At 58.5% G+C, this 57,671-nt stretch carries 53 protein-coding genes (2 of these 53 cut by a window edge); 29 read left to right on the top strand and 24 right to left on the bottom strand.

The features are described from left to right. Both ACP90_RS26930 and ACP90_RS26925 read right to left on the bottom strand, forming a co-directional pair. Positions 1-1,046 carry the 5' portion of an NAD(P)-dependent oxidoreductase gene (locus ACP90_RS26930; protein WP_055659228.1) on the bottom strand. The gene continues 301 nt to the left of window position 1, outside the view, so the window shows 1,046 of its 1,347 coding nt (coding positions 1-1,046); the start codon lies at positions 1,044-1,046; its stop codon lies beyond the left edge, outside the window. A 369-nt stretch (positions 1,047-1,415) separates the two neighbouring features. Next, positions 1,416-1,670: a hypothetical protein gene (locus ACP90_RS26925; RefSeq protein WP_022999263.1), complete on the bottom strand. Its 255-nt coding sequence runs from the start codon at positions 1,668-1,670 to the stop codon at positions 1,416-1,418. A gap of 501 nt (positions 1,671-2,171) precedes the next feature. Between ACP90_RS26925 and ACP90_RS26920 the strand changes: the two genes are divergently transcribed. Beyond that, positions 2,172-2,969: a creatininase family protein gene (locus tag ACP90_RS26920; RefSeq protein WP_055656929.1), complete on the top strand. Its 798-nt coding sequence runs from the start codon at positions 2,172-2,174 to the stop codon at positions 2,967-2,969. 13 nt (positions 2,970-2,982) lie between these two features. Here the strand turns inward: ACP90_RS26920 and ACP90_RS26915 are convergent, their stop codons facing one another. Further along, positions 2,983-3,918 carry a LysR family transcriptional regulator gene (locus ACP90_RS26915; protein ID WP_031268748.1) on the bottom strand — a complete coding sequence of 312 codons (936 nt, stop codon included), beginning with the start codon at positions 3,916-3,918 and terminating at the stop codon, positions 2,983-2,985. 178 nt (positions 3,919-4,096) lie between these two features. Between ACP90_RS26915 and ACP90_RS26910 the strand changes: the two genes are divergently transcribed. The 6 genes from ACP90_RS26910 (at position 4,097) to ACP90_RS26885 (ending at position 10,239) form a co-directional block, all read left to right on the top strand. Beyond that, on the top strand, positions 4,097-5,107 hold the full coding sequence (locus ACP90_RS26910) for an ABC transporter substrate-binding protein (protein ID WP_022999260.1): 1,011 nt from the start codon (positions 4,097-4,099) through the stop codon (positions 5,105-5,107). 154 nt (positions 5,108-5,261) lie between these two features. Continuing rightward, positions 5,262-6,020, top strand: coding sequence for an ABC transporter ATP-binding protein (locus ACP90_RS26905; RefSeq protein WP_286145775.1), 759 nt, complete (start codon positions 5,262-5,264; stop codon positions 6,018-6,020). Next, entirely contained in the window at positions 6,020-6,940 is a 921-nt protein-coding gene (locus ACP90_RS26900) for an ABC transporter permease (RefSeq protein ID WP_201030437.1), read from the top strand. The genes ACP90_RS26905 and ACP90_RS26900 overlap by 1 nt, the downstream gene beginning before the upstream one ends. Further along, the gene (locus tag ACP90_RS26895; RefSeq protein WP_062492044.1) at positions 6,940-8,244 is read left to right on the top strand and encodes a cytosine deaminase; all 1,305 of its coding nucleotides are present in this window, start codon (positions 6,940-6,942) and stop codon (positions 8,242-8,244) included. Before ACP90_RS26900 ends, ACP90_RS26895 begins: the two co-directional genes overlap by 1 nt. Positions 8,245-8,246: 2 nt before the next feature. Continuing rightward, positions 8,247-9,653, top strand: coding sequence for an FAD-binding oxidoreductase (locus ACP90_RS26890; RefSeq protein ID WP_062491106.1), 1,407 nt, complete (start codon positions 8,247-8,249; stop codon positions 9,651-9,653). Between the two features lie 4 nt (positions 9,654-9,657). Then, complete coding sequence (locus ACP90_RS26885) at positions 9,658-10,239, top strand: NAD(P)H-dependent oxidoreductase (RefSeq protein WP_062491104.1); 582 nt, start codon at positions 9,658-9,660, stop codon at positions 10,237-10,239. 21 nt (positions 10,240-10,260) lie between these two features. Here ACP90_RS26885 and ACP90_RS26880 read toward each other — a convergent pair whose 3' ends face one another. The 4 genes from ACP90_RS26880 to ACP90_RS26865 form a co-directional block, all read right to left on the bottom strand. Next, a complete protein-coding gene (locus ACP90_RS26880; protein ID WP_062491101.1) occupies positions 10,261-10,665 on the bottom strand; it encodes a RidA family protein in 405 nt (134 codons plus the stop codon). A gap of 144 nt (positions 10,666-10,809) precedes the next feature. Continuing rightward, entirely contained in the window at positions 10,810-12,468 is a 1,659-nt protein-coding gene (locus ACP90_RS26875) for a CRTAC1 family protein (protein ID WP_062491099.1), read from the bottom strand. Then, a complete protein-coding gene (locus tag ACP90_RS26870; protein ID WP_062491097.1) occupies positions 12,465-13,886 on the bottom strand; it encodes a di-heme oxidoredictase family protein in 1,422 nt (473 codons plus the stop codon). The genes ACP90_RS26875 and ACP90_RS26870 overlap by 4 nt, the downstream gene beginning before the upstream one ends. Beyond that, positions 13,883-15,067, bottom strand: a complete 1,185-nt coding sequence (locus ACP90_RS26865; protein WP_208993411.1) for an ROK family protein — start codon at positions 15,065-15,067, stop codon at positions 13,883-13,885. The genes ACP90_RS26870 and ACP90_RS26865 overlap by 4 nt, the downstream gene beginning before the upstream one ends. A gap of 350 nt (positions 15,068-15,417) precedes the next feature. Between ACP90_RS26865 and xylF the strand changes: the two genes are divergently transcribed. The 5 genes from xylF to xylA all read left to right on the top strand — a co-directional run bounded on the left by xylF (position 15,418) and on the right by xylA (position 21,614). Beyond that, entirely contained in the window at positions 15,418-16,449 is a 1,032-nt protein-coding gene (xylF, locus tag ACP90_RS26855; RefSeq protein ID WP_022999249.1) for a D-xylose ABC transporter substrate-binding protein, read from the top strand. A 137-nt stretch (positions 16,450-16,586) separates the two neighbouring features. Further along, complete coding sequence (locus ACP90_RS26850; protein ID WP_031268746.1) at positions 16,587-17,876, top strand: sugar ABC transporter permease; 1,290 nt, start codon at positions 16,587-16,589, stop codon at positions 17,874-17,876. A gap of 24 nt (positions 17,877-17,900) precedes the next feature. Then, positions 17,901-18,668: an ATP-binding cassette domain-containing protein gene (locus tag ACP90_RS26845; protein WP_006939086.1), complete on the top strand. Its 768-nt coding sequence runs from the start codon at positions 17,901-17,903 to the stop codon at positions 18,666-18,668. Positions 18,669-18,817: 149 nt separating this feature from the next. Next, positions 18,818-20,269: a xylulokinase gene (xylB, locus tag ACP90_RS26840; protein WP_062491091.1), complete on the top strand. Its 1,452-nt coding sequence runs from the start codon at positions 18,818-18,820 to the stop codon at positions 20,267-20,269. A 25-nt stretch (positions 20,270-20,294) separates the two neighbouring features. Then, a complete protein-coding gene (xylA, locus tag ACP90_RS26835) occupies positions 20,295-21,614 on the top strand; it encodes a xylose isomerase (protein ID WP_062491089.1) in 1,320 nt (439 codons plus the stop codon). Between the two features lie 80 nt (positions 21,615-21,694). On the opposite strand, the gene ACP90_RS28085 is transcribed toward xylA, so the two are convergent. The 3 genes from ACP90_RS28085 to ACP90_RS26825 all read right to left on the bottom strand — a co-directional run bounded on the left by ACP90_RS28085 (position 21,695) and on the right by ACP90_RS26825 (position 24,013). Next, positions 21,695-21,853 carry a DUF2256 domain-containing protein gene (locus ACP90_RS28085; protein ID WP_208993638.1) on the bottom strand — a complete coding sequence of 53 codons (159 nt, stop codon included), beginning with the start codon at positions 21,851-21,853 and terminating at the stop codon, positions 21,695-21,697. Positions 21,854-21,855: 2 nt separating this feature from the next. Beyond that, the gene (locus ACP90_RS26830; RefSeq protein ID WP_062492042.1) at positions 21,856-23,424 is read right to left on the bottom strand and encodes a deoxyribodipyrimidine photo-lyase; all 1,569 of its coding nucleotides are present in this window, start codon (positions 23,422-23,424) and stop codon (positions 21,856-21,858) included. 79 nt (positions 23,425-23,503) lie between these two features. Further along, positions 23,504-24,013, bottom strand: coding sequence for an MmcB family DNA repair protein (locus tag ACP90_RS26825; RefSeq protein ID WP_031268744.1), 510 nt, complete (start codon positions 24,011-24,013; stop codon positions 23,504-23,506). A 136-nt stretch (positions 24,014-24,149) separates the two neighbouring features. On the opposite strand from ACP90_RS26825, the gene ACP90_RS26820 reads away from it, so the two are divergent. Then, on the top strand, positions 24,150-24,632 hold the full coding sequence (locus ACP90_RS26820) for a hypothetical protein (RefSeq protein ID WP_062491087.1): 483 nt from the start codon (positions 24,150-24,152) through the stop codon (positions 24,630-24,632). A 149-nt stretch (positions 24,633-24,781) separates the two neighbouring features. Here the strand turns inward: ACP90_RS26820 and sulP are convergent, their stop codons facing one another. The 7 genes from sulP to ACP90_RS28350 form a co-directional block, all read right to left on the bottom strand. Beyond that, a complete protein-coding gene (gene sulP, locus ACP90_RS26815; RefSeq protein ID WP_022999241.1) occupies positions 24,782-26,566 on the bottom strand; it encodes a sulfate permease in 1,785 nt (594 codons plus the stop codon). Between the two features lie 92 nt (positions 26,567-26,658). Next, a complete protein-coding gene (locus ACP90_RS26810) occupies positions 26,659-28,329 on the bottom strand; it encodes a bifunctional protein tyrosine phosphatase family protein/NAD(P)/FAD-dependent oxidoreductase (protein ID WP_062491085.1) in 1,671 nt (556 codons plus the stop codon). Between the two features lie 126 nt (positions 28,330-28,455). Beyond that, a complete protein-coding gene (locus ACP90_RS26805; RefSeq protein WP_062491083.1) occupies positions 28,456-29,349 on the bottom strand; it encodes an MBL fold metallo-hydrolase in 894 nt (297 codons plus the stop codon). Positions 29,350-29,385: 36 nt separating this feature from the next. Then, a complete protein-coding gene (locus tag ACP90_RS26800; RefSeq protein ID WP_062491082.1) occupies positions 29,386-29,820 on the bottom strand; it encodes a DUF6691 family protein in 435 nt (144 codons plus the stop codon). Between the two features lie 4 nt (positions 29,821-29,824). Further along, positions 29,825-30,253: a YeeE/YedE family protein gene (locus ACP90_RS26795; protein ID WP_201030435.1), complete on the bottom strand. Its 429-nt coding sequence runs from the start codon at positions 30,251-30,253 to the stop codon at positions 29,825-29,827. A 329-nt stretch (positions 30,254-30,582) separates the two neighbouring features. Beyond that, the gene (locus ACP90_RS26790) at positions 30,583-32,658 is read right to left on the bottom strand and encodes a bifunctional DedA family/phosphatase PAP2 family protein (protein ID WP_062491078.1); all 2,076 of its coding nucleotides are present in this window, start codon (positions 32,656-32,658) and stop codon (positions 30,583-30,585) included. Between the two features lie 37 nt (positions 32,659-32,695). Then, a complete protein-coding gene (locus tag ACP90_RS28350) occupies positions 32,696-32,881 on the bottom strand; it encodes a hypothetical protein (RefSeq protein ID WP_139314197.1) in 186 nt (61 codons plus the stop codon). Here ACP90_RS28350 and pap point away from each other — a divergent pair. After that, positions 32,880-34,346 carry a polyphosphate:AMP phosphotransferase gene (gene pap / locus ACP90_RS26785; RefSeq protein ID WP_062491077.1) on the top strand — a complete coding sequence of 489 codons (1,467 nt, stop codon included), beginning with the start codon at positions 32,880-32,882 and terminating at the stop codon, positions 34,344-34,346. The genes ACP90_RS28350 and pap overlap by 2 nt on opposite strands. A 256-nt stretch (positions 34,347-34,602) precedes the next feature. Here pap and ACP90_RS26775 read toward each other — a convergent pair whose 3' ends face one another. Then, positions 34,603-35,781, bottom strand: coding sequence for an aminotransferase class V-fold PLP-dependent enzyme (locus ACP90_RS26775; RefSeq protein ID WP_062492040.1), 1,179 nt, complete (start codon positions 35,779-35,781; stop codon positions 34,603-34,605). Between the two features lie 388 nt (positions 35,782-36,169). Between ACP90_RS26775 and ACP90_RS26770 the strand changes: the two genes are divergently transcribed. Next, positions 36,170-37,258 (top strand): N-formylglutamate amidohydrolase, encoded by a 1,089-nt coding sequence (locus tag ACP90_RS26770; RefSeq protein ID WP_022999233.1) that lies wholly within the window; start codon positions 36,170-36,172, stop codon positions 37,256-37,258. Positions 37,259-37,269: 11 nt separating this feature from the next. On the opposite strand, the gene ACP90_RS26765 is transcribed toward ACP90_RS26770, so the two are convergent. After that, positions 37,270-38,451 (bottom strand): FAD-binding oxidoreductase, encoded by a 1,182-nt coding sequence (locus tag ACP90_RS26765; RefSeq protein ID WP_062491073.1) that lies wholly within the window; start codon positions 38,449-38,451, stop codon positions 37,270-37,272. Positions 38,452-38,572: 121 nt separating this feature from the next. Next, positions 38,573-39,790, bottom strand: coding sequence for an acyl-CoA dehydrogenase (locus tag ACP90_RS26760; RefSeq protein WP_062491071.1), 1,218 nt, complete (start codon positions 39,788-39,790; stop codon positions 38,573-38,575). A gap of 157 nt (positions 39,791-39,947) precedes the next feature. On the opposite strand from ACP90_RS26760, the gene gcvA reads away from it, so the two are divergent. From gcvA to ACP90_RS26745, 3 genes are all read left to right on the top strand, one after another. Next, a complete protein-coding gene (gcvA, locus tag ACP90_RS26755; RefSeq protein WP_022999230.1) occupies positions 39,948-40,871 on the top strand; it encodes a transcriptional regulator GcvA in 924 nt (307 codons plus the stop codon). 267 nt (positions 40,872-41,138) lie between these two features. Continuing rightward, the gene (gene yegS / locus ACP90_RS26750) at positions 41,139-42,047 is read left to right on the top strand and encodes a lipid kinase YegS (protein ID WP_062491068.1); all 909 of its coding nucleotides are present in this window, start codon (positions 41,139-41,141) and stop codon (positions 42,045-42,047) included. A 97-nt stretch (positions 42,048-42,144) separates the two neighbouring features. After that, on the top strand, positions 42,145-42,879 hold the full coding sequence (locus tag ACP90_RS26745; protein WP_062491066.1) for a hypothetical protein: 735 nt from the start codon (positions 42,145-42,147) through the stop codon (positions 42,877-42,879). 39 nt (positions 42,880-42,918) lie between these two features. Here ACP90_RS26745 and ACP90_RS26740 read toward each other — a convergent pair whose 3' ends face one another. Continuing rightward, positions 42,919-43,662: a hypothetical protein gene (locus tag ACP90_RS26740; protein ID WP_062491064.1), complete on the bottom strand. Its 744-nt coding sequence runs from the start codon at positions 43,660-43,662 to the stop codon at positions 42,919-42,921. Positions 43,663-44,050: 388 nt separating this feature from the next. Here ACP90_RS26740 and gmd point away from each other — a divergent pair, with 388 nt between their 5' ends. From gmd to ACP90_RS28070, 7 genes are all read left to right on the top strand, one after another. Further along, complete coding sequence (gene gmd, locus ACP90_RS26735) at positions 44,051-45,091, top strand: GDP-mannose 4,6-dehydratase (protein WP_022999225.1); 1,041 nt, start codon at positions 44,051-44,053, stop codon at positions 45,089-45,091. 29 nt (positions 45,092-45,120) lie between these two features. Further along, complete coding sequence (locus ACP90_RS26730; protein WP_082809873.1) at positions 45,121-46,044, top strand: GDP-L-fucose synthase; 924 nt, start codon at positions 45,121-45,123, stop codon at positions 46,042-46,044. A gap of 1 nt (position 46,045) precedes the next feature. Further along, positions 46,046-47,215 (top strand): DegT/DnrJ/EryC1/StrS family aminotransferase, encoded by a 1,170-nt coding sequence (locus tag ACP90_RS26725; protein ID WP_062491060.1) that lies wholly within the window; start codon positions 46,046-46,048, stop codon positions 47,213-47,215. A 103-nt stretch (positions 47,216-47,318) separates the two neighbouring features. Then, positions 47,319-48,308, top strand: a complete 990-nt coding sequence (locus ACP90_RS28080; RefSeq protein WP_082809872.1) for a glycosyltransferase family 10 — start codon at positions 47,319-47,321, stop codon at positions 48,306-48,308. 13 nt (positions 48,309-48,321) lie between these two features. After that, positions 48,322-48,882 (top strand): CatB-related O-acetyltransferase, encoded by a 561-nt coding sequence (locus tag ACP90_RS28345; RefSeq protein WP_145915855.1) that lies wholly within the window; start codon positions 48,322-48,324, stop codon positions 48,880-48,882. A gap of 132 nt (positions 48,883-49,014) precedes the next feature. Further along, positions 49,015-49,770, top strand: coding sequence for a glycosyltransferase family 25 protein (locus ACP90_RS28075; protein ID WP_082809871.1), 756 nt, complete (start codon positions 49,015-49,017; stop codon positions 49,768-49,770). 49 nt (positions 49,771-49,819) lie between these two features. Next, a complete protein-coding gene (locus tag ACP90_RS28070) occupies positions 49,820-50,677 on the top strand; it encodes an alpha-1,2-fucosyltransferase (RefSeq protein WP_082809870.1) in 858 nt (285 codons plus the stop codon). Positions 50,678-50,737: 60 nt separating this feature from the next. On the opposite strand, the gene ACP90_RS26720 is transcribed toward ACP90_RS28070, so the two are convergent. Genes ACP90_RS26720 through ACP90_RS26710 form a run of 3 tightly spaced genes read right to left on the bottom strand, consistent with a single transcriptional unit; the run spans position 50,738 to position 53,613 of the window. Further along, the gene (locus tag ACP90_RS26720) at positions 50,738-51,577 is read right to left on the bottom strand and encodes an FkbM family methyltransferase (RefSeq protein ID WP_062491058.1); all 840 of its coding nucleotides are present in this window, start codon (positions 51,575-51,577) and stop codon (positions 50,738-50,740) included. 37 nt (positions 51,578-51,614) lie between these two features. Further along, positions 51,615-52,676 (bottom strand): glycosyltransferase, encoded by a 1,062-nt coding sequence (locus ACP90_RS26715; RefSeq protein WP_062491056.1) that lies wholly within the window; start codon positions 52,674-52,676, stop codon positions 51,615-51,617. Continuing rightward, entirely contained in the window at positions 52,666-53,613 is a 948-nt protein-coding gene (locus tag ACP90_RS26710; RefSeq protein WP_062491053.1) for a glycosyltransferase, read from the bottom strand. The genes ACP90_RS26715 and ACP90_RS26710 overlap by 11 nt, the downstream gene beginning before the upstream one ends. Positions 53,614-53,797: 184 nt before the next feature. Here ACP90_RS26710 and ACP90_RS26705 point away from each other — a divergent pair, with 184 nt between their 5' ends. The 4 genes in view from ACP90_RS26705 to ACP90_RS26690 are tightly spaced (each overlapping or abutting the next) and all read left to right on the top strand, a layout consistent with a single transcriptional unit that may run on beyond the window. Beyond that, positions 53,798-55,426, top strand: coding sequence for a long-chain fatty acid--CoA ligase (locus ACP90_RS26705; RefSeq protein WP_062491051.1), 1,629 nt, complete (start codon positions 53,798-53,800; stop codon positions 55,424-55,426). Continuing rightward, positions 55,416-56,234 (top strand): SDR family NAD(P)-dependent oxidoreductase, encoded by an 819-nt coding sequence (locus tag ACP90_RS26700; protein WP_062491050.1) that lies wholly within the window; start codon positions 55,416-55,418, stop codon positions 56,232-56,234. The genes ACP90_RS26705 and ACP90_RS26700 overlap by 11 nt, the downstream gene beginning before the upstream one ends. Further along, a complete protein-coding gene (locus ACP90_RS26695) occupies positions 56,235-56,732 on the top strand; it encodes a MaoC family dehydratase (RefSeq protein ID WP_082809868.1) in 498 nt (165 codons plus the stop codon). It begins immediately after the preceding gene. Then, positions 56,726-57,671, top strand: partial view of a nitronate monooxygenase family protein gene (locus tag ACP90_RS26690; RefSeq protein WP_055656990.1) — the 5' portion only. The gene runs 41 nt beyond the window's last position; the window shows 946 of its 987 coding nt (coding positions 1-946); it begins with the start codon at positions 56,726-56,728; its stop codon lies off the right edge, out of view. Before ACP90_RS26695 ends, ACP90_RS26690 begins: the two co-directional genes overlap by 7 nt.

Genomic DNA, 57,671 nt, shown 5'->3' with positions numbered 1-57,671 from the left:
GTAATCGCACCGTTTTCACCGACAAGGCCCTTCGGCTGGGCCCAGGTCATGATCCGGACGCCGCTGGTCTGGGCCAGCTGCTGTTCGTATTCGGAGGCGTTCATCCGGTCCTGACCGCGGCGATAGGCGATCGTGACGTCTTCGGCGCCCAGCAGTTTGGTCTGGACCGCGATGTCGACCGCAGTCATGCCGCCGCCGATCACCACGATGCGCCGGCCAACCGGAAGCTCGGAAAGGTCCTTCGACTGACGCAGGTCGGCAATGTAGTCGACGGCATCGATCGAGCCGCTCTTGTCTTCGCCTTCAAGGCCAAGCGCATTGACACCGCCAAGGCCGATGCCGAGGAACACGGCATCATATTCGGCACGCAGGGTCGCAAGATCCAGATTGGTGCCGAGGCGCATGCCGGTCCGGACCTCGATACCGCCGATGGACAGGATGAAATCCACTTCCCGCGCGGCAAAGTCGTCGACCGACTTGTAGGAGGCGATACCGTATTCGTTGAGGCCGCCGGCCTTTTCACGGGCATCGAACAGGGTGACGTCGTGACCGTGCACCGCCAGCCGGTGGGCGCAGGAAAGACCCGCAGGTCCGGCGCCGACGACGGCAACCTTCTTGCCGGTTGCAGCAGCGCGCGTGAACGGCGTCGAGCTGAACTCCGACATGAAGTGATCAGTCGAATACCGCTGCAACTCGCCGATCTTCACCGGCTTGCCTTCGGCAACTTCGCGCACGCAGACCTGTTCACACAGTGTCTCGGTGGGGCAGACGCGGGCACACATGCCGCCCAGAATGTTCTGGGCGAAAATGGTTTTCGCGGCCCCGGTCGGGTTCCCGGTCGAGATCTGGCGAATGAACTGCGGAATGTCGATGCTGGTCGGGCATGCCTGCATGCAAGGGGCGTCGTAGCAGAAGTAGCAACGGTCGGCTTCGACCTGCGCTTCGTGCTGGTCCAGCAGCGGGTGCAGGTCGCTGAAATTCTCAGCGTATGCGTCCTCAGGCAAGCGCCCGGCGGCAATGTCCGGGCCGGCTTTGGTCTGGGTCATGGAGATCTCCGGAAGGTTGGCGATCGTTTTCAAGGTGGCTTCCTTCGTTTGATGAGGAGGCTCAGGAATGCATTGGAAGAAAATTTGAACAGTTAGTCAAATTTTTTTTGGAATGATTAAAAACTTGAGGAAAAAAATCAGCAATAAAATTACCGGAAAAACAGCATCTTAACGCAAAAAAGGCGCTGTGATGAAATTTGCGCCATGGCGCAAAATCCGGCCTGACAGCTGCCTGTCACGGTGTATTGGCGGGGAAAAAAGGACTGATCAACGCGCACGCACGCCGAAGAGCTCCGGCGCACCTGTGTGCACCGGAGTTGAAGCGGCCGCCAGGCAAACTGGTAGCGTTGGTTCCGGAACCGTGTCCGGTTAGTGCGAGTGGTGTGACAGGCGCAGGGGCGCTGTCTGACGGGGGCTTTGAACCCGTCCGGCCACATTCTGGAACGCGAGCACAAGACTGACTGCAACAAGAGTCGCAGGCCACAAGATCGATGTGACCAGAACTCCCAGCAGCCGCTTTGGTGTGCTCAGTCCGCTATCAAGCAATTCCGCAGACGACAGGATCAGAAACACCAGCGTAACGGCGCCATAGAGGACGGCTCCCATGAAGAACAGGAGATACATGTCGGTTACCCACCTTACATTTTACCCAATGCCGCATCCCGAGCCTCAATGCGGCGTCCTACCTCGCACATCACAAGGCAAATCTTTGGTGTAAATGTGGCCGCTTCGCTTCTGGGTAGGCATAGGTGCGCCCAAACTTTCGCCATCCGGGTCGGGCGGTTTAACCCGGAATCCAACTCATCTCCTTGGGGAACTCCCGCTAACTGCATGGTTAACAAAAGGTTTCAGGATTTGCGGTGGCGGGAAAACGACCGGTTTCTGCCTGTTTTCGGAACCCTGCGCCTGTGGACATGTTTGTGGACAGAAAAGGAAAATATTTTTCGATTGAGTGCAAAGTGGCGGACGGATGTCGCCATATTTTGCTCCGGGTCGGTAAAGGGCTTGAAACCCACTGCACACAAAAAGGCAGCGGGCTGAAGACATAATGATGCTTTTCAAGTGTCGCCGACTTGCCTACGCCAAACAGGAACGCATCACGGCAACAGAGTTGGGGCAGCGCCGATGGCCAAGCATTTCTTCTGGAACGAATTGAATGCCTCGGATTTTGCGGCGCTTGATCCCGAGCGGACCATCGCAATCCTGCCGACCGCCTCGACCGAGCAACATGGCCCGCATCTGCCGATCGCGACCGATGTCGCAATCGCCCAGGGAATGCTTGCCGAAACGCGCAAACAGCTGCCGGAAGATCTCGATATCCTGGTGTTGCCTGTGCAGGAAATCGGCAAGGCGAACGAACATGTCTACGGCCCGGGAACATTGTCTCTCGGGGCTGAGTTGCTGATCCCCGTCTGGACCGCCATTGGCCAGAAAGTGTCGGAAGCCGGCATTCGCAAGATGGTGATCGTCAATTCCCATGGTGGCAACACCGACATCATCAGCATCGTCTCGCGCGAACTGCGCGTGCGTTACGAAATGGCTGTTCTGGTGACACATTGGGGCCGGTTCGGCCATCCGGACGGCATGATTTCCGCTCACGAGTCCAAATTCGGTATTCACGGCGGCGAGGTCGAAACGTCCTTGATGCTGCATTTCCGGCCTGAACTGGTCCGCATGGACAAGGCCGAGAACTTCGTCTCAAAAGCCGAAGAGATGCTGGAAAACTCCAAATACATCCAGCCGACACCGCCCCATGCCCTGGCCTGGATCGCCCATGATCTCAACCCGGCCGGCGTCGTTGGTGATGCCTCCAGGGGGACGGCGGAAAAAGGAGCGGTGATCAGTGCTCATCAGGCCGCCGGTTTCATTGAGATGCTGCGTGACTTCACAGCCTATTCGCTGACCAACCTGTATAAGCCATAACGATCTTCGGATCTTAAACGGGCAGGTTGCCTTCCCGTTGCAATTCCTCCACCTGAGCAACGAGTTCCTGCAGCAGGAATTCGACGAACAGGCTCGTTGCCGCGTCCATCGAGGCTCGCGCCCGAGTAAACAGCTTCATCGGCTGGTGATGTGTCCGGGCAACGTTCAGTGGTCGGAAAACAAGCTCGCCCCGCCGGCATTCGGCCAGAACGTCCAGCGGATTGAGCAGGCTGATGCCGATGCCGCGCCGGACAAGCTGGCGAACCGTTTCCGAGGAGTTTGTTTCCAGGATCGGTTCCACCGGGATCGGCACGGACGACAGTACCAAATTGATCACATCCCGCAGGCTGGTTCCCGATTGGGCCAGCACCAGACGCTCCTGAACCACATCCACGAGATCGACCGGCCCGGTTTCCTGCGCCAGCTTGTGTCCGGGCGGAACCACCGCACCAATGGGAATGTCGAAGGTGGCCAGCGTCCGCAGGCCCGGCGTTGCGGCAATGTTGAAGCCGAGGCCGATGTCGACTTCGCCTGTCAGGACCGGATTGATCGTCGTCGTGCCGCCGTCACTGCGCAGCTTGATGTGAACGCGCGGGTTCTTCTCGATGAACTTCGCGATGATTTCCGACAACGGCCCCGAGGCGAGGCCGACGGTTGTCACCAGCGAAACCTGGCCGGCCTGCGGCATTTTCAGCGCCCGGATCCGGGTCTCTAGCCTGGCATAGTCTTTCAGAACGCCGCGGATATGTTCAACGCACAGCTCTCCTGCCGCGGTGAGCCGCAGCCCGCGCGGTAGGCGCTCGAACAGGGGAACGCCGAATTCCTCTTCCAGGGCAAGGATTTGCCGGTTGATGGCGGAGGACGACACATTCAGCCGATCAGCTGCCTTCCGAATGGAGCCGCAGCGCGCGATCTCATCCAGGTAAAGCAGCTTGCGGGAGTGAAGCAGGGCCAAGAAGTGCCTCCTTTTTGTGCATGCGGCACAATTGATCGTCAGAAAAGATAGCGATGACAATAAGGCATCGCTGCAGGCGAATTTTGATGCTTTTCAACGTGCGCTGCAAGGGATCAAATATTTTCGGAAATGTGCGGTTTCACGGTAGTTTTGTTTTACTGGAGGGTACGAAATGACAGTTTTCCCATCTGCGAAGACGCTTCTCGCAGCGGTTCTTCTCACCGGAACCGCCACTCACCAGGCATTGGCGCTGGATGAGGTAAGCTACGGCACCAACTGGCTCGCGCAGGCGGAACACGGCGGGTTTTACCAGGCCGTTGCCGACGGCACCTACGAGAAATACGGCCTGAAGGTCACGATCGCGCCGGGCGGCCCGCAAGCTGCCAACGATGCGCTGCTGATCTCCGGCAAGATCGATTTTTACATGGGCGGGACGCTGAAGGGCTTCGACTACGTCAAGGAAGGCATTCCGCTGATCAACGTCGCCAGCATCTTCCAGAAGGATCCGCAGATCCTCGTGGCGCATCCCGATCAGGGCATCGACAAGTTCACCGACCTTGCCAAGCTTGAAACCATCTACATGGGCAAGGACGGCTACGTCACCTATTTCGAGTGGATGAAGAAGAACTTCGAAGGCTTCTCCGACGCCCAGTTCAAGCCCTACACCTTCAACCCGGCTCCTTTCATCGTCGATCCCAAGTCCGCGCAGCAGGGCTATCTGACCTCCGAGCCGTATGAAATCGAAAACCAGGCGGGTTGGGCACCGAAAGTGTTCCTTCTGGCCGATGAAGGCTGGACGCCCTACTCGACCATGATCACCACCTCCAAGGCGCTGGTCGAGGAAAACCCGGATCTGGTGCAGCGTTTCGTCGATGCCTCCATCGAGGGCTGGTACAACTACCTGTATGGCGACAACGCCGCGGCAAACGAGTTGATCAAGAAAGACAACCCGGAGATGACCGACGGTCAGCTCGCCTATTCCCTTGCGAAGATGAAGGAATACGGCATCGTGGATTCCGGCGACACGGAAGAGAAGGGCATCGGTTGCATGACCGACGAGCATTTCAAGGCGTTCTTCGATACGCTGGCTTCGATCGCCGTCGTGGATGCCTCTCTTGACTACAAGCAGTCCTACACCACGGACTTCGTCTGCAAGGGCGTCGGCCTCGATCTGAAGAAGTAAGGCCGGTTTGGCAAATCCATTCCGCTTCGCGCCGCGGCGTGCGAAGCGGTCGCCTCCAGATGCAGAGTTGAGCATGGTCATCGCCGAACAGGGCAGCGCAGAAACGAAGACGCCGTCGGCCCGCAGTGTGAAATCGTCCCGCCCGCTGGTGGCGATGGATAATGTTTCAAAGGTATTCTCCAACGGGACGCTGGCCCTGTCCGGCATGTCCATGACGGTCCGGCCGGGAGAGTTCATAAGTTTGCTGGGGCCGTCCGGTTGCGGCAAGTCGACCGCGCTCAGGATCATCGCCGGCCTTGGCGGCGTATCGGAAGGCGAAATCGACTGGCCGAGTTTCCGCATCAACTCCAGAGGGCTGCCTGACGGCGACATCAGCTTCGTGTTTCAGGAACCGACGCTGATGCCCTGGCAGACCGTCTTCGGCAATGTCTACCTTCCCCTGCGCCTCAAGGGCATCTCAAAGAAAGCGGCATCGGAACGGATCATGACCGCGCTGGAAAGCGTAGGCCTGAAAGACTTCGCCGATGCCTATCCGCGCGAACTTTCCGGCGGCATGAAGATGCGTGTCTCCATTGCGCGTGCGCTGGTAACCGAGCCCAAGCTGCTGTTGATGGACGAACCCTTCGCGGCCCTTGACGAGATCACGCGCCAAAAGCTGAATGACGATGTGCTGGCGCTCTGGAAGGCGACCGGCATCACGGTGATCTTCGTGACCCATTCCGTCTATGAATCCGCCTATCTGGCAAACCGGATCGTTGTGATGAAAGCCCGGCCGGGCCGCGTGCATTCGGACTTTCTCCTGCACACCAGTCTGGAGCGGGATGCGCAGTACCGTACCTCCGAGGAGTACAGGCAGGCCTGTGCGGAAGTCTCCGCCATGCTGTCGGAAGCCATGGGAGGCGAGGAGCACTGATGACCGCACCAGCAAACGAAACACTGGCACCCGCCGACGTGCTGCAGGAACCAGACAGCGAAGCGCAAGTTGCGCGCAAAAGGCCGGCATCAGCAGCCAAGCTGCCGACAAAGGAAAGCGCTGCCGCTGCCAAGCGGCGGGAGCGTATCCTGACGGTTCTGGTGCCGATCTTCGTCATCGCAGGCTTGATCGCGCTCTGGCAGGTCATGGTCACCGTGAATGACATTCCGCACTACATTCTTCCCGGTCCGGGCCTGGTGGTGAATTCACTGATGTCCGACTGGCACATCCTGCTGCCCGCCCTTTGGGTGACGACCAAGATCACGCTTGCCTCCCTTGCGCTGGCGTTGATCGGCGGTGGCGGCATGGCGATCCTGCTTGTGCAGTCGCGCTGGATCGAGACGGCGCTCTATCCGATCACCGTTATCCTGCAGGTCACGCCGATCATTGCGATCGCTCCGCTGATCCTGATCTACGCTCCGTCAACACAGGCAGCGCTTCTGATCTGTGCGTTTGTCGTCGCCTTCTTCCCGATCCTGTCCAACATGGTGCAGGGCCTGAAAAGCGTGGATCACAACCTCCTGAACCTGTTTGAACTTTACGGTGCCTCGCGCTGGCAGACGCTGATCTATCTGAAGCTGCCGGCTTCCCTGCCGTATTTCATGACCGGCCTTCGCATCGGTGGCGGCCTTGCGTTGATTGCGGCGGTCGTTGCCGAATTTGCGGCCGGATCGGCCGGTGCAGGCTCGGGACTTGCCTTCCGCCTTCTGGAATCCCAGTTCCGGCTCAATATTTCACGTCTGTTCGCAGCGCTGTTCCTGCTTGCCAGCCTGGGGGTGCTGATCTTCGCTTTGACGTCCTTCATCTCCTGGTGGACACTGCATCGCTGGCACGAAAGCAGCCTGAAGCGGGAAAACTGATGACACTCGACCTTCCCAAAACCGGCCGGTTCGCGCTGCGCACCGCAACCCTGCCCGCCGCAGTCACGCCGGTGTCGGCGCTCCCTGCGCGCGAGGGCCTGTCGTCGGCCGATCTGATCGTCGCAGACGGGCGCATTGAGGCCATCCTACCGGCTGGGGCAGCCCCTGCGGACATCGAAAGCGTTGATCTGCAAAGGCGCATGGTCTGGCCCTGCTTTGCCGACATGCACACCCACATCGACAAGGGGCATATCTGGGACCGACAACCCAACCCGACCGGCGATTTCGACGGTGCACTTGCCGCCGTCAGGGCCGACCGGGAGGCAAACTGGACGGCCAGGGACGTTGAAACGCGCATGGACTTCTCCCTGCGCTGTGCCTATGCGCACGGGACCAGCCTCCTGCGCACCCATCTCGACAGCCTGGCACCGCAGCACCGGATTTCCTTCGAGGTGTTCGCCGACATGCGCGAACGCTGGAAAGACCGGATCGCCCTGCAGGCTGCCGCCCTGTTTCCGATCGATGCCATCGATGACGACGCCTATTTTTCCGACCTGGTGGAGGTCGTCGTGGCAAACGGCGGGCTGCTTGGCGGCGTGACCTTCCCGTTGCCGGATCTCGACCGCAGGCTGGATATCCTGTTTCGCACGGCTGCGGACAACGGCCTCGATATCGACCTGCATGTTGATGAGACCCAGGATGCCAACGTCTTGACGCTGCTTGCTATTGCGGAAGCCAAGCTGCGCAACGGGTTCGAAGGCGCGGTGACGGTCGGCCATTGCTGTTCCCTGGCGCGCCAGGACGACGACAAGGCCAAGGCGACAATCGACAAGGTGCGGGAGGCAGGCCTCTCCGTCGTTTCCCTGCCCATGTGCAACATGTATCTGCAGGACCGGCACCCGGGCCGCACGCCACGGTCGCGTGGCGTTACCCTGCTGCACGAACTGCGGGCCGCAGGCGTGCCGGTGGCCGTTTCATCGGACAATACCCGCGATCCTTTCTACGCCTATGGCGATCTCGACATGGTGGAAGTATTCCGCGAGGCCGTCCGGATTGCGCATCTGGACCACCCGCTTGATGATGCGGCCAAGGTGGTCACCAGCCTTCCGGCCGATATTCTGCAAGTTCCCGAAGCCGGGCGGATTGCCGAGGGGTTGGGCGCCGATCTTGTCATCTTCAACGCTCGAAGCTGGAGCGAATTTCTGTCCCGTCCGCAGGCGGACCGCATCGTGATGCGGAATGGCATGGGCATCGACCGTCGCCTGCCGGATTATTCTGAACTTGACCCGCTGACGAAAGGCTGACCATGGCCGATTACGAGACAATCAAGGCCGAACTTGATGGCATTGCGGTTGAGGACAATCCGCGTCTGGTTCAGGCCAAGAGCCGTGACTTCTACTGGTATTCGCCGGTCCTCAAGGCCCAGCTCGACAACGTCACCGGAGATCTTCTGGTCTCGCCGAAAAATGAAGCCGAAGTCATAAAGGTTCTGAAAACGGCATTCGCCCACGGTGTGCCGGTCACGCCGCGTGGTGCGGGCACGGGCAACTATGGCCAGGCGATGCCACTGTCCGGCGGCATCGTGCTTGATATGTCGAAGATGGACGAGGTCAAGGAAATCGCACCGGGCCGGGTCGTCTGCGGTCCGGGCATCGTCATCGCAAAGCTCGACAAGATTACAAAGGAACATTCGGGCCAGGAACTGCGCTTCCATCCTTCAACCGCGCAAACCGCGACCATTGGCGGCTTTATCGCTGGTGGTTCCGGCGGTGTCGGTTCGGTTCACTGGGGCGGCCTGCGCGATCTCGGCAACATCCTGCGCCTGCGCATCGTGACCATGGAAGCCGAACCCAGGGTGATCGAGCTGTCCACCTGGGACCTGCAGAAGGTCAGTCATGCCTATGGCACCAACGGTATCATCACCGAAGTCGAAATGCCGCTGACAACGGCCCATGACTGGGTGGACGTGATCGTTGGCCACGAAACCTTCATGGACGCGGTCGTCTTTTCCGACAAGCTGGCGCGCAGCAACGGTATTCTGCTGAAGGAAGTCGCCCCGATTGCTGCACCCATTCCGTTCGATTTCTTCACGCGGCACAAGCCCTGGCTGAAGGAAGGCGAGGCGGTCACCGTGCTGATGGTGGCCCCGCACTCCATGTCGGCAATGCTTGCGCTTGCGGAACGGATGAAGGGCGAAGTGCGTTTCCGGTCGGACGAAGTGGAAAGCATGAAGGGCATTCCGCATGTCTATGAGCTTGCCTGGAACCACACGACACTGCGGGCGCTGAAGTTCGACAGTTCCTTCACCTACCTGCAGACGCAGTATCCGGGCCCGAACCACGTGGAGCTTGTGCGCAAGACCACCGAAATGTTCCCGGGCGAGATCTTCGGACACCTGGAGTTCCTGCGGTTCGATGGTCAGGTGCAATGTTCCGGCCTTCCCCTGATCCGCTACACGACGGAAGAACGGCTGGACGAGATCATCCGGCTGCATGAGGAAAACGGCTGCCGGGTGTTCAACCCGCATCGCTACACCCTTGAAGAGGGCGGCATGAAACAGACCGACCAGGTCCAGCTCGCCTTCAAGAAGGAGACAGACCCGGAAGGGTTGCTCAATCCGGGCAAGATGATCGCCTGGGACAATCCGGACTTCGACTTCAATTCCGGCCAGAACTATCTTTTCCCGGGCCTTCAGGCCTTTGCCGAGGCCTGATCAGATGCGCGTACTGGTTCTCCATTCCCACCCGCAGGAGCACAGTTTCGGTCGGGCGCTCTATCACAAGACCTGTGAAAGCCTGGCGAAGGCCGGGCATGAGGTCGACGGCTGCAATCTCTATGAGGAAGGGTTCGACCCCGTCCTCTCCGCCCGCGACAGGGACATCTATCACGCGGTCCCCGACAACCGGGAACTGGTCGACAATTACTGCGAGCGCCTGCTGGCGGCGGAAGGTCTGGTCATCTGCACGCCGGTCTGGAACTTCGGTTTTCCCGCGATGTTGAAAGGTTACTTCGATCGTGTCTGGCTGCCAGGCGTTTCGTTTCATCTGGAAGACGGCACCTTGACGCCGACCTTGCGCCATATCCGCAAGATGGCGGCCGTCATGACCTATGGCGGCAGCCGGTGGCGGGCGTTTCTGGTTGGCGATCCGCCGCGCAAGGTGGTCAATCGGGTCATCCGGGCACAGATCAAGATTGGCGCACCGGTGAAATATCTCGCCCATTACGACATGAACAACTGCACCCCGGCCTCGACCGGTGCCTTTCTGGAGAAGGTCGGCAAGGAGATGGAGCGGTTCTGACACCGCTCCGTGCTTTCTGGGCTAGAACACCTTCGCCGCGGTCACTTCCACTTCCACCAGAAATTCCGGACGCGTGAAGCCACCAACCACCAAAAGGGTCGAGACCGGTTTCAGCGTTCCGGTGTAGCGGTCGCGAACGGCCATATAGTCCGCGAAATCTTCCCGCCGGGTAACGAAACCGGAAATGCGGATGACGTCGTCAAAGCTCATCTCCGCTTCCTTCAGGATGGCGGCGATGGCCTCGAAACAGATTTCGGCCTGGCCGGTCACGTCCGGCGGAATCGTATCGTCCGGCCGGATGCCGAGCTGGCCGGAGGTCACCAGCAGGCTGGCGCCGGGCGGCATGTAAAGGCCATGATTATACTGCCCGAAGGGTGTTCGAACGGAAGGGGGATTGAAGGATTTCTTGTCGGTTGGACCGGCCATGAGCGCAGGTTCTCCAGAAGTTGCATCTTGTCATGCATGTTCCGGTATAAGAGCCGGAAAGTCATTGAAAAAATGCAGCTTTTCTGAATTTACAATGGCCTCGCGAACCAGTTATTCAGCGCCGGAAAGGTACCTTGCCGGGGCCTATTCCGGATACCAGAGCTTTGCCTTTTCCGCACCCCGTTCGATGATCACGTGACCGTTGGCAAAGACCCGGTAGCCGTGGCTCCAGTCGCCGTCCGGCCACTTGATGCGCACGTTGGCACGTTCCGCCACACCCAGGCCGAAGTGAACGAAGCCCATCTGGCCGGAGGCATGGCCAGCCCCCACCTGGATGTCCTTCACCACGGTCCGGTTGCCCGTCTTCACGCTGATCTTGGCACCCACTGCGCGGGAGTTGGGTTTGCCCGGCTGGCGCACGTCCACAGCCAGCCAGTTGCCGAGCTGTTTCGGTTCTTCTGAAGTCCCCTGGCCAACGTTCCGGAACAGGCTCACCGGTCCGGAGCGGTTGACGACAACCAGATCCACCAGTCCGTCGGCGTTGAAATCCGCCAGACCCGCCCCGCGTCCGCGCCGGTTCAGCGCAATCCCGGCCGTATCGCCGGTTTCCACAAAGCGGCCGTCCCATTGGCCGAGCAAGAGATTGTCCGGGTCATAGGCCGCGAAGTCGGGCATGGCTTCCACATTGCCCTTGGCAATGAAGAGGTCCCAGAGCCCGTCATTGTTGACGTCCTGAAACTCGGAATGCCATCCGGTTGAGGGTTTCAGGTCTTCGCCCGCATAGGGCCGGTGCGCAGTAACGCCGAGGTCGAAGGCAATGTCCTGATAGACCGGCACGGTCTCGTCCGATTCCGGGTCGAGTTTCTGCAGCTTGGTGTCGCCCATGCTAGTGAGCGCATACTCGGGAAAACCGTCCACATCCAGGTCGATAGACGCAATGCCCATGCCCCAGATCTTCAGGTGTTGCCAGCCATCGGACTTGCGATAGGGGCGAGGAGGCCTGCCGGGCGCAATGGCCCAGAGCTGCTCCTCGCCACCGCGGTAATATTGCCGGTCGTTCGAGATCCTGAGTGCAGGTTCGCCCGAGCGGTTCCAGTCGGTGAACAGCATCGACAAGCTGCAATATCCCGGCGACAGGCGCGTTGCCTCCGCGTAGAGCGGGCTGCCGTCCTCCGCCTTTTCCGGCCGGAACAGGAAGTTGTCGTGACAGGTGCCCCAGGGCGAACCGGGGGCAGAACGATCGACATAATTGCCAAAGGCAAGCGTTGGATAATCGAGCCCTGCTTCGTAGGTGGCGGAAAAGGAAGTGCTCCATTCGCGGCCGCCGTCGAAGCCAAGAGCCCGGTTGGCAACCTCGAAGGTACAGGCGCCCTTGCCTTCCAGGATCAGGTTTTCACCCAGGCGCAGCACGACGAGATCCAGGATGTCGTCGTTGTTGATGTCGAGCGGATAGGCGCCGAGCACGCCGGTGGCCTGTTTTTCGTTGAGGCCGGTTTCCACCGCGGTGAATTTCAGCGGTCCTGCCACACGGCTTTCGTTGCGAAAAAGCTGCGCCGGGTTCTTGCCGCCGGCAAAGAACAGATCCGGCTTGCGGTCGCCATCGCAATCGAAGATCGCGGTGCCGCCACCAACGAAGAATTCCCACGCACCGTCATAGGAATGCTCGATGCCCGCAGCCGAAGCCTCTTCCACAAACGAGGGGACGGGCGCAACGGAAACCTGACGGGTGTCGTCTGCCAGAGCCGGGGCCGCAAGGCTTACGCTCAACAGCGCACCGGACACGGAAAGGCTGAAAGGCTTCATTCCGCGATCTCCAGGCTGCGCAGGAAGGCGATGATCGTCTGCTGCTCTGTTTCCGTCAGACCTGCATAGGCCTTGCGGCTGTCGGAAGCAGCGCCGCCATGCGCCAGGATCGCCTCTTCCAGCGTCGTGATATCGCCCCGGTGCCCATAGGGCGCGGTGCTGCCGATGCCCCAGAGTTCGGACGTGATGAAAACGTCGCGCGCAACAAAGCGTTGGGCCAGCAATTCATTGCCGAAGGTGTCATTGGCCGCATCGGCAATCGTGTGGCGCTTCAGGTCGCCGTAAAGGGGAACCAGCACCCGGCCCTGGTCATCGCGCGGCAGGGCCTTCACCCAGTCCAGCGTGCCGAGGTCAAGTTCGAGCGGCGCCTTCACATCGCTCTGGCGCAGGGTACCGGCGGTGTCGAACGGGCCGGGATCCTGAAAGATGAGGCTTTCGAGCGGCAATTCGGGAATGTGGCATGAGCTGCAGCCGATGGTGCCGAAAAGCGCTTCTCCCTTTGCCGCCGCCTGCTGCCAGACATCCGGCAGATCCTGTTTTCGGGTGGGCGCGGGAAGGGTTGCCTGGAAAGCGACCAGCGCCGAGATCTGGCCCGGCGAAATTTCGCCCGTATGGCCGTCACCGTCGAAGTCGTCCGATCCTGTCCACTCGGCGCCGAACCGCTCGACCGCCTGTATGCCATGATGATCGTTGGTGGCGTTCACGCTGAACTGACGAAGCGAGGCAAAGACACCCTTCTGGCTGAAAGGCCGCAAGGTCAGGTCGTCGTCGATACCCTCGAGACGGGAAACGTCCAGTGTCCCGTCGGGAAAGGCGGTCAACTTGCCGAAGGAGACGCCCTTTGTTTCCAGACTGACTGTTTCTTCCTGACCGCTTTTCCGCACCCGGGCCAGCAGATCCGTCCGCTGGCTGCGCAGGTCCGTGGTCATTTCCCGGGCAAGCAATTCGATCAGCCCGGCTCCCTGAAGCGCGACCGTATTGCGCTCGTTGGAAAACTGGGGATCCGTTGTGTCGAAGTCGGCGCTTTCGAAGCCTTCGGACACGAACACGTTTGCTGTGAACGCACCGGAACCGCCGATCACAGGCTCGTTGTGGCAGGAAGAACAGGAATTGGCGTCCATTCCTGCAAGACGCTGGAAGGCCTGCGGTGCCTTGCGGCGCACTTTTGTCGGCACGATAGCCCGCGTCGCGTCCGGCCGGCCTGCGCCATCCAGCGTGGTGAACTTGTCCTTGAACAGCTCTTCTCCAAGCGGCTGCAGCACGGTGATGGCATCTTCGCCCGATTGCGCCAGGGCGTCGATATCGACGTCTTCCTTGATGGCCCGTTCGCTCCAGGGCGCGGGATCGGCAAGCGCTGATGCAGGCAGGGTGATGCCGAGGACGAGAGCAGAGACTGCGAGCCGGGATTTGCCTGTCATGCCGTAGCCTCCTTGCGGTCGAGCCGGGCTATGCGGCCCGAGGGCGGAGTTGCGTTGCCGAGAAAATCCTTGTCGAGACGTTCCATCGACTGGGCGATCAGGCCGCTGCGAATGAAGTCCTCATTCCACGGCATCACGTCCAGGGAGAAATTGTTCCTGAGATCGGAAACGAGAGCCTCTTCCAGCCCTTCCCACATGCCTTTTTCCATGAAGGAGAAGGCACGCATCGCAGCGCCGGTCAGCACCACGCGCTTGGGGTCGATCATCGCAATCACCCGGGCAAGACCATAGCCCAGAACCCGGCCGGCCTCGTGAAACGCGTTGCAGGCGTCCTTGTCTCCCGAGCCGGCCAGTTCGATCAGCCGGGCAAGGCCGCTGACGCCCGCCTTGATGGTGCCTGGATCGGTGTTCTCCGACAGATGAGAGGCAGCCCGCACCAGCGCGTAATCGGATAGATACGCCTCAAGGCAGCCCTTCTTGCCGCATCGGCAGAGTGCCCCGCCGGGCAGATGGTTGGCATGGCCGAACTCGGCGGCCGTGCCGCTTGCTCCCGAAAACAGCCGGTTATCGAGGTAAAGCCCCATGCCGACACCGTAATCGAGCATGATCACGGCAAATGTCCCGCTGTACTTGTTCGGATCCGACCAGTGCAGCGCTTCGGTGATCATGTTGGTGTCGTTGGAAATGTAGCAATCCGCCCCGAAGGCTTCGTGCAATGGACCGACGACAGGGATCTTGCGCCCGGCAAAGGCGGGGCTCCAGGCAACGACGCCGGTTTCCGTTTCGACGACCCCCTGTGCGGCAACGCCGATTTCCCGAACCCGTGACGGGCCGATGCCGGCCTCGTCGAGGAACTGCCTGATCGCGGTGATCAGGGTTTCGGGAAAGCTGTCGGCATCTTCGGTGGCGCTGTCAAAATGGCTGCGCCTGTCGCACACCACCTCACCGGCGAAATTCACCAGCGACAGGTCGATGTTGTTGACCGACAGACGGACGCCAACCGTATAGACCGCGTCCGGCTTGAGCTTCAAAAGGGTGCGTGGCCGTCCACGCGCCTGGGGTGTTTTGGGCTCCTCGCTCTCCAGGCTCAGGATCAATCCCTGGTCCAGAAGATCGGAGGTGATGGCCGTCACCGTCGCGGGGCTCAGCCGTGTCATCTGGCCGAGATCTATCCGCGCCATAGGGCCGTTCCGGCGCAGGGCCTGTAGAACAATACTTCTGTTTTGCCGCCGGATCTGATCCCGGTCCGCCTTGCGTGTCATGCTCGCTCAGCTCTTCCCAAGGTGTTTCCTCTGTCCCGGGTTTCTCCCGGTTTTCCTGCTTCTCACCGGGTGTGTCAAACCCCGCGGAACAGTGTTTTGCAAAACCATGTTGACAGGAGCAGCGCTTTCCTGCAACTTTTTTTCGGGCACCAAAAAAAATAACAATAAGGCTGTCCTTTCTGAAGGCGCCTCGAAAAGGCGCTTCGACACTGACGCATTTCAGGCACATCCGCCCGACGTGGGATGCGCCAACTGGAGGAAACATCGCAATGCGTAAAATCACCACTTTGCTGGCGGGCGCCCTGCTGTCCGCGACCGCACTGAACCTGGCCCACGCAGAAGACGTCATTGTCGGCGTGAGCTGGTCCAACTTCCAGGAAGAACGCTGGAAGACTGACGAAGCCGCCATCAAGGGCGCCCTTGAGGCAGCCGGCGCGACTTACATTTCCGCCGACGCGCAGAGCTCGTCCGCAAAACAGCTTTCCGACGTTGAGGCACTGATCGCACAAGGCGCGACTGCCCTCATCATCCTGGCGCAGGATTCCCAGGCAATCGGCCCGGCCGTGCAGGCCGCTGCTGACGAAGGCATCCCGGTTGTCGGCTACGACCGCCTGATCGATGATCCGCGCGCCTTCTACCTGACCTTCGACAACGTCGAAGTTGGCCGCATGCAGGCACGTGCCGTTCTGGCTGCCGCGCCGAAGGGCAACTACGTCATGATCAAGGGCTCCCCGACCGACCCGAACGCGGACTTCCTCCGCGGTGGTCAGCAGGAAGTCCTGCAGTCCGCAATCGATGCGGGTGACATCACGATCGTTGGCGAAGCCTACACCGACGGCTGGCTGCCGGCGAACGCACAGCGCAACATGGAACAGATCCTGACCGCCAACGACAACAAGGTCGACGCGGTTGTTGCTTCCAACGACGGTACGGCCGGCGGTGTTGTTGCCGCTCTGACCGCACAGGGCATGGACGGCATTCCGGTGTCCGGTCAGGACGGCGACCATGCCGCTCTGAACCGCGTTGCAAAGGGCACGCAGACGGTTTCCGTCTGGAAGGACGCTCGCGAACTCGGCAAGGCCGCCGGTGAAATCGCCGTCAGCCTGGCCAGTGGCACCGAGATGGGCGGCGTCGATGGCGCAGCTGCCTGGACGTCTCCGTCCGGCACCGAGCTGACCGCCAAGTTCCTGGCACCGCTTCCGGTCACCAAGGACAACCTGACCGCGGTCGTCGATGCAGGCTGGATCTCCAAGGATGATCTGTGCCAGGGCGTCGAGAACGGCCCGGCTCCCTGTAACTAATAACACTACGCTTAATGTGCGGCCCCGGTTACTGTTAACCGGGGCCGTAATAACAGGGACAGCTGCTGCGAAAGCCGCTCCCCGGGATGGGCCACCCGATGCGTAAGCGTAATGGTCTCCAAGCAGGAGTAACCTCTATGTCTGACACCGCACTGTCAGGGCCCAAAAGCCCGACAGCACGAAACTTGTTTGCCGCATTGCAGCTGGACACACGGCTTCTCGGCATGATCGGGGCGTTCATCGTCCTGTGCCTGGTGTTCAATGTGATTACGGATGGCCGGTTCCTGACGCCGCGCAACATCTTCAACCTGACGATCCAGACCGTGTCCGTTGCCATCATGGCCACCGGTATGGTGTTCGTTATCGTCACCCGCCACATCGATCTGTCCGTCGGCTCCGTTCTGGCGACCGTTGCGGCGGTCATGGCGGTTGTCCAGACCGATGTCCTGCCGCCGCTGCTCGGCCTCGGCAATCCGGCTATCTGGATCCTGGCCATTCTGGCCGGTGTGGTCGTTGGTGTGCTGATCGGTGCCTTCCAGGGCTGGATGGTCGGTTATCTCGGCATTCCGGCCTTCATCGTGACGCTCGGCGGCCTCCTGGTCTGGCGCAACGTTGCCTGGTTCATCACCTCCGGTCAGACCATCGGCCCGCTCGATGAAACCTTCACCATGATCGGAGGTATCGGTGGCACCATGGGCGAAACGGGATCGTGGATCTTCGGCGTTCTGGCCGTCGCGGTTGCGCTTTGGATGCAGGTCTCCTCGCGCCGCCGCAAGGCTGCGCATGGGTTCCCGGTCAAACCCGGTTGGGCGGAAGTCACCATGGGTGTCATCACGACCGGGGCAATTCTCGGGTTCGTCTGGGTGCTGAATGCCTATGACATTCCCACCGCCCGTCTTGAGCGGATCTTCGAGGCCCGGGGCGAAACCATGCCGGAAGGCCTGGTCATGGGCTACGGCATTCCCTACTCGGTGCTGCTTCTGATCGTGGTTACCGTCGTCATGACCATCGTCGCACGCCGCACCCGTCTCGGACGCTACATTTTCGCAACCGGCGGAAATCCGGATGCCGCGGAGCTCTCCGGCATCAACACCAGGTTCCTGACCGTCAAGGTGTTTGCCATCATGGGCGGCCTCAGCGCGCTCGCAGCCGCTGTCGCGGCCGCACGCCTCGGCTTTTCGACCAACGACATCGGCACGCTGGACGAACTCAGGGTCATTGCCGCGGCAGTGATCGGCGGCACCGCGCTTGCCGGCGGTGTCGGCACGATCTACGGCGCCATCCTGGGCGCGCTGATCATGCAGTCATTGCAGTCGGGCATGGCCATGGTCGGCGTCGACGCCCCGCTGCAGAACATTGTCGTGGGCACCGTGCTCGTCATCGCCGTCCTCGTCGACATCATCTATCGCAAGCGCACGGGAGACTGAGACATGGACGCGCCTCTCGTAGAAATGAAAGACATGTGCATCTCCTTCGGCGGGGTGCAGGCCGTGGATCATGTCTCTGTCGATCTTTATCCGGGTGAAGTCGTGGGTCTGCTTGGCCACAACGGTGCCGGCAAGTCGACCCTGATCAAGATCCTTTCCGGTGCCTACAAGGCCGACAGCGGCGAAATCCGCATCAACGGCAAGGAAGTGCACATTCACTCGCCGCGCGACGCGCGGGCGCAGAACATCGAGACCATCTACCAGACGCTTGCTCTGGCGGATAATCTCGATGCCGCGTCCAACCTGTTCCTCGGCCGTGAACTGACCTCGCCGCTCGGCTTTGTCGACGACGATGCCATGGAAGCGGAAACCCGCAAGATCATGGGCCGGCTCAACCCGAACTTCAAAAAGTTCCATGCGCCGGTGAAAGCCCTGTCGGGCGGTCAGCGCCAGTCGGTGGCCATTGCCCGCGCGGTCTATTTCAACGCCAAGATCCTGATCATGGACGAACCGACCGCCGCGCTTGGCGTGCATGAAACGCAGATGGTGGCTGAACTCATCCAGGAACTGAAGAAACAGGGCCTCGGCATCTTCCTGATCAGCCACGACATCCACGACGTCTTCCAGCTTTGCGACCGTATCGCGGTCATGAAGAACGGTCAGCTAGTCGGCACCGCCCGCACGACCGACGTCACTGATGACGACGTGCTCGGCATGATCATTCTGGGTAAATGCCCGGAAGGGGCGATCCCGGGTCCAGGTGCTCTTGTGGACGATACAGTGGTCGGATAAACCGACAGGACCCGCGGGCTCTTGCCCGCGGGACTTCCTCATGGTTTGAACAGATGGCCTGGCCCTGTTCGGACGGTGTGGACCCTCATGCCGACACCCGGTCACGGGCCATCGGCATTCTTTTTGATTGTTTTTGAGGAACGCACCTCATGTATATCGGCCTCGATATCGGTACTAGTTCGGTCAAAGCCATTCTTCTTGGTGAGGACCAGTCCCTGATTGCATCGGCAACCGCGGAGTTGACGGTCCAGCGTCCCCATCCGGGCTGGTCGGAACAGGATCCGGACAGCTGGTGGCGGGCTTGCGAAACCGTTCTGGACGCGCTCAAGGCGGAAGCGCCGAAGGCCATGGCCGCGGTGCGTGGCATCGGCTTGTCCGGCCATATGCACGGTGCCACGCTTCTGGATGCCGCCGGTAAGCCGCTGCGCCCCTGCATCCTGTGGAACGACGGCAGGTCGGGCAAGCAGTGCTCGGAGCTGGAAGCGGCCGAGCCGAAATTCCTGACGCTCGGCGGCAACCGGGTGATGCCGGGCTTCACCGCGCCGAAGCTGCAGTGGGTGCGCGAGAACGAGCCGGAAATCTTCGCCAGAACCACCATGGTTCTGCTGCCCAAGGACTATGTCCGTTTCAAGCTGACGGGCGAGTACTTCGGCGAAATGTCGGATGCCGCCGGAACGCTCTGGCTGGATGTCGCCAGACGCGACTGGAGCGACGCGCTTCTGGCCGCCACGGGCCTCACCCGTGAGAACATGCCGCGCCTTGTCGAAGGCTCCGAAAGCTCGGGCACACTCAAGGCGGATCTTTGTGGCCGCTGGGGTTTCGACGCCGCTCCGGTGGTGGCCGGCGGCGGCGGCGACAATGCCGCATCTGCCTGCGGTGTCGGTGCGGTCGATCCAGGCTCGGCCTTTGTCTCGCTCGGGACCTCCGGCGTGCTGTTCGTGACCAACGACCGCTTCTCGCCCAACGTCGACAGCGCGGTTCACGCCTTCTGCCATGCCGTGCCGGACACCTGGCACCAGATGGGGGTGATCCTTTCGGCAACCGACAGCCTCAACTGGCTCGCAAAGGTACTGAAGCGCAATCCGGGTGAACTCACCGGTCTGGTTGGCAATGTGGAAGGGCCTTCGCCCGTTTCCTTCATGCCTTATCTCGGCGGCGAACGGACGCCGCACAACGACGTCGACATCCGCGCCGGCTTCTTCGGCATTTCCCACGGAACCGACGATGCCGAACTCTGCCACGCGGTACTCGACGGTGTCGCCTTTGCGCTGAAGGACTGCCTGGAAGCGCTCAGCGTTGCCGGCACCGGTATCGAACGCGTTCTGGCGGTCGGCGGCGGGTCTCGCTCGACGGTCTGGCTGGAGATCATCGCCAGCCTGCTCAATGTTCCGGTCGACGTTCCGGTGGATGGCGACTTCGGCGGCTCGCTTGGCGCGGCCAGGCTCGGTCAGGCCGCCGCGCTCGGTAGCACCGAGGGCATTTTCACCAAGCCCGCCCTCAAGGCCAGCATCGATCCGGTGCCGGCCCTCACACAAAGATATGCCGAAGGCTACGAGCGCTGGCGCAAGCTTTATCCGGCGCTCAAACAAGCCGGCTTTTAGGAAACATATTCAAGGAGATGACAACATGAGTACTGGGTTCTTCGGCGATCTTCAGCCGATCCAATACACCGGGCCGGCAAGCACCGAGCCGCTGAGCTATCGTCACTACAACAAGGACGAGATCGTCCTTGGCAAACGCATGGAAGACCATCTGCGTCTAGCCGTGTGTTACTGGCACAGCTTCTGCTGGCCGGGGTCCGATCCGTTCGGCGGCGAAACCTTCAACCGATCCTGGATGGCGGCTGGCGGCGATCCGATGGAACAGGCCAAACTGAAGGCAGACGTTGCCTTCGAGATGTTCCAGATCCTGGGCATGCCGTTCTTTACCTTCCATGACCGCGACGTCGCGCCGGAAGGCCGGACGCTTGCCGAAAGCAATGCCAATGTGAACGCGATTGCCGACATCTTCGAAAAGAAGATGGCCGACACCGGCATCAAGCTCCTTTGGGGCACGGCCAACATGTTCTCCAACCGCCGCTTCATGGGCGGTGCGGCCACCAATCCGGATCCGGACGTCTTCGCCTATGCCGCCGCACAGGTGAAGAACGCAATGGACGTCACCTATCGCCTCGGTGGTGAGAACTATGTGCTCTGGGGTGGCCGCGAAGGCTACGAGACCCTGCTCAACACCAACATCAAACAGGAGCTGGACCAGTTCGGCCGCTTCCTCAACATGGTGGTCGAGTACAAGCACAAGATCGGCTTCAAGGGCACGATCCTGATCGAGCCGAAGCCGCAGGAGCCGTCCAAGCACCAGTACGACTACGACGTCGCCACCGTCTATGGGTTCCTGAAGGCCTATGGGCTGGAAAACGACGTCAAGATGAACATCGAGCAGGGCCACGCCATTCTGGCCGGCCACTCGTTCGAGCACGAACTGCACATGGCCCGTTCGCTCGGCATCTTCGGGTCCGTCGACATGAACCGCAACGACTATCAGTGCGGCTGGGATACCGATCACTTCGGCATGAACGTGCCGGAACTTGCGCTCGCCTATTACGAGATCCTGATGGCGGGCGGCTTCACCACCGGTGGCACGAACTTCGACGCCAAGCTGCGTCGCCAGTCACTCGACCCGGTCGATCTGATCCAGGCGCACGTCGGCTCAGCCGACGCGATTGCCCGCGGTCTGAAGGCCGCGGCAGCCATGATCGAGGACGGCCGACTGAAGGGCTTCGTCGATGACCGTTATGCCGGCTGGCAGAAGCCGGAAAACGCCGACATCCTCAAAGGTGGTTCCTCGCTCGAGACATTGGCCGAGCGCGTCCACAAGGCCGACCTGGAACCGCAGCCGAAATCCGGCAAGCAGGAATACCTGGAAAGCCTGGTCAACCTGTTCGTCTGAGGACTGTCTGCACACAAGAACGGAGGTCACGGGCACCGTGACCTCCTTAATTCGACTGACCGCTTGGCCGGCAGACTGCCTCAGCTGCGCATTGTCCCTTGTTTCGTGTCCTTGTTGCGCCTGCAGCGTTCGGAGCAATGGCACACCTCTTCCCAGTCACGGGCCCATTTTCGACGCCAGGTGAAGGGGCGTCCGCAAGTGGCACAGAGCTTTACCGGCAGATCCCCTTTCTTGCGCATCTTCATGAGTTTGGCCCGAAAAGGTCTGCCTGGTCGGGATTGATCCGCGGTTTCCTGCCGCGTCGGGCTTTCTCCTGGCCGCGCATTGCAATCCCGCTTTTCCGGCTGCCGTGTTTCGATTGGATATCTGCCGCTGCCCCGCGGAATGCTTGTCCCTTCCGTACAGCCCAGACCTTGTCCCGCGCCTCGCGCGCCGCCTCGAGATAATCGACGACCGGGAAGGGATAGCATTTGCCCAGAACCTTGCCTGCGTTATCTGCCTTCCAGGGTTCGTGAACATGCGCGGTCGCAATGTCCTTCAGCTCCGGCACCCACCGTCTAACAAACAGACCCTCCGGGTCCTGATCGAGACCCTGCTTCACCGGATTGTAGATCCGGATGGTGTTGATCCCGGTGGTTCCCGATTGCATCTGCACCTGCGGCCAGTGAATGCCGGGTTCATAATCGGTGAAAAGCCGCGCCAGATGCAGGCCCGGTGCTCGCCAGTCCAGCCACAGATGATAGCTGGCAACTGCCATCAGCATTGCCCGCATTCGAAAATTCATCCATCCGGTGGCCGCGAGTGCTCGCATGCAGGCATCGACAAAGGGCAGGCCCGTCTCCCCTTTCTGCCAGGCTTCAAGCCGTTCTCGGTCAGGCTGGGCCGGTCGAAGCCCCTCGTAGGCGGGGTGCAGGTTGCGGAACTCCAGAGAGGGTTCGTCTTCAAGCTTCTGCATGAAATGGCAGTGCCAGTGAAGACGGCCCGAAAAGGACCGCATGGCTGCCTGCCACGTGCTGCGGCCGGGAAACTCCGAACCCTTCAGATCACGCTGGCGGCTCCAGGTCGCCTGGGTTACCTCGCGCAGCGACAACGAACCGAATGCCAGATATGGCGAAAGACGGGAGCAGGCATCGAAGGCCTTCACCGGCGTCGCCATGGCAGCCCGATAAGGCTTGCCGCGCTGAAACAGGAAGCTGTGCAGAGTTGACTGTGCAGGGGACCGCCCGCCGCGCTGCCGGTTCGGGCAATAGTCGTTGGGCAAACCCAGTTCCGATGCTGCTGGAGGCTTGCCGAGATCGATACCGGGATTGCTTTCGGCAAGTGGCGACAAGCGGGGTGGATCGACAGGCGCTTCTGCCATGAAGCGGTCCCAATGCGCGGCCCAGCCATCCCGTGTTTGAAGGCGTCGAATTACGCCGGTTTGCCGGCACTCCGTCCAGGGAATTCCCTGAGCCCTGCACCAGGCGGCAACACGCTTGTCCCGGGCAAACGTCCAGTCGTTTCCCGTCTCTTCATGTGACCAGAGCCCTGCAACTCCGTTTGATCGCAAGAAGGCACCAAGAACCTCGGTAACCTCGCCCGTGCGGATGACCAGCGGCTGGCCAACCGCTGCCAGGTCTCGTCTCAATTCGGAAAGGCATTCCAGCAAAAACGCATAGTGGCGTCCGGCCATGTCGGGCTGTTGCCACAGGTCGGGTTCGATGACGTAGAGCGGCAGTACCGGACCGTGAAGGCTTGCCCGTTTGAGCGCTGCATTGTCCTCAATCCTCAGGTCCTTCTTGAACCAGACGATCTGGATGGTTTTCGTCACGACATTCTGTTCCCGTCCAGGAAGGAGTTCTTCCTTGATACGCGTGAACAGGGCGTTGGATTTGTGTCGGAGGCGTTTGTCAGAACCGGTTGAAGATCTGTGCGCCGTCCGGGTCTGACAGGTTGTGCAGGCGGTGTGCAGCATGGCGGGCGAAACGATGGGTTACCGATTTCCGGGTCGCTGCCGCCAGCTTGTGTTCCGGTGCTTCGCGCAGGATCTCCGCCCCGAAGCCGTCGGAAACAATCAGCCCGGCCTCCTCGGGAAAGATCTCCAGGGGGACGTCCGGATGCGTCGCGAAATAGAGCCGGTCGCAATGAAGGCGGTAGTCCGGCCACTTGGTATCCGCCCGGAAATCGGCAATCGAGGATTTGACCTCGACTATCCAGAGCTCATGTTTCGGCCCAAGCGCCAGGAGGTCCGCTCGCCGGGCGGAGGCAAGGGTGACTTCCGGCAGGCAGGCGAAATCGAGTTGACGCAACAGCCGCGCGGCCCCGCGCCAGACCTTCAGCGCTGTTTCCGACTGACGTCCGTCCTTGAGCGGGTCATCCAGCTGAATCCGCCCCGCTAGTGGCTGATGATCGGGTTCCATGCGCATTTTGTTCCACATTTGTTCGTTTTTTGCAAGTTTTGCCGTTGGCGACATTGACCTTTCCTGCCAACTTGCGCGATGTTTCGGCGCATCGGATAATCCGGTTGGATCTTGTCACTCCGGGAGGGGGTAGCGGTTGAACGGTTTCACACGAAATGCCTTGTTGGGCGTTGCACTGGCGTTTGCGTGCGGGCCTGCGCTTGCAGGCAAGGGAGACCTGATGTTCAAGGTGCCGAAATCCGCACCCCTTCTGCAAGGGCGGGCACTGGATCTGCGTTTTGCGGATTTCGCGCAAGGCATATGGGTTCGGGAACTGCAGGATTGTCCGGCTCCACGGATCGACCGTAGCGCACCCGGTTCGACGCTGGCCATCTACCGCGGCCTTCTGGAAACCCCGGGGCGCATCTGCCAGGTCTATGGGGCTGAAAAGAGCGGCAAGATGACCCAGCGTGCGGCCATCAATTGCCTGCTGACGGATGGCGGCGAGGCGATCGAACTGGTCACCGTTCAGCCTCGCGGCACCGAAGGGCTCATGGTTCAGGAAGGCGAGAAGCCGCCGGTCCATTTCCGCTTCTGCGAGAAGATCGTGCCGATCCTCCAGTCGTCAAACAGCAACTGATGCCTTTTTGCTGGTTGGTTTGAGGGCGAGCAGCTCTCTGCCTCAAGCACCTGACAGCAAAAAATGCCTCATCCTGAGGAGCGGTGGATCGGACAGAAATGCGGTAACAACCGGTTCGACCCTCTCACAGCAAAATAGCCGGAGCCGGATCAGATCTCCGGCCCACTCCACAGGTTCGATTTCGCGGTCTTCTTCGGCGTGCGGCTTTCCGAGATATGCGCCGTCAGCGGGTCGAGCGTGCACAGGGCGTCATACTGGCTGAGGAACACCTGCCCGCTCAAATGCTTCAGGAAATCGGTCCGCTTCAGTCGGTCCATCACCGGTCCCTTCACCTCCGAAAGGTGGAAGGAAACACCGGAATCCGACAGGCGGTGGTTGATTTCCTCAAGGCTCTCCAGGGCACTGGCGTCGATCTCGTTCACGGCCGGGCACATCAGCACCACGTGTTCGATATCGGGCTTTTCGGCCACCAGTGCATAGATCCGGTCTTCCAGAAACCGCGAATTGGCAAAGAACAGGCTTTCATCGACCCGTAGCGTCAGCACCCGGTCACCCGTCACCACGGCGTGCCGGTCAACATTGCGGAAGTGCTCGGTTCCCGGCACGACGCCGACAATTGCCATATGTGGCCGGCTGCTGCGGTAGAGATAAAGCGCGATCGACAGGGCAACGCCGGTCACCACGCCCGGCTCGACACCGAAGAACAGGGTGATCAGGATCGTCGCGGCCATGGCCGCGAAATCGCTCTTGGAATAGGCGAACGTCCGCTTGATCGCGCCGAGATCGACGAGCGACAGCACGGCAACGATGATGGTGGCGGCCAGAGTTGCCTGCGGCAGATGCGTCAGCAGCGGGGTCAGGAACAAGGTGGCCAGCGCAATGCCGACAGCGGTGAAGGCACCAGCCGCCGGGGTCGCTGCCCCGGCATCGAAATTGACGACCGAGCGGGCGAACCCGCCGGTGACCGGATAGCCACCGGAAATGGCGGAGGCAATGTTGGAGGCGCCGAGGCCGATCAGCTCCTGATCCGGCTCGATCCGCTGACGCTTCTTGGCTGCCAGGGTCTGCGCAACGGAAACGGATTCCACAAAACCGATGACCGAAATCAGCAGCGCGGGACCGGCAAGCGCCAGCCACAACTCGCTGTCGAAGGCTGGCAGATGCGGCACCGGCAGGCCGGAGGGAATGTCCCCGACAACACGCACGCCTTTCTCGCCGAGTTGAAAGACGGCGGACAGGATCGTGGTCACCGCTACGGCTGCCACCGGCCCGGCCTTGGTCAGGATATCGGCAAAAAACGGTTTCATTCCCATGCCGAGCAGCAGCTTCTTCAGGCCTTTGCGCACCCAGAAGAGGAAAGCCGTGGCCGATACGCCGATTGCGAAGGTGATCCAGTTGATCTCGCCAAGGTGCTGCAGGATGGAGCCGAGGATGTCGTAAAGCGTATGCCCGTTCGCCTTGACGCCGAGGATGTGCTTGAGCTGGCTGGAAGCAATCAGCAGGCCCGACGCGGTGATGAAGCCTGAAATCACCGGATGGCTCAGGAGGTTCGCCAGGAAGCCGAGCCGGAACAGGCCCATGGCGATCAGCATCAGGCCCGACAGGAAAGCGAGAATGATGGCGGCACCCAGATATTCCGGGGTGCCCTGCCTGGCCAGTTCGCCAACGGCGGAAGCCGTCATCAGCGAGACCACGGCAACCGGCCCGACGGCCAGCGCTCGGCTGGTGCCGAACAGGGCGTAGGCGACAAGCGGCAGGATGGATGCATAAAGGCCGACTTCAGGCGGCAGACCAGCCAGAAGCGCGTAAGCAAGAGACTGCGGGATCAGCATGATCGTCACGATCACCGCCGCAACGAGATCGTTTGTCGCCGTTTCCCTGTCATAGCTTTTGCCCCAGTCGAGAATGGGCAGATAGCGCTTTAGGCGGATCATTTTTCTTGGCCTTTGTCGGGGCTGGTAAAAACTCGAGCCGGGAAACCGGCTCGAGTTGCAGGTTGGTACGATGGGCCCGTTTCCCGGGCTTGTTATGCTGCCGATACTTTTTCCGGCTTGGCCAGCCATTCCTTGCCGCGCAACATCGCACGCCAGTAAATGGGAGGCAGGATTCGCTCCTTCAGGAGCCATGCGGTGCGCGTTGGCTTGGTCCCGTCCACCAGCCAACGCGGGAAGCTCGGCAACAGCGTTCCACCGTAGCCGAACTCGGCCAGGACGATCTTGCCACGTTCAACGGTGAGCGGGCAGGAGCCGTAGCCGTCATATTGGGCCGTCGCGCTGTGCCCTGCGATATCGGAAACGATGTTTTCCGCGACCACCGGTGCCTGTTTGCGCGCAGCCGCGGCCGTCTTGGCATTCGGTGCGTTCATCACATCGCCGAGCGACCAGATGTTGTCGAAGGTCTTGTGGCGTAGCGTGGACTGATCGACATCGACCCAGCCGGCGGCATCCGCCAGCGGCGAGACGCGGATGAAATCGGGCGCTGTCTGCGGCGGCGTCACATGCATCATGTCGAACTCGACTTCCACCTGGCGTGGATCCTTTTCCGGTTCCTTCACCTCGAAGACGGCCTTTTTGCCAGGCCCGTCGACGGCAACCAGATTGTGGAAGAAGTTCAGGCCGGCATCGTATCGCTTCACGTAGTCCATCAGCGCAGGTACATAGTCCTTCACGCCGAACAGCACACCGCCGGCATTCATGAACTGGATGTCGATCTTGTCCAGAGTGCCGGACTTCAGCCAGTGGTCTGCCGAAAGATACATGGCCTTTTGCGGCGCACCGGCGCATTTGATCGGCATGGGCGGCTGGGTGAACAGCGCCCGTCCAGCCTTCATGGTCTGCACCAGGTGCCAGGTGTAGGGAGCCATGTCGTATCGATAGTTGGACGTCACGCCGTTCTTGCCGAGCGTGTCGACAAGGCCTTCGACCTTGTGCCAGTCGAGCTTCAGGCCCGGGCAGACCACCAGCCGTCCGTATTTGACCACACGGCAGCCGTCCAGAACGACGGCATTGTCCTTTGGTTCGAAGGCGGCGACTGCCGACTTGATCCAGTGAACGCCCTTCGGAATGAGGGAGCCCATGGTCTTGGCGGTGTCCGAGGCCTCGAAGATGCCGCCGCCGACCATCGTCCAGCCGGGCTGGTAGTAGTGAACGTCCGCCGGATCGATGATGGCGATTTCCAGGTCCGACTTGCGGGAAAGCAGACTGGAAGCCACCGAGATGCCGGCCGCGCCACCGCCCACGATGACGACGTCGAAACGCGCATCCTCGGCAGTTTCGGTCGGTGTGCGGCCGCCGTTGGCGATGCGCCGCACCACGCCAGCCATGTCGTAGCCGGCGGCCTTGGTTTTGGAGAGGATGTCGGAGAGCGGCAGCTTTTCGGCCTGGGACAACGACCAGAGCGTTGCCGAGCGCGTACCGGTCCGGCAATAGGCCAGGATCGGTTTCGGCAGGCTTTCCATCAACCGCCCGAACTCTTCGGCATCCGTATCGCCCACCTTGCCGGCAACGATGGGCAGATACCGCGCTTCCATACCGAGCTTGCTGGCAGCCGCTTCGATTTCCTCGAACGAGGGCTGGTCGGCACCTTCGCCATCCGGGCGATTGCAAATCACCGAGCGAAAGCCCTGTTGTGCAAAGTCGGCCATGTCCTCGGGTTTTACCTGGGGAGCTACCGATATCTGGGAATTGATTGCTTTCATGGGTCCTGTCCGCCTCCTCCCGGCGATGAAGTCTCGACCGATTTTCCGCAGACGCCTCCCCGCGTGGATACACGGGGATCAGTCGTCTGCTTCGGTTCTGCTAGAGGGACCGTTCAATGGCCTCGATCAGAGGCCGTTGACCGGCACCTTCAGGAAGGTCTTGCCGCTTTCATCCGCGGGCGGCAGCTTGCCGGCGCGCATGTTTACCTGCAGCGAGGGGATGATCAGCTTTGGCATGTCGAGCTGGGCATCGCGTTCCGTGCGGAACTTGACGAATTCTTCTTTCGTCTTGCCGTCACCGACGTGGATGTTGTGTTCCTTCTCGGCACCCACCGTGGTCTCCCACTGGATGTCGCGGCCGTTCGGGCCATAGTCGTGGCACATGAACAGGCGCATGTCGTCCGGCAGGGCCAGTACCTTCTGGATGCTGTCGTAAAGCGTTGCCGCATCACCGCCCGGGAAATCGGCACGGGCCGAGCCACCGTCGGGCATGAACAGCGTATCGCCGACAAAGGCGGCATCGCCCATCACATGCACCATGCACGCCGGAGTGTGGCCGGGCGTATACATGGCAAAGGCGGTCAGCTCGCCGGTCTGATAGACGTCCCCGTCACGGAACAGGCGGTCGAACTGGCTGCCGTCGCGCTGGAATTCCGTGCCTTCGTTGAACACCTTGCCGAAGGTTTCCTGGACGACGGTGATCTTGTCGCCGATGCCCAGCTTGCCGCCCAGTTTCTGCTGGATATACGGCGCTGCCGACAGGTGATCGGCATGAACATGTGTCTCGATCAGCCATTCCAGCTTGAGATCCTTCTCGCGGATATAGGCGATGATCTGATCGGCATGGTCATAGGTGATGCGGCCGGCGGCGTAGTCGATGTCCATCACGCTGTCGACAACGGCGCAGGCGTTGGAAGCCGGGTCCTTGACCACGTAGCTGATCGTGTTGGTGGCCGGATCGAAAAAGGGTGTGACGTCAGGTTTGACACCCATGTCGACCGGATAGTTTGAGTTGCTCATAACAATCTCCCGTTTGTTTTTGCCGGCCGAGCCGGATCAGGCTTTTGCGGGTTGCTGGCGATGGCCGAGGGCGATCATCCATCTTGCGGTCAAGATGCCGGCAACGATAGCACCGGCGGTCAGCAGAGGCTCCATGCCCAGACCCAGCACCGGAACGAGACCACCCGGACAGAAACCGCTCAGGCCCCAGCCGATGCCGAAAACCGCGGAGCCGCCGATCAGTTTGGCGTCGAGATCGGTTCTCGAAGGCAGGTTGAAGCCCTGTGCCAGCAGCGGCGTGTTCATCCGGAAGACCAGACGATAGCCGATGGCCGTGACAAGCAGCGCACCGCCCATCACGAAGGCAAGGCTCGGGTCCCAGGTGCCGGCCACATCAAAGAAGTTCAGGACCTTGGCAGGGTCGCCCATGCCCGAGATCAGGATGCCGCAGCCGAAGAGGAGGCCAATGGCAAAAGCGGAAAGAAGTTTCATGCCGTTATCCTCCAAAGACGTGGCGGGTCAGGTAGACGGTCACACCCGCGGTTGCCATGAACGTGACGGTTGCCACGATGGACCGTGCCGACAGGCGCGAGATGCCGCAGACACCATGGCCGCTCGTGCAGCCGGAGCCATAGGTCGTACCGATACCGGTCAGAAAACCGCCGATCACCAGCATCAGCGGGGAAGACGGCACGGTGATTTCCGGCAGCTGCCCGGTTACGCCAAGCATGATCAGCGGGCTGGCGACCATGCCGGCCAGAAAGGCGGCGCGCCAGGCCCAGTCCTGGTTGAACTGCGTGGTCAGAAAGCCGCTGGCAATGCCGTTGATGCCGGCAATGCGCCCGAGCACGGCCATCAGGGCAACCGTGGCAACGCCGATCAGCGTTCCACCCAGGAAACTCATAAGGGGTGTAAAGTCAGTCATGATGTGCCCTTGATTACGATATATTCAAATATATGAATATACGAAAAAAGTATCAAGGGGTAATTTTCGATCGCGCTTCCGGGGCCGGGGAGCGGACACGCGAAAAACAAACTCGGCCATTGGTGCCTAACCCGCTGGAATAACGGCATCTTTTGGCGTGAAGCGAAGCCTTGATCCGAATATGTCTCACAAGAGAATGGCGGCCCATTAGGACATTTTTGGGACCGCGTTGTGTAGAGGCTCAACAGATCAACCGTCTCTAAACCAGCGCAAGGGGCTGGTCCGGAACGTGTTGCAGGCACCAGACCCGAACTGCTGCGATGGCGAGATTACTGAGCCTGCGGTGCAGCCACGGGCGTATCTTTTGCGGGAACCCCGGACGCAGCCGGAGGCACCGGGCCATAGCTGAAGCCGAGCACGACTTCCGTCCCGTCCGCTCGCTTTCGCGTTATCGCGCCAGGCAACAGATGGGCTGGGTTGTCGGTCGGGTCCGGAGTTTCGATATCCGTTTTTGGACCGGAGAACTCGCCCATCGGGCGCAGGATATCCTCATGTACCACGCTGCCGAGGTAAAGCGGATGCAGGCTGCCCGCTTGCAGGATGGCATAGCGGCTCGGCCAGAGCCGCAGCACCCAGCGTCCGCTTTTGTCTGCGTCGGCGGAAGGATCCTTGCGGATGAGAACGAGAGACGGTTGGCGACCGTTCTGGCTTCGAGGCAGGATCGGCAGGGAATCCGGCGGTGTCTTGCCTTCCACGAACCCGCCTGCACTCGAGAGGGACCATTTTGGTGGTTTCTGCCAGCCATCGGCTTCTGCAGCCTGGGCAAAGCGGTCCAGGGACCCGGTGTACTGGATCACCAGCGGTTCCTCGGTATCGCCATTCAGTTCGATCCGCTCAGCAGGCAATGCCCGCCAACCGCCTGCAAGCCAGCCCGTTGCTGTCAGCGCTTCGGTGTTGGTACGCGGCTCATAGATCTGTAGTGCCTTGTCATAGGTACCTGAAAGGTGCCAGGTGCCGAAGATGCCGAGTGTAGCAACGACAATGACGGCAAGTGTCGTCCGGCCGATCTTCTCGTTGTGGATCGGGCCGAACACGAAGGCGAAGGCGGAAACCATGCCAATGCCGAACAACAGTCCGGCCAGGACGTCCGACATCCAGTGGGCGCCAAGGTAGACACGCGAAAAGCCGATGGTAATGACCAGTGTCGCGGTGATGGTGAAAATGCTGGCCTTGGCCCAACGGCTGAGATCGTGGGCGATCAACACGGCGCAAATGCCGTAGAGCACCGCGTTCAGCGTCGCATGGCCACTGGGGAAACTGTAGGCGTCGGCACCCGCATAAAGTTCGATCGGCCGCGAGCGATGCAGCATCAGCTTGAACAGGGGCACGAACATGGCGGTGCCGGCCATCGCGATGACGAAGCCGATGCCGCGTCGCCAGGCTTTCCTCAGGAACAGATAGGCGGCAACCGCAACGGTAACGGCGGTAACGACGATCCCGTCGCCGAGCGATGTCACGAACACCATGATCCGGTCGCCGACCGGCGTGCGCAGGCTGTCGAACAGGTTCAGGATGGCAAGGTCGGCCCGCACCATCGGTTCGCCGGGGGCGATTTCTCCGACGATCCAGAAGAAGGCCGGCAAGGAAATCAGCAGGATCAGCGCGGAGGCCAGCATGCCTGCCGAGCGTGGATGCGCGGGGTCGAAATTGCGCGCAATCCATTGGGATACCCGATCCTGACGCTTGGCGAAGCGTTTGACGATGGCCGCATGGGTGTTGGGAAACAGCGGCAGGACAATCAGGATAAGCCAGCGGCCGAGCATCACCGCCAGGAAGACGATGACCAGGAGAGCGCCGAGCACCAGGGCCAGCCGTCCGCTGATCTGGCCGATGGCATCAAGTGCGGAACCTGCAATGATACCGGGGGCAATATGCACGATCGTCCAGGCGAAGGCGGAGGTGACGTTGACCACCGAAAATCGGGTGAAATTCATGCCGGCCATGCCGGCGATGCCTGGAACCACCGATTTTACACCAGGCACGAAGCGGCCGATAAAGACGCTCTTGCCGCCGTGTTTCTTGAAGAAATTCTCACCGCTTTCCACAATGTCCGCATATTTGTTCAGCGGCCACATGGTCTTGATCTTGTCCTTGAAGGTGTAGCCGATCCAGTAGGAGATCGCATCGCCTGCGGTCGCTCCCAGGGTCGTCCAGATGAACAGCGGCACGGGATCCAGCTTGCCGAGCCCGACAAGCGTTCCGGCGCCCACCAGCACCACCGTCGTCGGCACGAAAAGGCCGATCAGGAACAGCGCTTCGCCCATCGCGGCCAGAAAACAGATCAGACCTGCCAGGGACGGGTTTTCCGCGATGAAGGTCAGAACAGGATCAAGAAATTCGGTCACGGGGTCGGTCGTGTTGGTCGAGAAAAGTGAAAAACTGTCAAATGCCGGGTGCCTTCAAAGACGTGAAGCAAACGGTTACCGCTTCATATAGTTGCGCCTTCTTCCATCCGATAGCGAAAAATTGAAATCTCCTGCCATTCGGGAACATTGAAGCAAGAGATGGTTTTTTAAGTGCGGGTGTTTCAAGATGCAGCCAGTGCGTCTTTTCTTTTGAGGTCTTCATGTTTGAATCCGCCCGCCTGCCGCAGAACATGGACAAGAAAACCTTCAAGAAACTGGAGCCGCAGTTGCGCGAGGCGCTGCTGGCAGCCCAGCTGCCCGTTGTCGAGAAACAGCCGTTCTCGACGATGATCCTGGTTGATGGCCTGGATGGCGCGGGCAAGGGCGAAGCGGTTGCCCGGCTCTATGGCTGGATGGATGCGCGCCATCTTGTCTGCAACGCCTATGGCGAATTGATGGACGAGGCCCGGCTGCGCCCGCCGCTGTGGCGCTACTGGCGCGATCTGCCGCCCAAGGGCGAGACGGCCATCGTGTTCGGGAGCTGGTATCAGACCGTTCTGCGGGACTGGATCTACAAGAAGATCGACGAGGACGCGTTCGACAAGGCCCTGACCCGGATCCGCCGGTTTGAGGAAATGCTCGCCAACGAGGATGTGCTGATCCTGAAATTCTGGTTCTACCTGCCCAAGAAGGAACAGGAAGAACGGCTGAAGCACATCGAGAAAAAACATGCCGCGCGCCATGTGCTGGCCGACTGGGCAGCGTTGAAGCACCACAAGAAGGCGAGCGAGGCCGGCGAAAAGATCATTCTGGAAACCAGCAAGGGCTACGCGCCCTGGTTTGTCATCCCCTCGCAGGATCCCGAGTACCGGGATGCCGCGCTGGCACAAACGGTTGCCAATGCCATGAAGCTGAAGCTGGAGGACGGCGAACCGCATTCGATTGCCGCACCTCCCGTGGTCGGCGGGCTGAAGCGCGAAACGGCAGTCGACACCATCGACCTGACGGAAAAGCTGGAGAAGTCGGAATACGAAGAGCTTCGCGACAAGTACCAGAAGCAACTGTCCGATCTGTCGGACATGAAGTCCCTGTCCAAGACGGGTGTTGTTCTGGTGTTTCAGGGCAATGATGCCGCCGGCAAGGGCGGTGCGATCCGCAGGGTGATCCGTCCGCTCGATCCGCGCATCTACAAGGTTCACCCGATCTCGGCACCGACCGACGAGGAAAAGGCCCGCCCTTACCTGTGGCGCTTCTGGCGGCGCGTGCCGGCCAAGGGACATTTCGCCATCTTCGACCGGTCCTGGTACGAACGCGTGCTGGTGGAGCGTGTCGAAGGCTACGCCGGACACGACGACTGGCTGCGCGCCTACAACGAAATCAACGAGTTCGAGCAGGAACTCACGGACTTTGGCTACATTGTCTGCAAATTCTGGCTTGCCATTTCCGAGGACGAGCAGCTGCGCAGGTTCAAGGCGCGCGAGGACACGGCCTACAAGCAGCACAAGATCACGGATGACGACTGGCGCAATCGCCTGAAATGGGACCAATACGCCATCGCCGCCGGCGACATGATCGATCGCACATCAACCCACTACGCCCCCTGGACGCTGGTCTCCTCCGAAGACAAGCGCCATGCCCGGATCAAGGTTCTGAAAACGATCTGCGACCGGCTGGAGGAAAGGCTTTGAGAAGAAAAAGACTTCAAAACGACCCTCATCCTGAGGAGGACCGGTCTGGTCCGTCTCGAAGGATGGGCCGCTTGTACCGGACTATGCCGCCCATCCTTCGAGACAGCGCTGCGCGCTTCCTCAGGATGAGGACCGTCTTGCTGAAGGGGCTGGTGAAAATGCTGCTCAGCAAGCATCGCCAGGCATTTGAACCCGTGTGGAAGGCGGTCGATCGCGCTCAAAATTCAGACACTTTCCAGGACGCGTCCCACCGTTCTCACAGAGCGCCCGCCAGGTAATCCATCGCCGCCTGCACTCCGCCCCGCCCATGGGGAATGCCCAGTTTCTGGAAGCCGAGTTCGATGGCTGACAACGTGCCGAGCAGCATGACGGCGTTGACGTGGCCCATGTGGGCAATGCGGATGCCTTTGCCGGACAATTCGCCGATCGTTCCACCGATGGTGACGCCGCAAACTTCCTTGGTAAAGGTCCTTAGCGCCGCCACGTCGCCTTCGTTGAACCGCACAACGGTGACGGAGTTCGAGCGGGCATGCGCGTCGGTGATGTTGAAGTCGACCGCGCCCTTTTCCGCCCAGACCGCAACGGCCCGCCGGGTTGCCTCGCCCAGAAGGGCATGCCTGTGCCAGGTCTTCTCCAGCCCTTCCTCGAAAATGAGATCGAGAGCCTTGTGAAAGGCAAACAGAAGGTGCTCGGGCGGCGTTCCGCAGTATTTCTGGTAGTGCTCCGGCCCTTGCCGGAAAGTCCAGTCGGTGTAGTTGGTCCGCAGCTCCGCCGTTTCATGTGCCTTGTCGGCTTTCGGGCCGGCGGCAACAAAGGAGAGGCCTGGCGGGCACATCAGACCCTTCTGCGATCCCGTCAGCGCCACATCGACACCCCAGGCGTCCATCTCGAACGGCATGCAGCCTAGCGAGGCAATGGTGTCGACCATGAACAGGGCAGGGTGTGAAGCTGCGTCGATCGCCTTGCGCAAGGCGGCAATATCATTCCAGACCCCGGAGGCCGTATCGACCTGAACCACCAGGATAGCCTTGATCTCGTGGGCGGTATCCTGTTTCAGCCGTTCCTGCAGGTGGGCAGGGTCGACCCCCTTGTCCCAGGCACCGGGCAGAACCTCTATATCGAGGTCCAGCACGTTGGCAGCTTCTCCCCAGCCAAGGGCAAAGCGGCCGGACTCCAGCACGAGCACCTTGTCGCCACGCTTCAGCGTGTTGCACAGGGCGGCATCCCAGGCTCCATGACCGTTGGCTGCGTAGATGTAGGTCTTGCCTTCGGTCCGGAACAGACGCTGCAAACCGTGCAGGCAGAACCCGGTTGTTTCCAGCAAAGGGCCTTCATAAATGTCTACCGCAGGCCGGTGCATGGCCCGCAGGATTTCCTCCGGCACATTGGTCGGTCCTGGAATCATCAGAAATTCTTTGCCATTGCGAAGCGTCATGGCCGGGTCCTCGTTTGAAGGCAGATCCTGAACGGAAGGGGATGGGACGGCCTTGGCCGCCGAAAGATGTGTTGCTGTGAAAATTGCCCGCCTGCAGGCATCCGTCAAGACGCCAGTTGGTCAGCTCGCCGGATTAACATGCGCGATACGATGGTTTGTGCGACCGCGAAATAGTGTGGGAAAGAGAGCTTCGGACCGGAAACGGCTTTCACCCAGAAGCGGTGCAGGCAATAAGGGTTGGCAAGCTGCTGGAAACAATGATCTATTCGACCATGCTTTGTTGCGGGTGTGGTTACGTGTCTTCTGGTTGTAAAGAAAATGTCTTGTTTCCGTTAAGTAAGTTCTCCAAGTTAGAGGCCGTTTGGTCTCGTCGTTTAGGCGTTGCAGCATGATCCTGGTTGAAGAAGGACAAAGCCCGCTGATTGTCTGCCTGCCCCATTCGGGCACGGAGATCCCGAACGCTGTCGAAAAAAGGCTGAATGCCACGGGCCGTCTTCAGGCCGATCTCGCCTGGCGCCTGGAACGCGTGTTCGACTTTCACGGAGAGTTGAGCGCGACAGTGCTGCGCTCCACCATTTCCCGCTACGTTGTCGATCTGGACCGCGATCCCAAGACACCTGTCAGCGCTGCGCAGGATCCGACGCGCGCCTTGTGTCCCGCCACCACGCTGGATGGCAAGCGCATCTATCAGGAAGGCGAAGAGCCTGGCCCGACCGAGATCGAACAACGCACGCTGCTTTTCTATACGCCCTTCCACAAGGCCCTGCGCCGCCAGATCGACCGGCTTTTGCGAAGTCATCGCAAGGTGATCGTGCTGGATTGCCAGTCCATGCGTTCGAACATCAAGGGCGTTACCGAAAATGGACTGCCGCTGGTCAGTATCGGCACGGCGGGCGGAAAGTCGTGTGATCCGGACCTGCGCAATGTGCTGGTCGGCTCGTTCAAGGGGCGGGAAGGGTATACGGTCAGCGTCGATGAGCAGACCCAGGGTGGTTTCATCACCCATACGTTCGGTCGACCGGACCGCGGCCTGCATGCGATGACGTTGCTACTGGCACAACGCTCTTACCTGCGCCATGAGTCACCGCCTTTCGAGCCGGACAAGGTGCGAATGGCCCGTCTGACGGCCGTCCTGCAGGATGCAATGACGCGGCTGGTGGACTGGACGTCGGTGGGCGGTGCTTCATCTGGTCAGAACCAGATTGAAAGCCTGCCCTTGCCGGTGGAAGAGCCTCTGGTGGAGACGACGGACGCTGAAGACAGCGGCAGCAACGCTGGCCCGGTTACCGACAATGCCGAAGCGTTGACGGAAGGCGCGGCAGAAATCCCGGACGATATTTCGGCAGAAACGCCTGACGCGGCACTGGAAAAGGCGGAGATCAGCCCCGCCAATCCATTGACCCTGCCCAAGGTATCCAGCGCCCAGACGAGCAAGGTCGAGGACGGACCCGTCACGCCCTTGCTGGTGGCCGAGTAAGCTTCAGACGGTCAGACCACGTTCTTTTCGATAATCGGTGTTCCGGCAGCCAGCCGGTCGAACGCCAGCGGTGAGAGATCCAGCGTCTGATAGCCGCCTGTCACGACCAGTTCCGCAAGGCCGCGCCCAACCGCGGGTGACTGCTGCAGACCATGTCCTGAAAACCCGAGTGCCAGATAGAACCCGTCCAGCCCCTGCACTGCGCCGACAAAGGCGTTGTGGTCGAAGAGGTTCATGTCATAGCAGCCGGCCCAGGCAGCCCCCGGCCGGATTGCCTCGAAAGCGGGAACGCGCGTTGCCAGTGTCGGCCAGATATGTTCTTCGAAAAGGCCATAATCGACGTCGAAATCGTGGCAGTCCGGATCGCGATCTTCAGGCGGCGCCGAACCGCAGATGTAGCCGGTGCCTTCCGGGCGCGCATAGGTGCCGTTCGGATCGATCAGCAGCGGAAAACGCTCCAGCTTGTCCTTGCATTCAAAGGTAAAGACGCAGCGCTTTTTGGAAACGATCGGAACGTCCATTCCGGCCTGACGGCAAAGCTCGGCCCCGCCGGAAGCTCCGGCGCAATTGACGACGACAGGTGTCGACAGTCTCTCGCCCGTCGATAGCTCAACGCTCCAGCCGCCATTGCCGTCGGATGCCACCCTGGCCTTTGCGGCAATGTAGTCGACATCCAGCGACCGGGCCTTCTTGCGGAAGGCCTGCATCAGGCCATAGCCGTCGAACCAGCCTTCGCCTGTAACGCCATGGCAGCCTGCGGCGAGGTCGGAAACCTCCAGCCAGGGGAACTTTGCCTTGAGACCGTCCGGGTCAAGAAAGGCGATATCCGCGCCGAGCTGCTGCTGCAGGCGGTGATTTTCCTGAAGGATATTGAGCTTGTCGGGCGTTGCCAGGAACAGGTAGCCACCCTCGTGAAGATCGATAGCGGGCCTGTCGCCGTTCACGTTGAGCGCTGCTCCGATCTCCCGCAGAAAGCGGATGCCGTAAAGCGAAATCTCGATGTTGATGGCGCTGGAGAACTGCTGGCGAATGGACGCTGCCGACCGCGCGGAAGCGCAGGTTTCATAGGCGGGATCCGCCTCTATAACGACGATGCGTCCGGAAAAATCGTCGCGCATGGCCAGGTGGCAGGCGACGGACGAGCCCATGACGGCTCCCCCGATGATGACGACATCCGCAGTCTGGTCCGCCATGGAGCCTCCTCAAGCGCTGTCAGGAAAAACAACGGGCCTGCTGACGCAAACCCTTTTCAAGAGAACCGAACGAGAGACGGGCGGCTTGGCCGCCCGCATCAAATGTCATGACTTCAGGGTCTTAGAAGAACGCCTGCAGGCCGGTCTGTGCGCGGCCGAGGATCAGCGCATGAATGTCATGCGTGCCTTCGTAGGTGTTGACCGTTTCCAGGTTCTGGGCGTGGCGCATGATGTGGTATTCTTCCTGGATGCCGTTGCCGCCGTGCATGTCACGAGACTGGCGGGCGATATCCAGGGCCTTGCCGCAGTTGTTGCGCTTGATCAGCGAGATCATTTCCGGCGCCACCTTGCCAGCGTCGAACAGCTGGCCGACACGCAGCGCTGCCTGCAGGCCGAGCGTGATTTCGGTCTGCATGTCCGCCAGCTTCTTCTGGAAGAGCTGGGTCTGTGCCAGCGGGCGGCCGAACTGTTCGCGGTCGAGGCCATATTGACGGGCGCGGGTCCAGCAGTCTTCTGCAGCGCCCATTGCGCCCCAGGCAATGCCGTAGCGTGCGCGGTTGAGGCAGCCGAACGGGCCTTTCAGGCCGGAAACATTCGGCAACAGGGCATCTTCACCCACTTCCACACCGTCCATGACGATTTCACCGGTGATGGACGCGCGCAGGGAAAGCTTGCCGCCGACCTTCGGTGCGGTAAGGCCCTTCATGCCCTTGTCGAGCACGAAGCCGCGGATGGCACCATCATGAGCTTCCGACTTCGCCCAGACGACGAAGACATCTGCGATCGGAGCGTTCGAGATCCACATCTTCGAGCCGGTCAGCTTGTAGCCGCCGTCGATTTTTTCCGCGCGGGTGCGCATGCCAGCCGGATCGGAACCTGCATCGGGCTCGGTGAGGCCGAAGCAGCCGACAAATTCGCCGCTTGCCAGTTTCGGAAGGTATTTCTGGCGCTGTTCTTCCGAGCCATACGCATAGATCGGGTACATGACCAGCGAGGACTGCACGCTCATCATGGAGCGATAGCCGCTGTCGACACGCTCGATCTCGCGGGCAACGACGCCGTAAGCGACATAGGATGCACCGGCGCAGCCGTATTCTTCCGGCAGGGTGACGCCCAGAAGGCCGAGTTCACCCATTTCGTTGAAAATGCCCCGGTCGGTCTTTTCCTCGCGGTAGGCTTCGATTACGCGCGGCAGCAGCTTTTCCTGGGCAAATGCGCGAGCCGTATCCTGGATCAGCTGTTCGTCTTCCTTCAGCTGTTCGCGCAGGTGAAACGGGTCCTGCCAGTCGAAGGAGCCGCCACCGGCCGGTGAGGACTTAACATTCGCGGGTGCGTTCATGGTCGTGTCTCCCAGGCCGTGATCCGGCCAATGATGTGCGGCCGCTTGACGGCCAGGGTCATTCTATTTCCTCTAGTCTTGCCTCAAATCCGTTTGCGTAAAAGCGAAACCTCGTCCATCATTCATGACGAAATGGAATGAAGTAGGGGAATTTGCCATGCGGCGCGCCTTCGTCCCGCCGGCAGACACGCTGATCGCGTTCGAATGTGCCGCCCGGCATCTGAGCTTTACCCGCGCCGCGGAGGAACTGCACCTGACGCAGGGCGCAGTGTCCAAGCAGGTTCGCCAGCTGGAAGACAGGCTGGGCGTCGAGCTGTTTCGGCGGGTTCGCCAGCGCATTGTCCTGACCGACGCGGGCCGGATCTACCTTCACGATATCCGAGGGGCGCTGGAACAGATGACCGCGGCCACGCGGCAGGTGATGTCCTACGCCGGCAGTGCGGACGTCCTCAACCTTGCGGTTCTGCCGACCTTTGGCACCCGCTGGCTGGCGCCGCGGATTGCCGATTTCGGGCGCCGGTATCCGGACGCTGGCCTGAACCTGAGTGTACGCCTGCAGCCGTTCGATTTCGACGAGGAGCCGTTTGACGGCGCCATTCACCACGGCGACCCGGTCTGGGCGGGGGCGATCGCCGAGCGGCTGTTCGACGAGGAAGTCATCCCCGTTGCCTCACGCGTCTTTCGCGATCGGCACCAGATCCGCACACCTGCCGATCTTGCCCGCGTGCCGCGCCTGCAGCTTGCAACACGCCCGCTTGCCTGGCGGCAGTGGTTTGATCTTGCAGGCGTGGAAACAGATGCCGCCTTCCAAGGCGCGCGTTTCGAACAGTTCGTCATGATCTCCGAGGCTGCGATCCACCACGCCGGGGCCGCGCTGATCCCGCGTTTTTTCGTCGAGGCGGAACTGGCCTCAGGACGTCTCGTCCGGCTTTTCGACCTCTCCCTGTCACAACAGACGGCGTATTATTTCGTCTATCCGGAGGGGCGGACGATGCGGCCGGTGGTATCTGCATTCCGAAAATGGCTGATGGAGGAAGCGCGCACCGCACGGACGCGCCGGGAAACAATGCTGCCGGGCTGAAGCAGGCGTCAAGACAGGGCGCTCCGCACGACGGTTCCCCTGGACCTGACTTTTAAGCCATCGGCAGAAATTGAAACCGGCGGGCACATGACCCACTTTTCAGCGGAACGATTGCACCTTACCGGCGTTTTGCTCACAGGCACCAATCGGAGAGACCCGTCCCGCTTTCAAACTGCCGTATTCCCGCCCCGGGTTATGATCTGCTGCCATGCCTGATGGCAATTTTCCCTGCTCGTGTAAGAAAGAAGCAGGGACAAGGAGACGTAATTGGAAAAGCATCATCTGCGCCTGATCCTCAATGGCAAGTCCGCCGGCCGCGACGATGTCCGCAGTGCGGTAGAGGCCGTACGGTCCATGGGCCACGATGTCTCCGTCCGCGTGACCTATGAGGCCGGCGATGTCGAGAGACTGGTTCGCGATGCCCTGCGCGATCACGAGAGCGAGCGGATCGACACGCTTGTCAGCGGCGGAGGCGATGGCACCTTGAACGAGGTTCTGGATGCGGCCCTGCATGGTTTGCCCGAAGGGGAAAAGCCTCCTTTTTCATTTGCGGTTCTGCCTCTTGGAACGGCAAATGATTTTGCCAATCACATTGGCCTTGACCCGGCGGACATCACCTCCTGCCTGCGGTTTGCCGTGCGCGCTTCCGCCAAACCGACCGACATTGGCGAGGTCAACGGCTGTGTGTTCGTCAACATGGCAACTGGCGGCTTCGGTTCACAGGTGACATCACAGACCGACCCGAACCTGAAGCGTGTTCTTGGCGGGGCTGCCTATCTCTTCACAGGTCTGCAGCGGTTTTCGGAACTTTCGGCCTGCGAAGCCCGTATCGAGGCGGATGATTTCTCCTGGGAGGGCTCGTTCCTGGCGCTCGCCGTGGGCAATGGCCGCCGCGCAGGTGGCGGCATTCGGCTATGCCCCGATGCCAAGCTCGATGACGGCTTCCTCGATCTGACCATCGTTCCCTTCCCGCAGTCGGGCAAGGTCATCGATCTTTTGTCGGTGCTGCTGGACAGCGGCGTTGACGACATCAACGGCGGCCCGATCCAGCGCAAGGTGCGCAATCTGAAAATCGAGACCCAGCAGCCCGTGCAGTTCAATCTGGACGGCGAGCCGATGAATGGACAGTCCTGGCAGATTGGGATAAGGCACCACCAGATCGACCTCAGGCGCTGACGGTCGCCGCGCCCGGCAGCAGGCAGAAACGACGTCTTTCCGTCAGGCATGCAAGGTGCGGGAAGGCGCAGGGCACGGCTTTCAAGAGACGGACAGCATGGACGAATACCAGCTCAAGAATTTCCTCAAGTTCGCGCCTGCCAGGCTGGGGCTGGTGCCGAAGAAACACCTGCTCGTCCACATTCCCAAGAACGGCGGCATGTCGGTGCGCCATGCCAAGGCGCTGGAAGGCAATCTGGTTCTTGCCAACCGGCGCCGCCTGAAAAGCAAGGCTTATGCAAACGCGCTGATGACCTTCATGAGGGATCGCGGGCTTCATCCAGGCTACGAACATGCCCGGCTGCGGGATATCGACCTTTCGGTGCGTGCCGGCACGGTGCCTTTTGCGGTTGTTCGCAACCCCTGGGCACGGACTTTTTCCAGATTCAAGTTCTACCTACAGACAAGCGGATCCCACGAGGCGGAATTCGATCTGACGGTGAAGGGGTTCGAGGAATTTTTGGAGACGCGCCACGAGTGGGGCAAGGTTGATTTCTTCTGGCACCGCGCCTCGCTCGGCTGGTACCCGCAAAGCGACTATGTGATCGACGAGAGGGGGCAGGTGGCGGTCAATATCCTGCGTCAGGAAAAACTGGGTCCGGAACTGGCAAGATATCTTGGGGCAGATGACACGCTCGAACAGCGCAATATCTCCCGCAATGCCCGTGCCGACCAGCGAAAATTCTACACCGACAGGAATATCGAGATCGTCGCCGACTGGTACAAAACCGAAATCGAACTGTTCGGCTTCGATTTCGATACGCCAGCAACACGGAACGTCTTTTTCAGCTGACCTTAGTGCGAGAGTATTTTGTGGGCTTGAAGATGCGCCTTACTCTGTCCGGCTCCAGACGCTGTTTCCATCGATAACTTCCTTGGTTATCCCAAGTGCATCGCGGTGTTCCCGGCCGATGTCGATCGCCACATAGTCTCGCCGCGCGCCGATGAACCTGTTCCTGAATTGTGCGGTAAAGGCATTCAGGTCTGGGTTCATGTAGTTCAGTTGTTTTTCCGGATCGAGTGTCTCATCCATCAGCTCGGCACATCTTGCGGCGAAATCGCTGCGCAGGAAGGAGGGGCTGGTTCCGAAGATCGGCCGCTTCTTGTTGAGACCCTTGCCAAGATCCATTCCGAGGAATGTCCTGCGGCCGGGTTCATAATGATAGAAGGACCGATAGCCCCAGTTCTTTTCCCGGGTCATCAGGCTGATCTGGCGAACGTCGCGTGTCATTGCCTTATTGACTTCTTCTGGGCGGACCTCCCGGTTCAGCACCCAGTCGTCTTCCAGGTGGAAGCACCAGTCCGCAGCCGGCTGTCGCCAGAGCCAGCGGATTGCTTTTGTAAAGTGAGGCTTGTCAGGCTTGCGGGTGACGACATTGGCGAAATGCTGTTTGCAGATCTCCTCGCAGGCATCAACCTCCACAGGTCCGCCTTCAAAGGGATCGATGTTGACGTAAAGCGTTCCGATCTCGAAATGCCTGAACAACCGCTGTGAAAAGCTTGCCAGAGTTTTCTCCAACAGCGCAGGCCTTGCCCCCGAAACGAGGAGTACGTCGATTTTCACTGCGTCTGTCATCAAACCTGTCTGCAAACGAAGCCGGAAGTGACCACCGTTAATCCACCTGTGTTTGAAATCGCCTGGCGGTTCGTTGCCGTCGCGGTTATGCCAAGCCATCAGCCCGAACGCCAGCGATCTTTGACCTGCGGGCTGCTATATCATTATGACTTTTGCTGTTGCCAGTGCATGTTCAACGCACTCGGAAGTCAGGGTTCTCTTTCTTTTGATTTTGGAACCGACTATAACGCCCGGAATCTTCGGTGCGAATTGAGGTGCCGGTCGGACGCCAGCGAATGACCCACCGTTTGCGAACTCTGTCAAACACCAGCGCCGCAGAAATGAAACTCACGTCCGCATTGCTTGTTGAAGAAGCACTCACGGAACTGGATTGAAACAAAAGAGTCCGATGCAAAAAACAGCTCTCATCACGGGGATCACTGGCCAGGACGGCGCCTATCTCGCAGAACTGCTGCTAGAGAAAGGCTATACGGTTCACGGCATCAAAAGACGGTCATCGTCGTTCAACACAGGACGGATCGATCATCTCTATCAGGACCCGCACGACCGTGATGTGAAGCTGCACCTGCACTATGGTGACATGACGGATTCCACGAACCTCATCCGAATCATGCAGGAAACGCAGCCGGACGAGGTCTATAACCTCGCCGCGCAGAGCCACGTTCAGGTATCCTTTGAGACCCCGGAATATACGGGAAACGCAGACGCCCTCGGTACCCTGCGCCTGCTCGAGGCCATCCGGCTTCTCGGATTGAGCGAGAAAACGCGCTTCTACCAGGCATCCACGTCTGAGCTCTACGGCAAGGTACAGGAAGTTCCGCAGTCGGAAACCACACCTTTCTATCCAAGAAGCCCCTATGCCGCAGCAAAGCTCTACGCCTATTGGATCGTCGTCAACTACCGCGAAGCCTACGGCATGCACGCCAGCAACGGCATCCTCTTCAACCACGAAAGCCCGATCCGCGGCGAAACCTTCGTGACCCGCAAGATCACCCGCGCCGCCGCCGCGATCAAACTGGGCCTTCAGGACAAGCTCTACCTTGGTAACCTGGACGCCGAACGCGACTGGGGGCATGCGAAAGACTATGTCCGCGGCATGTGGCTGATGCTGCAGCAGGACAAGGCGGATGATTATGTTCTGGCGACAGGCAAGACTACCTCGGTGCGTGATTTTGTTAATTGGTCATTCTCTGAAGTAGATATCGCGTTAGATTGGCAAGGTTCCGGGGTAGATGAAAAAGGGATCGATGCGGCAACCGGAAAGGTTGTTGTTGAGATCGACCCTCGGTACTTCCGTCCGACCGAAGTCGATCTACTACTTGGTGATGCCACGAAAGCATTCGAAAGACTGGGCTGGAAGCATGATCGAAGTGTTCGCGATCTCATTTCGGAAATGGTTACAAGCGATCTGCGGGAAATGAAGCCTTAGCCTTAAATGCTTCAGGGATTCGAACTATAATGCCAAGAGTTTTGCTGACCGGCGGTTCCGGTATGGTTGGAAAGAACTTGCTCGCGCATGAGTGCCCCGACAACCTTGAATTTATTGCTCCCGACAGCTCGAAACTCAATCTTCTGGATTTCGACCAAACCGAAGCATTTCTGAAGCGAGAGAAGCCGGACATCATTGTGCACGCCGCCGGCGTCGTTGGCGGAATTCAAGCCAATATCGGGAGCCCAGTCCGCTTTTTGACCGACAATTGGAATATGGGCAGCAACTTGATTACGGCTGCTCGGTCTGCAGGGGTTCCTCAACTCCTGAATATCGGCAGTTCTTGCATGTATCCCAAGGATCTGGACACGCCCCTCAAAGAAGCTCAAGTTCTCAGCGCCTCATTGGAACCCACTAATGAGGGCTACGCTCTTGCCAAGTGTGCCGTTGCAAGGCTTTGCGAATACATCGTTCGTGAAACGCCGGAGTTTCAATATAAAACAATAATTCCATGCAACTTGTATGGACGCTTCGATAAATTTGATCCTGCTGTCTCCCATTTGGTCCCTGCTGTCATACGCAAAATTCATCAGGCAACACTTGCTAAAAACAAAACGGTTGAGATCTGGGGAACAGGAGAAGCGCGCAGAGAATTCATGTTTGCAGAGGACTTGGCGGACGCAATAGTTTTCTTCTTGGGTAAGTTTGAGAAGCTGCCGACGGTAGCAAATGTTGGTGTTGGAAAAGACTTCACCATTAACGAATACTACGAGATAGCATCTAATGTTATAGGCTATTCCGGCAAATTTACGCATGATCCGACCAAGCCGGTTGGCATGAAGCGAAAATTGCTAGATGTCAGTCTGCAGTCCGAAATGGGCTGGAAGCCCAAGACGAGCCTGAATGACGGTATTCGCCAGACCTACGAATATTTCCTGTCCCTTGGAGAATGAAATGAATTACCCACTTGCAAGTACAACCTGGGACGAGCGTGAATATGAGGCGCTTCAGCGAGTAATTGAGTCCGGCATTTTCACAATGGGGAAAAAAGTCGCGGAGTTTGAACAGGAGTTTGCAAGATTTGTAGGCAGCAATCATGCAGTCATGGTCAATTCCGGCTCTTCTGCAAATTTGCTCATGGTTGCGGCGTTGCGATATAGGTCGAACGCACCCATTCTGCCGGGCACGGAAGTAATTGTTCCGGCAGTATCCTGGAGTACTACCTATTATCCCCTTTATCAGTATGGGCTGAAACTTAGGTTCGTTGACGTCGATGCCGAAACTCTGAATTACGACTTGGAACAGTTGGAAGGGGCAATTACGCCCGCAACTAAAGTCATCATGGTTGTAAATCTACTCGGAAATCCCAATGAATTTGCAGCTATAAACAAAATTCTCGAAGGCAGGGACATCTTGCTACTAGAAGACAACTGCGAGTCTTTAGGTGCACTTTTTGATGGCAAACAAGCTGGTACGTTCGGACTCATGGGAAGTTACAGTTCGTTCTTCAGCCATCACATCTCCACAATGGAAGGTGGCTTGATCACTACCGACGACGAAGAATTATATCATATTCTTCTTTGCCTTCGTGCACACGGTTGGACGCGTAACTTACCAAAAGAAAATCATGTCGCCCCAATGAGCGATAATCCTTTCGAGGAATCGTTCCGGTTCATTTTACCTGGATACAATGTACGCCCTTTGGAGATGAGTGGCGCAATAGGGCTTGAACAACTTAAGAAGCTTCCAGATATGGTGCTTGAGCGTCGGAGGAATGCTGAAAAGTTTCGTGATTTGATGGAAAAATACCCATTCCTGAGAATTCAACGGGAAATTGGCCAGAGCAGCTGGTTTGGGTTCGCATTCACAGTCAAATCAGACATGGGCTATGATCGAGGGCAGATCATTGCTGCAATGAACAAGTCAGGTATCGAAGTGCGCCCCATAGTGGCGGGTAACTTTACGAAAAACGAAGCGATGACGTGGTTTGACTATTCAATTTATGGCGAGCTAAAAAATGCAAACGAACTCGACCGCCATGGTTTCTTTATCGGAAATCATCATTATCCGATGAATGAGGAGTTGAATCTACTGGAATTAGTTTTAAAACAAATAGATAAATAGAAGAACTTTTAAAATATGTAAAAGAATTGGCTTTTTTGAGAGAAAAAGTATATAGCATGTATTATAATAAATTTTCTAATTCAAGTTTCTGTTGGAGCCAATAATGAAAACTGCTGGTTTCTTATCTTCTGCTCAAGATTGGCATTGGGAACGACAATTTCCGCAGTCTATCCCTGTTTGGGGCGACATTGAATTCATATTTTCAGGTGATTTCGAAAAATGCGATGTGTTGATTGTGTTTGATGGTCTCCCTGATCATTATTGTGGAAATATTAGTGCGAAAAGTTGTGTATTCGTTGCTTCGGAACCTTCTAACGTCAAGACATATGAAAGTGAATTTCTGTCACAGTTTGATCTCGTTTTAACCACGGATAGAAGCTGTAAACATGGAGCTGTGCAATTCGGCCAAACTGGCTTGCCTTGGTTGGTTGGAGCTTGGTCAAACCAAGGTGCGTTACTGAAAAAGCCTTTGAATTTTGATTTTTTTGAAAATTTTTCACCTAAGAAAAGTAAACTTGTGTCCGTAGTCTCATCGGATAAAGCCTTCACGGAGGAACATAGAGCAAGGTTGCGATTTGTGGAAGCATTGAAGGAGTATTTTGGAGAAAAAATTGATTACTTCGGCAGGAATATTAATACTTTTCCAGACAAAATGACGGTCTTGTCAGACTATAAATATCATATAGCTTTAGAAAATTGCGCCATCAAAGACTATTGGACCGAAAAAATATCTGACTCTTACTTAACGATGACGCTTCCAATTTATCACGGATGTCCCAACATAAGCGATTACTTTGAAGCAAATTCATATAAAGAAATAGATGTTTACGATATTCAAAACTCAATAAAAAAAATAGAATGTATAATTAGCAAAGAAGTGTCAGAGATTGAAGTCGCTGATCTTAAAGAAAGTCGCCGAAAAGTTCTATATGAATATAATATATTTGCAGTATTAACTAATGTCTTGAGGAGCGCTCAATTTGAAAATTGCGGGTCGAGACGGAGAAAGAAAATAAACTCTGAAAGATTTTTTCGAAAGAATAAATCTGTATTAAAAAGAATGCGAAAACGCCTCGTGCAGAGATTTTTCTGATGAGGGAGCGGAAATGAAGATTTTTAAAAAACGAAAAACAGTACCTGATCGTTTCCATAGCACAACAAAGATACAAACTAGTGCTCGGATAAGTCGAGATACTGTGGTGGGGAGTTATTGCTACATTGGCGATCGTTGCGATGTTACCAAGGCAACCATCCAGAATTATGTTTCGATAGCAAATAACGTATCTATCGGCGCTGGTGAGCATATATTAAATGAAATTTCTACCAGCAGCCTTTTCTATGATGAGCCCTACAAGTTGCTTACCCAAGGTGATAGTTTAGTTTGCAGCGATGCGTGGATTGCTGTTAATGCGGTGGTCAGGCGCGGTGTAACGATCGGCTTCGGCGCAGTGGTAGGAGCTAGTTCTTTTGTGAATGCCGATGTACCCAATTTTGCAATAGTAGCCGGTTCTCCCGCGCGTATCATTAGATATAGATTTCCACCAAGCATTCAGGCACTAGTTCTCCAAAGTGAGTGGTGGGCTCTAGATTATGATGATGCAAAAAAAGCTATTCACGAGATAAAAAGATCAAAGCTTTATCAGGATTTTATTGCAAAAAGTCGCTAACGACTAGATTTTCGCATTCCATCACCTAGTGCAAGGCCGAAGTCAAACATTTTTTGACAGTAGTGAATGAAATTTATATTTTTTTGTGATATCATTTATTTCATGATAAATGTGACGTCCAGAGAAATGTAGATGAATTTTGAAACGAAAACTTATGTGGTGAACTTGAGGCGTTCAAGAGAAAGGCGTCTCGATATGAAAACAAAGCTTGAATCTGAAAATGTGAATTTTGAATTCTTTGAAGCTGTTGATGGTAAATTAGAATGTCATGAGCTTTTTGAGCGATACGATAGACGACGTTCTCTAAGAAATCATGGTTTTGAATTGTCTGCAGGAGAACTAGGTTGTTACGCTAGTCATTTCCTATTGTGGGAAAAATCAATTCAAGAAAATATAAATATGCTCATCTTAGAGGATGATATTAATTTATGCCAAAATTTTACTGCGGCAATGGAATTTGCAGAACAGGAAATCAAAAGATTTGGGTTGATTAGATTTTCTGCTCACAAACATAGAAAAATTGCAATTTGTAAAAAATCAGAAACTGGCATGAGAATCGTTCGATTCAAAAGAGGCCCTCATGGTACATCAGCTTATATGATTTCCCCAGTGGCAGCGAAAAAGCTTGTTAATGCTGCAAAGGTTTGGTTTGAACCTGTTGATGTTCACCTAGACCGTTTTTGGAAGCATGGTGTAGGCAGTTTCGGTGTTCAACCATACCCCGTTCACCACATGGGAATGTCTGCGGCCAAATCAGAAATCTGGCAAGGTGAGCGACGAGGAAGTCGATCAGCTAAGTTTCGTCGAGAGGCCCGGTTAATTCGAATGAAAGATTCGATCCTTAGGAGCTTGGCTAATATTGCCTATACCGGTCGTTGGATAGAATAATTAAATTACCCGCTTCGGAAATGATTTTAGAAACAACGAAAGTAAAAAATTGATAATAGTTCGGATAACTGGCGGTCTCGGTAACCAGATGTTTCAGTATGCGTTAGGCCGTTCTCTATCAGAGATATCAGGAAAAAACCTTAAATTAGATATTTCAGCATACCAGACTTATAACACGCACAATTTTTTACTTGATAAATTAAATACACGGTATGAAATTGTTGCTCAAAAAGAGGTCGAACAGATTTTCGGAGCCAAGAAAAGGATTTCGATCCCATTCATTTCATCTAATAAAGTAAAAATTGTTAAAGAAAAAGCACTATATTTTAATCCGAATATCATGAACGTAAAAAAAGATGCGTACTTCATTGGATATTGGCAAAGTGAAAAATACTTCAAAAATATTAGAAGCAAAATATTAGAAGAATTCCAGCCAAATGAGAAAATTTCCGAAAAACGAAAAGAAATATTGAACGAAATAAAAAGCGCCCGTTCACCAATTTCGGTACACATACGGCGTGGGGATTACGTAAGTAATATTAAAGCTAACAATATACATGGAACCTGCGAGCCAGAATGGTACAAAACTGCAGCTAATAGTATTAAAAATTACTTTGAAGATGTGACGTACTTTGTTTTTTCTGACGATCCAGATTGGGTTAAACGAAATATACGTTTTGATCAAAAGACAATACTAGTTGAGCCGGATGTAGATGGTAAAGATTATGAAGACCTGTATATGATGGCTGCTTGTGATGGTCACATAATAGCCAATAGCACTTTCAGTTGGTGGGGAGCGTGGCTAAACTCAAAGTCTAATAAGCGAGTAATTGCGCCTAGTCGATGGTTTAAGTCTCAAACTATTAAAAATGTTGATTTAATACCAGCAGATTGGATTTGTCTGTAGATTGAAAACCTATGTGATCCAAATTTTATCACTAAGAAGATAGCGATATAAATTACATATCTAAAATTTCGAAAATGTATCAAGGTCTCTCACAAACAACGCAGTCAGTCTCTTCGTTGAAATCTTTTCAAACCTGAACCCCTGTTCAACCAGAAAATGGCACACGGCTGGCAGTGTGGGTTCTTTGGTGAGGCCGCGTTCGGGGCCGCAGTCGACGCAGATGTATTGGACGCGGTCCAGGATCTTTGCAGCACCTTTGAGGATTTCGGGTTCTGCCCCTTCGCCTTCGATCTTCAGTAGTTTGATTGAACGGATGTCATTTTCTTCGCAGTAGTCGTCGAGTGTGGTCGTCTCGACCTCGACAACAGAGCCGTAGCCGGAAAACTCGATCAGAGAGGAATCGGCCGTGTCCGATTTTTCGTAGAATTTGAGCGTCGTCTTTTCGTACCAAAGGGCCCGTTGTTCGACAACGCCATCCGGGTTGTTGAGCTGGCAGCAGGCTGCCTCGTCCCGGCCGGGTTCGAAGGCGATGTAGCGGACGGACTTGCCTTCAAGGCGCAATCCGAGGCCGACCTCGCCTATGTTCGCACCGCAATCGATGACCACGTCACCGTCTGAAATCGTTGCCGGGTCGATGAAATAGTCGTCCAGAAGACCCTTGGTTCTCGGTTGAACACCGTAACGGTAGAAGCCGACGCGCTCGCTGTGAAGAAAGGAGATCTCCTGGCCCTTATCGTCCCGAACGCGGAAGACCGGCTCATCTGAAACAACCTTGATGTTCCAGCGCTTCTTGCTCCGCAGCGCATTCGAGAAGGTGACATACCAATTGAAAAGCTTCGCGAAGGTGCGCCGGTTCGGGTGACGGACGATGAAATTGTATAATCTTTTTTTCTTTTTCATGTTGGCGCCTGCGTGGGTTGCCTTGCGGTAATCGGTATCAGCTCTCGAAAAGCACTGTGGAATAGGTCTTGCAAATGGCTTCTTCGGAAAACTGGCCTTCCAGGCGGCGTTTGCCACCGTCAACCAATGCATTTTCCTGATCCGGCTTGCCGAGCAGCTGTTTGACCGACCCCACCAGCCCGTCAACCTCCCCGCAGGGGGACAACAGCCCGGTCTTGCCGTGGTCGATCAGCCAGCTTGGGCCCGGTGAGGCGGTGGCGACAACGGGCAGCCCGGCGGTCCAGCCTTCCAGGACAACGTTGCCGAGCGGTTCTTCGTCGGTCGGGCACAGCAGGATATCGGCAGCTTTCAGGAAAGGCGAGGGGTCGCGTTGCCAGCCGAGAAAGTGGACGCGGTCCTGAACGCCGAGGTTTGATGCCAGGGCCTTCATGTCGGACGTCAGCTCACCGTCGCCGATCAGCCAGGCATGAACGGTCTCCGGCAGGCCGGCGACCGTTTGAATGGCAAGGTCGAAGCGCTTGCGTTCGACGAAGCGGCCGAGGTGGATCAGCACCGTGGCGTCTTCGGGCGTGTTGTAGTCTGCCCGGTCGACCGGCTTCAGATCCGCGGGCAACGGATCGACAAAGTTGCTGATCACATGGGCACGTTTCGCAGGCCAGCCCATTTCGATGGCCTGGCGGATGATCTCCGGCGTGTTGCCGATCAGGTCCTCGACATTGCCATAGGTGTGAAAGCCGTCCGGCCAGTCGCCAAGGCGCAGGAAGGTGCGCATGTTCGGGCCGGGTTTCGGCATCCATTTGCTGGCCGGGCTCATCCAGCCCATGGTGGAACGCGCGCCGAATGTTTTGATCTGGCGGGCAATGTCCCAGCGGATGACATGGCGTTTCAGGTGCGAGCGGCTGAAGGTCATCTCGCGCACATCGCAGTGTCTGGCAAGGTCGTCGCGCCAGGGCCGGTCCTTTCGGATGAAGGCGATCTGCTCCACGCCCCGCCGGGCAAGGGCGCCTGTCAGACGCACGAAGAACCGTTCTGCTCCGCCATCAACGCCAAGATGAATATGGGCGAGTTTTTTCGGCTGCATCTGCGTGTCAGTGACCATCGATCACATCGTAGTAGTTATGCGCCCGGCCCAGAAGTCCTCGCAGGTTTCCCGAGCCTTTCATGAGACGGATCAGGCCATAGTAGAAGAGTTTCTCGCCGCGCTTTCTGGCGAAGGGTTTCAGCACGAAACCGACGATTGTCGCCAAGAGCCCGAAGAACATGCGCCGCAGGCTTTTGGGAATGAAATGCAGGGCGGCTTTCAGCCGGCCTTCGCGCAGCACGATGTTGAACGCGCCGGAGGTTGCCGCCATGTGCATGCGGCTCAGCAGGCGGCCGGTGGTGACGCGTGAGGCCGGAATGTCCTCCTCGACAAAGGCATCATCCACCCAGATCATCTTTGCGCCAGCCGCATGGGTGCGGCGGAAGAAGTCGATATCCTCGCTGCCGAAGGTCAGGCGTTCGTCGAACCGCAGACCAAGACCGTTCCGGGAGATGATGCGGCCGCTCAGCAACACGTTGTTGGTCGGCGCTTCGGTGATGATCGAGCCGGTTGGCCGCGGCTTCAGGAGCTGCGATTTCCACCAGTGCGGGGCCGGCTTTTCATAAATCCGGCGCACGGGGCCGTTGGCGACTTCGGCCTTGTGTTCCAGGCAGGCGGCCAGAAGTTTCTCGATCCAGTCCGGTTCTGCGCGTTCGTCGTCATCGATCAACGCCACCCAGTCCGGATTGTGTTCCAGCGCCGCGTTCAAGGCCGTGTTGCGGGCAAAGGGGATGCCCTTGCGTTTTTCGTGATGGAAGAAAACCGGCAGAGACAGCCTCTTCTTCACATCTTCTGCTGCAGCACCTGTGAAATGCGGCACGGGATCGTTTTCCACAACGACGATCGCCATCTGCGTGTTCGCGGGCGCGATCAGATTGTCGAGGCTATCCAGGCACGCCTGCAGCATTTTCGGCCGCTGCGCGGTGCAAACGGCAATGACCAGTTTCTGGGTCATGAAGGGGTCTCAACCATTCCTCTTGGGTTGGGCAGGGTTTGGCGCATGTGCCTGCCGCTGTCAAAGGGTTTCGGGAAAAGCCATCCGAGGAAATTGACCTTTCCAGCGCGTCAGCCGCGCGCTAGGCTTCCCCTTCAACCCTTTGAGGGACCGTATGAAGCGGCCGTGTTCTGGGAGGAAACACATGAAGGGAATGATGATGCACCGTCCGCTGAAAATCGCGGACCTCATCACCTTTGCAGCGGATACCTATCCGGCCGGTGAGATCGTGTCCGTGAGAACGGAAGGCGATATTCACCGCACCACCTACAAGGAAACCGCCGGCCGGATCGCCCGGCTGGCACATGGCCTGAAGGCACTCGGCATCGCTGAAAGCGACCGGGTGGCGACACTTGCCTGGAATGGCTACCGCCATTTCGAGCTCTATTATGCAATTTCCGGCATCGGCGCCATCTGCCACACCATCAATCCGCGGCTTTCAGCGGAACAGATGATCTATATCGTCAATCACGCCCAGGACCGAGTGCTGTTCGTTGATCTCACCTTCGTGCCGATTGTTGAAAAGCTGCGGCCGCATTTTCCGGCAGATCTGCGGATCGTCATCATGACGGATCGTGCGCATATGCCCGAAACGAAACTGGAAGGTGTGCTCTGTTACGAGGAAATCCTTGACGGACAGCCGGGTGAAATCGACTGGCCGGATTTCGACGAGGATCAGGCCGCCGGGCTTTGTTACACTTCCGGCACGACAGGCAATCCGAAGGGCACGCTCTATTCGCATCGCTCCACGGTGCTGCACGCCTACGACATGTGCGTGACCATTCCCCGGGTCCTTAACGAGGGCTCGCGCATCCTGCCGGTGGTGCCGCTATTTCACGTCAATGCCTGGGGCCTGCCTTATGGCGCGCCGCTTTCCGGCTCCAGCCTGATTTTTCCGGGCGGAGCACTGGACGGCAAAAGCCTGTTCGACCTGATGGACCGCGAAAAGGTCTTCTCCGCCTGGGGTGTGCCGACTGTCTGGATAGGTCTCATGAACGAGATCCGCCAGCGCGGCCGCATTCCCGAAGGCTTCGGCGATATCGTCGTTGGCGGATCAGCTGCCTCGCGTTCTCTGATCGAGGCCTTCGAAAAACAGGGCATCAATGTCTGCCATGCCTGGGGCATGACGGAGATGAGCCCGCTCGGCACCCAGTGCAACCTGCCGCCGGAGATGGCGGATCTGCCGTTCGACCAGCGCATCGACAGGAAGCAGAGCCAGGGGCGGCGGATCTTCGGTGTCGACATGAAGATCGTCGATGATGCCGGCAATCGCCTGCCGCATGACGGAACGACCCCGGGCCATCTCTATGTGCGCGGCAACACGATCACTTCCGGCTATTACGAGGATCCGGAAGCCTCGAAACCCGTGTTCGACAAGGAAGGCTGGTTCTGCACCGGCGATATCGCCGCCATCAGTCCTGAAGGCTTCCTGACGATCACGGACCGTTCCAAGGACCTCATCAAGTCGGGCGGCGAATGGATCAGCTCGCTCGACCTGGAAAACATCGTCATGTCCCATCCGGGTGTGGCGAATTGTGCGGTGATCGCGGTACCCGACGCCAAGTGGGACGAGCGTCCGCTGCTCATCGTTCAGCCGTCGGACGAGGCGCAGCCACAGAAGGAGGAGATCCTCTGCCATCTGGCGGAACGGGTCGCCAAATGGCAGGTGCCGGATGACGTCGTCTTCGTCGATACATTGCCGATGACGGCAACGGGCAAGGTGTCGAAACTCACCCTAAGAAAACAGTTTCCGGAGGCACCGCATGACGCCTGATCACTTGTTCGGCCTTGGCGGCAAAACGGCACTGGTCACGGGCGGCGCGACCGGGGTCGGCCGCATGGCCGCAGAGGGGCTGATGGCCGCGGGTGCGCGGGTGATGATCGCCAGCCGCAAGTTGGAAGCCTGCCAGGCGGCTGCCGAAGAGCTGAACGCGCTCGGCTATTCCGGAAAGGCGGAAGGCTTTGCCGGGGACGTTGCAACGGAAGAAGGTGTTGCGGCGCTGGTGGGCGAAATCGGCAAGCGCACCGGCAGCCTGGAAATTCTGATGAACAATGCCGGCACAAGCTGGGGCCAGCCGCTTGGCGACTTTCCCTATCACGCCTGGGAACGGGTGATGCGGGTGAATGTCACGGGGTTGTTCCAGCTGACGCAAGGCCTTTTGCCGCTTCTGGAAGCTGGCGCGAGCGACGACGATCCTGCACGGGTCGTCAACGTCGGCTCGGTCATGGGGGAAACGGCCCATGGCGACAGGGCCTACAGCTATGCGGCTTCCAAGGCTGCTGTTCATCATCTGACGCGGATCCTTGCCAAGGAGCTGGCGGAACGGCGGATCACAGTCAATGCGCTGGCCCCGGGACCTTTCGTCAGCAACATGACGGCCTTTGCAACGGCGGACGAGGATGTCCGCTCGCGTGTGGGAGCCCAGGTGCCACTCGGTCGTGTCGGCCGGCCGGAGGATATCGCAGCCGCCATGCAATATCTGTGCGGGCGAGGCGGGGCCTATATCACCGGCGCCATCCTGCCTATCAGCGGTGGTATCAATGTGGAAACCGGGCCAGACCTCTTCCAGGAGGCCTATTGAGTGAGCGCTGATACGCTGTCACGCACCCTTGCCGCAAGCGAGCTGGAAACGCTTGTCGGAACGGAGGTTGGCGTGTCTTCCTGGTACCTGATCGACCAGGCCAGGATAGACGCTTTTGCCGAGGTGACGCAGGACCACCAGTTCATCCATGTTGATCCTGAAAGGGCGGCGGAAACACCTTTCGAAGGTACGATCGCGCACGGCTTTCTGACGCTGTCGCTCCTCTCCGCGATGGGGGTTGAAGCCCAGCCGAAGATCAAGGGCGCAACGATGGGCATCAATTACGGTTTCGACAAGGTGCGTTTTCTTGCACCCGTAAAGGTGGGCAGCCGGGTCCGCGGGCGGTTTGTCCTCGCCCGTCTTTCAAGGCCGAAACCGCAAGAGGTTGATATCGTCTGGCAGTCGACGGTGGAGATCGAGAACGGCAAGCGGCCTGCGCTGGTCGCCGAATGGCTCAATCGGTTCTACCTGGAAGAAGAGGCGGACAAATCATGTTGAAGGCAAGATCCCTTCCCAAGGCTTTGCAGGGCTTGAGGCTTCCGGCTGTCGCGGCACCACTCTTTATCGTCTCCTGTCCGAAGCTGGTGATCGCCCAGTGCAAGGCCGGGATTGTCGGCAGTTTTCCGGCGCTCAACGCAAGGGACGAGCCTGGCGGTCCGGTTGTTCTGGAAGCCTGGCTGAAGGAGATCACCGAAGCGCTGGACCGGCACAACCAGGAAAATCCGGATCGGCCTGCCGCGCCTTTCGCGGTCAACCAGATCGTCCACCGGTCCAATGAGCGACTGGAGCGGGATGTCGAAATCTGCACGCGGTGGAAGGTGCCAGTCTGGATCACGTCCATGGGCGCGCGGGTCGAGGTGAACGAGGCGGCCCATTCCTGCGGCGGCATCGCCCTGCATGATGTCATCAACAACACCTACGCAAAAAAGGCCGTCGAAAAAGGCGCCGACGGGCTGATTGCGGTGGCGGCAGGGGCAGGTGGTCACGGTGGCCCGCAGTCACCTTTCGCGCTGGTGCGCGAGATCCGGGAATGGTTCGACGGTCCGCTGCTTCTGGGCGGGGCCATCTCCACCGGCGAAGCCCTGCTCGCGGCCCGCGTTCTGGGCGCCGACCTCGGCTATGTCGGCTCGCCTTTCGTTGCCACGGAGGAAGCCAACGCGGACCGGACCTACAAGGACATGATGGTCGCAGGCGGGGCCGAGGACGTGCTGACGTCCTCGCTCTTTACCGGACATCCGGCCAACTACCTGAAAGGCTCCATTCGCAAGGTCGGTCTTGATCCCGATCATTTGCCGGACGAGTGGGACGTCAGCGTCATGCCGGACGACAGTCCCAAGCCGAAGGCCTGGCGGGAAATCTGGGGCGCTGGCCAGGGCATCGGCGCGATCAAGTCTGTCGGGCCGGCAGCCGCCGTGGTCGAGCGCCTGGAAACCGAAT

It is taken from the genome of Labrenzia sp. CP4, assembly GCF_001579905.1.
In the GTDB taxonomy this organism is placed as follows: Bacteria; Pseudomonadota; Alphaproteobacteria; order Rhizobiales; family Stappiaceae; genus Roseibium; species Roseibium algicola.
This window is presented reverse-complemented; position numbering and strand designations above follow the sequence as displayed.

Bases quoted from the DNA above. Each gene is read 5' to 3' on its own strand.
- ACP90_RS26925 (WP_022999263.1), bottom strand. From the start codon at position 1,670: ATGTATCTCCTGTTCTTCATGGGAGCCGTCCTCTATGGCGCCGTTACG.
- ACP90_RS26920 (WP_055656929.1), top strand. From the start codon at position 2,172: ATGGCCAAGCATTTCTTCTGGAACGAATTGAATGCCTCGGATTTTGCG.
- ACP90_RS26910 (WP_022999260.1), top strand. From the start codon at position 4,097: ATGACAGTTTTCCCATCTGCGAAGACGCTTCTCGCAGCGGTTCTTCTC.
- ACP90_RS26905 (WP_286145775.1), top strand. From the start codon at position 5,262: ATGGATAATGTTTCAAAGGTATTCTCCAACGGGACGCTGGCCCTGTCC.
- ACP90_RS26900 (WP_201030437.1), top strand. From the start codon at position 6,020: ATGACCGCACCAGCAAACGAAACACTGGCACCCGCCGACGTGCTGCAG.
- ACP90_RS26895 (WP_062492044.1), top strand. From the start codon at position 6,940: ATGACACTCGACCTTCCCAAAACCGGCCGGTTCGCGCTGCGCACCGCA.
- ACP90_RS26890 (WP_062491106.1), top strand. From the start codon at position 8,247: ATGGCCGATTACGAGACAATCAAGGCCGAACTTGATGGCATTGCGGTT.
- ACP90_RS26885 (WP_062491104.1), top strand. From the start codon at position 9,658: ATGCGCGTACTGGTTCTCCATTCCCACCCGCAGGAGCACAGTTTCGGT.
- ACP90_RS26880 (WP_062491101.1), bottom strand. From the start codon at position 10,665: ATGGCCGGTCCAACCGACAAGAAATCCTTCAATCCCCCTTCCGTTCGA.
- ACP90_RS26875 (WP_062491099.1), bottom strand. From the start codon at position 12,468: ATGAAGCCTTTCAGCCTTTCCGTGTCCGGTGCGCTGTTGAGCGTAAGC.
- ACP90_RS26870 (WP_062491097.1), bottom strand. From the start codon at position 13,886: ATGACAGGCAAATCCCGGCTCGCAGTCTCTGCTCTCGTCCTCGGCATC.
- ACP90_RS26865 (WP_208993411.1), bottom strand. From the start codon at position 15,067: ATGGCGCGGATAGATCTCGGCCAGATGACACGGCTGAGCCCCGCGACG.
- xylF (WP_022999249.1), top strand. From the start codon at position 15,418: ATGCGTAAAATCACCACTTTGCTGGCGGGCGCCCTGCTGTCCGCGACC.
- ACP90_RS26850 (WP_031268746.1), top strand. From the start codon at position 16,587: ATGTCTGACACCGCACTGTCAGGGCCCAAAAGCCCGACAGCACGAAAC.
- ACP90_RS26845 (WP_006939086.1), top strand. From the start codon at position 17,901: ATGAAAGACATGTGCATCTCCTTCGGCGGGGTGCAGGCCGTGGATCAT.
- xylB (WP_062491091.1), top strand. From the start codon at position 18,818: ATGTATATCGGCCTCGATATCGGTACTAGTTCGGTCAAAGCCATTCTT.
- xylA (WP_062491089.1), top strand. From the start codon at position 20,295: ATGAGTACTGGGTTCTTCGGCGATCTTCAGCCGATCCAATACACCGGG.
- ACP90_RS28085 (WP_208993638.1), bottom strand. From the start codon at position 21,853: ATGCGCAAGAAAGGGGATCTGCCGGTAAAGCTCTGTGCCACTTGCGGA.
- ACP90_RS26825 (WP_031268744.1), bottom strand. From the start codon at position 24,013: ATGGAACCCGATCATCAGCCACTAGCGGGGCGGATTCAGCTGGATGAC.
- sulP (WP_022999241.1), bottom strand. From the start codon at position 26,566: ATGATCCGCCTAAAGCGCTATCTGCCCATTCTCGACTGGGGCAAAAGC.
- ACP90_RS26810 (WP_062491085.1), bottom strand. From the start codon at position 28,329: ATGAAAGCAATCAATTCCCAGATATCGGTAGCTCCCCAGGTAAAACCC.
- ACP90_RS26805 (WP_062491083.1), bottom strand. From the start codon at position 29,349: ATGAGCAACTCAAACTATCCGGTCGACATGGGTGTCAAACCTGACGTC.
- ACP90_RS26800 (WP_062491082.1), bottom strand. From the start codon at position 29,820: ATGAAACTTCTTTCCGCTTTTGCCATTGGCCTCCTCTTCGGCTGCGGC.
- ACP90_RS26795 (WP_201030435.1), bottom strand. From the start codon at position 30,253: ATGACTGACTTTACACCCCTTATGAGTTTCCTGGGTGGAACGCTGATC.
- pap (WP_062491077.1), top strand. From the start codon at position 32,880: ATGTTTGAATCCGCCCGCCTGCCGCAGAACATGGACAAGAAAACCTTC.
- ACP90_RS28350 (WP_139314197.1), bottom strand. From the start codon at position 32,881: ATGAAGACCTCAAAAGAAAAGACGCACTGGCTGCATCTTGAAACACCC.
- ACP90_RS26775 (WP_062492040.1), bottom strand. From the start codon at position 35,781: ATGACGCTTCGCAATGGCAAAGAATTTCTGATGATTCCAGGACCGACC.
- ACP90_RS26770 (WP_022999233.1), top strand. From the start codon at position 36,170: ATGATCCTGGTTGAAGAAGGACAAAGCCCGCTGATTGTCTGCCTGCCC.
- ACP90_RS26765 (WP_062491073.1), bottom strand. From the start codon at position 38,451: ATGGCGGACCAGACTGCGGATGTCGTCATCATCGGGGGAGCCGTCATG.
- ACP90_RS26760 (WP_062491071.1), bottom strand. From the start codon at position 39,790: ATGAACGCACCCGCGAATGTTAAGTCCTCACCGGCCGGTGGCGGCTCC.
- gcvA (WP_022999230.1), top strand. From the start codon at position 39,948: ATGCGGCGCGCCTTCGTCCCGCCGGCAGACACGCTGATCGCGTTCGAA.
- ACP90_RS26745 (WP_062491066.1), top strand. From the start codon at position 42,145: ATGGACGAATACCAGCTCAAGAATTTCCTCAAGTTCGCGCCTGCCAGG.
- ACP90_RS26740 (WP_062491064.1), bottom strand. From the start codon at position 43,662: ATGACAGACGCAGTGAAAATCGACGTACTCCTCGTTTCGGGGGCAAGG.
- gmd (WP_022999225.1), top strand. From the start codon at position 44,051: ATGCAAAAAACAGCTCTCATCACGGGGATCACTGGCCAGGACGGCGCC.
- ACP90_RS26730 (WP_082809873.1), top strand. From the start codon at position 45,121: ATGCCAAGAGTTTTGCTGACCGGCGGTTCCGGTATGGTTGGAAAGAAC.
- ACP90_RS26725 (WP_062491060.1), top strand. From the start codon at position 46,046: ATGAATTACCCACTTGCAAGTACAACCTGGGACGAGCGTGAATATGAG.
- ACP90_RS28080 (WP_082809872.1), top strand. From the start codon at position 47,319: ATGAAAACTGCTGGTTTCTTATCTTCTGCTCAAGATTGGCATTGGGAA.
- ACP90_RS28345 (WP_145915855.1), top strand. From the start codon at position 48,322: ATGAAGATTTTTAAAAAACGAAAAACAGTACCTGATCGTTTCCATAGC.
- ACP90_RS28075 (WP_082809871.1), top strand. From the start codon at position 49,015: ATGAATTTTGAAACGAAAACTTATGTGGTGAACTTGAGGCGTTCAAGA.
- ACP90_RS26720 (WP_062491058.1), bottom strand. From the start codon at position 51,577: ATGAAAAAGAAAAAAAGATTATACAATTTCATCGTCCGTCACCCGAAC.
- ACP90_RS26715 (WP_062491056.1), bottom strand. From the start codon at position 52,676: ATGGTCACTGACACGCAGATGCAGCCGAAAAAACTCGCCCATATTCAT.
- ACP90_RS26710 (WP_062491053.1), bottom strand. From the start codon at position 53,613: ATGACCCAGAAACTGGTCATTGCCGTTTGCACCGCGCAGCGGCCGAAA.
- ACP90_RS26705 (WP_062491051.1), top strand. From the start codon at position 53,798: ATGAAGGGAATGATGATGCACCGTCCGCTGAAAATCGCGGACCTCATC.
- ACP90_RS26700 (WP_062491050.1), top strand. From the start codon at position 55,416: ATGACGCCTGATCACTTGTTCGGCCTTGGCGGCAAAACGGCACTGGTC.